42 protein-coding genes are annotated in these 43,836 nt (G+C 40.1%); 18 read left to right on the plus strand and 24 right to left on the minus strand.

Going from position 1 to position 43,836, the window contains the following annotated elements:
* The first annotated feature begins 268 nt into the window (after positions 1 to 268).
* Both Aru01_RS18860 and Aru01_RS10915 read left to right on the plus strand, forming a co-directional pair.
* Positions 269 to 385 carry a YobI family P-loop NTPase gene (locus Aru01_RS18860; protein ID WP_370736886.1) on the plus strand — a complete coding sequence of 39 codons (117 nt, stop codon included), beginning with the start codon at positions 269 to 271 and terminating at the stop codon, positions 383 to 385.
* Positions 386 to 483: 98 nt separating this feature from the next.
* Positions 484 to 1,422, plus strand: a complete 939-nt coding sequence (locus tag Aru01_RS10915; protein WP_016655205.1) for a helix-turn-helix domain-containing protein — start codon at positions 484 to 486, stop codon at positions 1,420 to 1,422.
* 22 nt (positions 1,423 to 1,444) lie between these two features.
* On the opposite strand, the gene Aru01_RS10920 is transcribed toward Aru01_RS10915, so the two are convergent.
* Together Aru01_RS10920 and Aru01_RS10925 are read right to left on the minus strand one after the other, a co-directional pair.
* Positions 1,445 to 2,560, minus strand: a complete 1,116-nt coding sequence (locus Aru01_RS10920) for a histone deacetylase-like amidohydrolase (protein WP_016655204.1) — start codon at positions 2,558 to 2,560, stop codon at positions 1,445 to 1,447.
* 280 nt (positions 2,561 to 2,840) lie between these two features.
* Entirely contained in the window at positions 2,841 to 3,533 is a 693-nt protein-coding gene (locus Aru01_RS10925; protein ID WP_016655203.1) for a hypothetical protein, read from the minus strand.
* Between the two features lie 413 nt (positions 3,534 to 3,946).
* Here Aru01_RS10925 and Aru01_RS10930 point away from each other — a divergent pair, with 413 nt between their 5' ends.
* Both Aru01_RS10930 and Aru01_RS10935 read left to right on the plus strand, forming a co-directional pair.
* Positions 3,947 to 4,753 carry an alpha/beta hydrolase gene (locus tag Aru01_RS10930; RefSeq protein ID WP_040331051.1) on the plus strand — a complete coding sequence of 269 codons (807 nt, stop codon included), beginning with the start codon at positions 3,947 to 3,949 and terminating at the stop codon, positions 4,751 to 4,753.
* Between the two features lie 98 nt (positions 4,754 to 4,851).
* Positions 4,852 to 5,331, plus strand: coding sequence for a winged helix-turn-helix transcriptional regulator (locus Aru01_RS10935; RefSeq protein WP_016655201.1), 480 nt, complete (start codon positions 4,852 to 4,854; stop codon positions 5,329 to 5,331).
* 37 nt (positions 5,332 to 5,368) lie between these two features.
* Here Aru01_RS10935 and Aru01_RS10940 read toward each other — a convergent pair whose 3' ends face one another.
* Together Aru01_RS10940 and glyA are read right to left on the minus strand one after the other, a co-directional pair.
* Entirely contained in the window at positions 5,369 to 6,814 is a 1,446-nt protein-coding gene (locus Aru01_RS10940; protein ID WP_016655200.1) for an NAD-dependent succinate-semialdehyde dehydrogenase, read from the minus strand.
* 131 nt (positions 6,815 to 6,945) lie between these two features.
* Complete coding sequence (glyA, locus tag Aru01_RS10945) at positions 6,946 to 8,199, minus strand: serine hydroxymethyltransferase (protein WP_016655199.1); 1,254 nt, start codon at positions 8,197 to 8,199, stop codon at positions 6,946 to 6,948.
* A 304-nt stretch (positions 8,200 to 8,503) separates the two neighbouring features.
* Here glyA and Aru01_RS10950 point away from each other — a divergent pair, with 304 nt between their 5' ends.
* Positions 8,504 to 9,205, plus strand: coding sequence for a 3'-5' exonuclease (locus Aru01_RS10950; protein ID WP_016655198.1), 702 nt, complete (start codon positions 8,504 to 8,506; stop codon positions 9,203 to 9,205).
* Positions 9,206 to 9,338: 133 nt separating this feature from the next.
* Here the strand turns inward: Aru01_RS10950 and Aru01_RS10955 are convergent, their stop codons facing one another.
* The 5 genes from Aru01_RS10955 to Aru01_RS10975 all read right to left on the minus strand — a co-directional run bounded on the left by Aru01_RS10955 (position 9,339) and on the right by Aru01_RS10975 (position 15,615).
* Complete coding sequence (locus Aru01_RS10955) at positions 9,339 to 9,674, minus strand: DUF3325 family protein (protein ID WP_016655197.1); 336 nt, start codon at positions 9,672 to 9,674, stop codon at positions 9,339 to 9,341.
* The gene (locus Aru01_RS10960) at positions 9,674 to 11,341 is read right to left on the minus strand and encodes a PepSY-associated TM helix domain-containing protein (RefSeq protein WP_016655196.1); all 1,668 of its coding nucleotides are present in this window, start codon (positions 11,339 to 11,341) and stop codon (positions 9,674 to 9,676) included. The genes Aru01_RS10955 and Aru01_RS10960 overlap by 1 nt, the downstream gene beginning before the upstream one ends.
* Before the next feature lie 7 nt (positions 11,342 to 11,348).
* On the minus strand, positions 11,349 to 11,675 hold the full coding sequence (locus Aru01_RS10965) for a hypothetical protein (RefSeq protein WP_016655195.1): 327 nt from the start codon (positions 11,673 to 11,675) through the stop codon (positions 11,349 to 11,351).
* A gap of 127 nt (positions 11,676 to 11,802) precedes the next feature.
* Positions 11,803 to 12,237 (minus strand): hypothetical protein, encoded by a 435-nt coding sequence (locus Aru01_RS10970; RefSeq protein WP_016655194.1) that lies wholly within the window; start codon positions 12,235 to 12,237, stop codon positions 11,803 to 11,805.
* 291 nt (positions 12,238 to 12,528) lie between these two features.
* Positions 12,529 to 15,615 carry a DNA translocase FtsK gene (locus Aru01_RS10975; protein WP_016655193.1) on the minus strand — a complete coding sequence of 1,029 codons (3,087 nt, stop codon included), beginning with the start codon at positions 15,613 to 15,615 and terminating at the stop codon, positions 12,529 to 12,531.
* 288 nt (positions 15,616 to 15,903) lie between these two features.
* Between Aru01_RS10975 and trxB the strand changes: the two genes are divergently transcribed.
* From trxB to dut, 3 genes are all read left to right on the plus strand, one after another.
* Positions 15,904 to 16,854, plus strand: a complete 951-nt coding sequence (gene trxB / locus Aru01_RS10980) for a thioredoxin-disulfide reductase (protein WP_016655192.1) — start codon at positions 15,904 to 15,906, stop codon at positions 16,852 to 16,854.
* Positions 16,855 to 17,008: 154 nt separating this feature from the next.
* The gene (locus Aru01_RS10985; RefSeq protein ID WP_016655191.1) at positions 17,009 to 19,048 is read left to right on the plus strand and encodes a UvrD-helicase domain-containing protein; all 2,040 of its coding nucleotides are present in this window, start codon (positions 17,009 to 17,011) and stop codon (positions 19,046 to 19,048) included.
* A gap of 55 nt (positions 19,049 to 19,103) precedes the next feature.
* Positions 19,104 to 19,556, plus strand: a complete 453-nt coding sequence (gene dut, locus Aru01_RS10990) for a dUTP diphosphatase (RefSeq protein ID WP_016655190.1) — start codon at positions 19,104 to 19,106, stop codon at positions 19,554 to 19,556.
* 71 nt (positions 19,557 to 19,627) lie between these two features.
* Here dut and Aru01_RS10995 read toward each other — a convergent pair whose 3' ends face one another.
* On the minus strand, positions 19,628 to 20,041 hold the full coding sequence (locus Aru01_RS10995) for a hypothetical protein (protein WP_040331069.1): 414 nt from the start codon (positions 20,039 to 20,041) through the stop codon (positions 19,628 to 19,630).
* 23 nt (positions 20,042 to 20,064) lie between these two features.
* Between Aru01_RS10995 and Aru01_RS11000 the strand changes: the two genes are divergently transcribed.
* The 3 genes from Aru01_RS11000 (at position 20,065) to Aru01_RS11010 (ending at position 22,480) form a co-directional block, all read left to right on the plus strand.
* Positions 20,065 to 20,886: a helix-turn-helix transcriptional regulator gene (locus tag Aru01_RS11000; protein ID WP_081407234.1), complete on the plus strand. Its 822-nt coding sequence runs from the start codon at positions 20,065 to 20,067 to the stop codon at positions 20,884 to 20,886.
* 88 nt (positions 20,887 to 20,974) lie between these two features.
* Complete coding sequence (locus Aru01_RS11005) at positions 20,975 to 21,625, plus strand: glutathione S-transferase family protein (protein WP_016655187.1); 651 nt, start codon at positions 20,975 to 20,977, stop codon at positions 21,623 to 21,625.
* 252 nt (positions 21,626 to 21,877) lie between these two features.
* Positions 21,878 to 22,480, plus strand: coding sequence for a hypothetical protein (locus tag Aru01_RS11010; RefSeq protein ID WP_016655186.1), 603 nt, complete (start codon positions 21,878 to 21,880; stop codon positions 22,478 to 22,480).
* 77 nt (positions 22,481 to 22,557) lie between these two features.
* Here Aru01_RS11010 and acpP read toward each other — a convergent pair whose 3' ends face one another.
* From acpP to Aru01_RS11035, 5 genes are all read right to left on the minus strand, one after another.
* A complete protein-coding gene (gene acpP / locus Aru01_RS11015) occupies positions 22,558 to 22,794 on the minus strand; it encodes an acyl carrier protein (protein ID WP_016655185.1) in 237 nt (78 codons plus the stop codon).
* 86 nt (positions 22,795 to 22,880) lie between these two features.
* On the minus strand, positions 22,881 to 23,615 hold the full coding sequence (fabG, locus tag Aru01_RS11020; protein ID WP_016655184.1) for a 3-oxoacyl-ACP reductase FabG: 735 nt from the start codon (positions 23,613 to 23,615) through the stop codon (positions 22,881 to 22,883).
* Positions 23,612 to 24,598: an ACP S-malonyltransferase gene (gene fabD / locus Aru01_RS11025; protein ID WP_016655183.1), complete on the minus strand. Its 987-nt coding sequence runs from the start codon at positions 24,596 to 24,598 to the stop codon at positions 23,612 to 23,614. Before fabD ends, fabG begins: the two co-directional genes overlap by 4 nt.
* A gap of 148 nt (positions 24,599 to 24,746) precedes the next feature.
* Positions 24,747 to 24,932 (minus strand): 50S ribosomal protein L32, encoded by a 186-nt coding sequence (rpmF, locus tag Aru01_RS11030; protein ID WP_004723964.1) that lies wholly within the window; start codon positions 24,930 to 24,932, stop codon positions 24,747 to 24,749.
* Between the two features lie 75 nt (positions 24,933 to 25,007).
* Positions 25,008 to 25,565, minus strand: a complete 558-nt coding sequence (locus tag Aru01_RS11035; protein ID WP_016655182.1) for a YceD family protein — start codon at positions 25,563 to 25,565, stop codon at positions 25,008 to 25,010.
* Positions 25,566 to 25,662: 97 nt separating this feature from the next.
* Between Aru01_RS11035 and Aru01_RS11040 the strand changes: the two genes are divergently transcribed.
* The 5 genes from Aru01_RS11040 to rluB all read left to right on the plus strand — a co-directional run bounded on the left by Aru01_RS11040 (position 25,663) and on the right by rluB (position 30,012).
* Entirely contained in the window at positions 25,663 to 26,325 is a 663-nt protein-coding gene (locus Aru01_RS11040) for an elongation factor P hydroxylase (protein WP_016655181.1), read from the plus strand.
* An 83-nt stretch (positions 26,326 to 26,408) separates the two neighbouring features.
* Positions 26,409 to 27,026, plus strand: a complete 618-nt coding sequence (locus Aru01_RS11045; RefSeq protein WP_016655180.1) for an L-threonylcarbamoyladenylate synthase — start codon at positions 26,409 to 26,411, stop codon at positions 27,024 to 27,026.
* Between the two features lie 511 nt (positions 27,027 to 27,537).
* On the plus strand, positions 27,538 to 28,329 hold the full coding sequence (locus Aru01_RS11050; RefSeq protein WP_016655179.1) for a segregation and condensation protein A: 792 nt from the start codon (positions 27,538 to 27,540) through the stop codon (positions 28,327 to 28,329).
* Positions 28,326 to 28,913 carry an SMC-Scp complex subunit ScpB gene (scpB, locus tag Aru01_RS11055; RefSeq protein ID WP_016655178.1) on the plus strand — a complete coding sequence of 196 codons (588 nt, stop codon included), beginning with the start codon at positions 28,326 to 28,328 and terminating at the stop codon, positions 28,911 to 28,913. Before Aru01_RS11050 ends, scpB begins: the two co-directional genes overlap by 4 nt.
* Positions 28,914 to 28,953: 40 nt before the next feature.
* Positions 28,954 to 30,012, plus strand: a complete 1,059-nt coding sequence (gene rluB, locus Aru01_RS11060) for a 23S rRNA pseudouridine(2605) synthase RluB (protein WP_016655177.1) — start codon at positions 28,954 to 28,956, stop codon at positions 30,010 to 30,012.
* A 78-nt stretch (positions 30,013 to 30,090) separates the two neighbouring features.
* Here the strand turns inward: rluB and bioD are convergent, their stop codons facing one another.
* The 5 genes from bioD to Aru01_RS11085 all read right to left on the minus strand — a co-directional run bounded on the left by bioD (position 30,091) and on the right by Aru01_RS11085 (position 34,769).
* Positions 30,091 to 30,732: a dethiobiotin synthase gene (gene bioD / locus Aru01_RS11065; RefSeq protein ID WP_016655176.1), complete on the minus strand. Its 642-nt coding sequence runs from the start codon at positions 30,730 to 30,732 to the stop codon at positions 30,091 to 30,093.
* Entirely contained in the window at positions 30,729 to 31,508 is a 780-nt protein-coding gene (gene bioC, locus Aru01_RS11070) for a malonyl-ACP O-methyltransferase BioC (RefSeq protein WP_016655175.1), read from the minus strand. The genes bioD and bioC overlap by 4 nt, the downstream gene beginning before the upstream one ends.
* Positions 31,509 to 31,516: 8 nt before the next feature.
* Positions 31,517 to 32,674 (minus strand): 8-amino-7-oxononanoate synthase, encoded by a 1,158-nt coding sequence (locus Aru01_RS11075; protein ID WP_016655174.1) that lies wholly within the window; start codon positions 32,672 to 32,674, stop codon positions 31,517 to 31,519.
* 2 nt (positions 32,675 to 32,676) lie between these two features.
* The gene (gene bioA, locus Aru01_RS11080; protein ID WP_016655173.1) at positions 32,677 to 33,954 is read right to left on the minus strand and encodes an adenosylmethionine--8-amino-7-oxononanoate transaminase; all 1,278 of its coding nucleotides are present in this window, start codon (positions 33,952 to 33,954) and stop codon (positions 32,677 to 32,679) included.
* Between the two features lie 98 nt (positions 33,955 to 34,052).
* Complete coding sequence (locus tag Aru01_RS11085) at positions 34,053 to 34,769, minus strand: alpha/beta hydrolase family protein (RefSeq protein WP_016655172.1); 717 nt, start codon at positions 34,767 to 34,769, stop codon at positions 34,053 to 34,055.
* Between the two features lie 117 nt (positions 34,770 to 34,886).
* On the opposite strand from Aru01_RS11085, the gene Aru01_RS11090 reads away from it, so the two are divergent.
* Together Aru01_RS11090 and phoA are read left to right on the plus strand one after the other, a co-directional pair.
* Entirely contained in the window at positions 34,887 to 35,450 is a 564-nt protein-coding gene (locus tag Aru01_RS11090; RefSeq protein WP_016655171.1) for a peroxiredoxin, read from the plus strand.
* A gap of 293 nt (positions 35,451 to 35,743) precedes the next feature.
* Positions 35,744 to 37,189: an alkaline phosphatase gene (gene phoA, locus Aru01_RS11095; RefSeq protein WP_016655170.1), complete on the plus strand. Its 1,446-nt coding sequence runs from the start codon at positions 35,744 to 35,746 to the stop codon at positions 37,187 to 37,189.
* Positions 37,190 to 37,271: 82 nt separating this feature from the next.
* On the opposite strand, the gene ftn is transcribed toward phoA, so the two are convergent.
* From ftn to Aru01_RS11115, 4 genes are all read right to left on the minus strand, one after another.
* Complete coding sequence (gene ftn, locus Aru01_RS11100) at positions 37,272 to 37,736, minus strand: heteropolymeric bacterioferritin subunit Ftn (protein ID WP_016655169.1); 465 nt, start codon at positions 37,734 to 37,736, stop codon at positions 37,272 to 37,274.
* Between the two features lie 328 nt (positions 37,737 to 38,064).
* The gene (gene ligA, locus Aru01_RS11105; protein WP_016655168.1) at positions 38,065 to 40,098 is read right to left on the minus strand and encodes an NAD-dependent DNA ligase LigA; all 2,034 of its coding nucleotides are present in this window, start codon (positions 40,096 to 40,098) and stop codon (positions 38,065 to 38,067) included.
* A 61-nt stretch (positions 40,099 to 40,159) separates the two neighbouring features.
* Positions 40,160 to 41,086: a cell division protein ZipA C-terminal FtsZ-binding domain-containing protein gene (locus tag Aru01_RS11110; RefSeq protein ID WP_016655167.1), complete on the minus strand. Its 927-nt coding sequence runs from the start codon at positions 41,084 to 41,086 to the stop codon at positions 40,160 to 40,162.
* A 1-nt stretch (position 41,087) separates the two neighbouring features.
* A partial coding sequence (locus Aru01_RS11115) for a coiled-coil domain-containing protein (RefSeq protein ID WP_042111358.1) occupies positions 41,088 to 43,836 on the minus strand: 2,749 nt, incomplete at its 5' end.

A 43,836-nucleotide genomic window follows, 5' to 3' on the forward strand; every position in this document is an offset into this window, starting at 1 on the left:
AAAAAAAAACCGCCATTAATGGCGGTTTTTTGAATAACAAGACATATATTATTTAAAATAAATAGATAAAATATCATTTAATATTATTCATGTGATTAATATAATGTAAAAATATAAGTATTTAAAAATTACCTTAATTTAGAATGAAATCACTAAATCATTCATTCAAATTAAAAGAATTATAAAGTCATCGGAAATAGATGGTAAAGAGCATTACCTTTATTTACCCTCCGTTCCTGATGCCGATAAAGATAATGCCTATTCAAATATGCTCAAATTTTCTTTATCACAAGACAAAATTAAGAATATAGCAATTACGGGACCCTACGGTTCAGGAAAAAGTCGTGTACTACTAATATTTCATGAAAAAAATTTACGATGCTGAAATTTTTATGTTGTTTATTTTTTGACTGATTGCAGTCTATCTTAAAAAACCCTATGCTTAAATTACACATGGATTGTCGGCTTATTTGAGATAAGATAATGGATTATATCATCAAAATTATGCGTTCTTTTTTCCACTTCGATGCCATACAAATTTTATGGTTTTCTAAACAAAATCAAAAACATTATGAAGTTTTTAGTACAGGCTATAACAGACCTTGTGCAGAGTCATTGGCTTATGATTTCCCCAAAATATACCCTCCAGGCTTTAGTAAAATACTCGCACAAGACAATGAACTGCCACTTTCAATTTCTGCATCTGAAACTTTAATATCTCCTGCATTTACCGAGTCATCTATTTATAAAGACTATTTAAATAAATATGGTTTTCATGACGGTATGACTTTAGAGCTCAATGATGAGGGAAATTATATAGGCTTAGTTCATTTCTCATCTTTCTCTGCAAACAACTTTAACTCTTGTATACAAATGCTTGTATATAATTTTCGTTCGATCATTCTTCAATGGTTTAAGCAAACAAATTTTTTTGAATACTGGGTAAATAAATATAAATTTTATATTTTTAATGAAAAAAATGGTTTTGCTATTGAATCACTAAACCATAATTTAAATAGCATTAAAACAGAAGTAGAAAAAATATTTTCTAAAACTTTTCATAAATTAAAATCAGGTTATTTCTTAATGAATAATATGATTTATAAAATTTGTGTTCTAAAATTACCAAATGAAAATTTCATTCTAGACCTAAGCCCAAGTAAGCTTCCATTTAAGCTCACCAAAAAAGAAATAATCGTACTCAGTTTTTTAATCGTAGGATTATCAGATAAAGAAATTGCGAAGAAATTAGTGCGTGGTGAGCGCACGATAAATTCACATGTAGCCTCTATTTATCGAAAGTTAGAAGTCAATAATCGTATAGAAGCCGCTGTATTCGCTGTCGTTCATGGAATCTACATCTTAGATGAAAATGGGCTTATTTTAGAAAAACTGAGCCACCAAACAACACAGACTGCCTGATTTCTCAAGCAGTCTGGTTTATTTACTGAATATCTTTAATGAAAGGGATGAGTTGATCAACAACCTGCTTCTCATGATCGAGTAACTTATCTCCGCCCATAGAGCCGACAAATTCTTTAAATGGGTCAGCAACGGTTTCAACACCTGTCAGGGTTTGAATCACTGCAAGTCCACAAAATGGCACATAATGTGGACTGTATCCACCCTCTTGTACAAAGACAATTTTACCTTCACAAATCTCATTTGCACAATTTAAGACCTGTTGAGTTATCGCTTTAAAGCCATCAGCCAACACCATCATTCTAGATAATGGATCGAGAATACTTGCATCAAAGCCTGAACCAACAATAATCAACTCAGGCTGATATTGTTTCAATGCTGGAATCACTACAGTTTCAAATGCATATTGATAAGCAGCATTACCACTCCCTGGTGGCAAAGGAATATTGAGGTTATAACCAAAACCATCCGATTCACCACGTTCATCAATAAAACCTGAGTTTGATGGGAAGCAACGATCTTGATGAATTGAGATGGTTAATACGGATGAATCTTTATACCAAATATCTTGTGTACCATTACCATGGTGCACATCCCAATCAACGATCGCAATTCGTTTTAGCCCTAATACCTCTTTAGCATACGCTGCAGCCACAGAAGTATTGTTAAAGTAGCAAAAGCCCATCGTTTCACTACGGGTTGCATGATGACCTGGTGGATTAATTAGTGCATAGCCCGTAGATAATTCACCATTAACCACTTTCTTGGTGAGTTCTATTGCCCCACCTGCCGATAAATAGGCTATTTCAATACCGCCATTGCCAATATTTGTTACACCATCGTCTGCAACTCCACCAGTAGCTAAGGCACTGAGTTGTTTAACTTTATTTAGCATTTCAAGAGTATGAACACGTAAAATGTCTTCATCTGTAGCAGCCTTGGCTTTAACAAGTGTCAAATAATCAATTTGACCAGAAGTGTGTACCAATTCATTAAAGCGTCTTTTGGTATCAGGATGTGAAAGATGTTGATAACTTGGCTGTATACGTGCACTAAGATTCGCACTCAATAAACCACCTGTACCGGTATCGACCCAGCTATATAATGTATTCCATACATACCCAATTTTTTTAGACATCGACTATTCCTTAGATGATTGTTGTAGAGTCAATAGAAATAGCAGACTTCTGAATCCAGTTTCTTCCGTAAGATTACGGAGTTTTTTATTTAAAAATTTGGTATGGAGATTTATTATAAAGCCTACCATTTATTTTTATTGAGTTCTAAAAGCATCTATTGATGAATACAGCATCAAGTTTATTGTTATAAAGTCAGGGCTTTTCTCTACGTTTATTGTTATTAAATTTTCAACATCACACCACAAGCAATACTATCTTCGTCAAACTTCTAATCGTGCATTAAAATCTATATGTTACTCCTGTTTTAGCCACAGGAGACCATGCAACAAAGTTATGATTTCCTAATTTAAACGTTGTAAAATTTGCAGGTACGAAACCAGGTAATTTGTGCTTATTTATGTGTGTTACATGTGCTGTTGCCTCACCCACATAATACAGCCCGACCTCAGTAAATACTCCCCTATGCTCGTTGAGCTGTGGTGAAAACCCTAAGCCAAAATATGGCGAAATACCATTAGAAAAATCAACATAGCCCCTGACATCGACTTCTTTGTTTTTTGGAAAAAATGAATTGTTTAATATTCCTGGACGTTTTTCACCTAGTCTAAAGTTACGATGAAGGTTATATTTATTATCGACATAGCCCATACCTATACTGGTATATAAAGCACTTAACCATGGATTATCACTCTTTCCCCATGGATAGTAATTGATATTAAAATATGACACGTCATTTTCAACCTTGAGATCCGTTTGAGCACCTAAGATGCTCAATTGATTCTTCCAGCTTATACCGCCCCCATTATAACCAAGTACTAAATTTACAGTGGGATGAACATGATAAAGGATCGCACCACCATAACCAGAGATCCCACCTTCAGCTCTTAAACTTGCTTCGGATTTTGCAAATGTTGTGGTTGTAGAAAAAAGCGCTAAACCCATAAGCATGAGAACGTAATGCATTTTTTTCATTCAGTTTATTCCTATTCAATTTTTATATTTGCCCCGCCTCTTAAAACGAACCGTCGTAAAATAGAGGTAAAGTCACCCTTTAAAGGATCTTCATTATTTGGTCTAGGGTAATTTTTTTTAAATTTTCATACCGCTTAGCCAATGACTGCATAATCTTGTAATTCAGATAAAGAGTCAAACAAATTTTTACGAAAAACACTTTATTATTTACCCACACCAAACAAAGAGCTATAATAAACCTTAAAACAGTCCAAAAATACTCAAAACTATTTAGAAAAACTACATTTTATAAAAAACACAGTACACCGATGATTTACAAATGACGCCTGAGTCAAAAATATGCAACAAATGTTAGTTCCATTTTAGAACTATAAATCTATAATCAAATTTTCCTTATGCAAAAAAACATAACTATGAAACAACTTGCCCATCGAATTTTACGTAAACCTTTTTTTGGTCGTTTTGAAGTGCCTTGGACATGGCCACAAGCAATTCCCCAACAAGGCTGGGAAGCTGTTTCTATTCCCGTCAGCGCTCAACATGCTCTCGCTGGATATTGGAAATCTGCAGAAAATGCCAAAGCAACCGTAGTACTTGCTCACCCAATGGGTAAATCAGCAAAAGCTTTTTGGCTGCGCTATGGACATGCCGACTTATTTATTGCAAATGGCTATAATGTCTTAATTTATGATGCGAATGGATTTGGGGAAAGCCAAGGCTTTTCTTTTCAGTACCCGAATGATGTCTATGCAGCAGGTGTATTTGCACAGAACAAAGCGCCTGAATTAAATGTAGGACTGATTGGTGCGTCATTTGGAGCAGCTTGGGGACTTTGTTCACTTGCTCAAGCAAATCACCCATACAAAATGGCAGTGCTTGAAGGTGTCTTCCCAACCCTACCAGAGTTCTGGAAACACTATCCTGTTGCACATGCTGTACTACAAGCATCAAATATCGTCGTACCAAAATTTAATCGGGAACTTAATCCACTGAGAAAATCTGGTCAAATCAAGCAAAAACCTCCAATTTTGTTGATGTATAGCGAAAGCGACATCTATACACCACCAATTTTTGGCCATAAACTAAAAGCTGCACTGGAACCACATACATCTGTTGAGTTACATACAGTACAATCTGCGGAACACACGCATATTTATCGTGACCAACCTGAACAGTATCAAGCACGTGTACTGCCATTTTTAACACAACACTTGTTATAAGGCTGATGTTGCCGCTAAATACAACAGAAAGTAAGGAAGCTTTTATGTTAAATTAAGCTTCCTACACCCTGATGATTAATCCACCCTGAGAGTCCAAAATGAAATGGAATGAATTAGGCGAAATGAATTGTCCAATAGCACGCAGTCTCTCCATTATGGGAGACCGTTGGACTTTATTGATTATTCGTAATGCCTTTATGCGTACACGTCGTTTTGATGACTTTCATAAACAGCTCGGGATAACTCGACATTTATTGACTGAACGTTTAAATCGTTTGGTTGAACATCGTATTTTGCGCAAGGTCCTTTATCAGGAAGCTCCTAAACGTTACGAATACAAACTGACAGAAAAAGGACTCGCCCTTTACCCTGTGATTATGGCCTTAACCACATGGGGCAATCGCTGGATGAATGAAGAAAAAAACTTTCCAATCATTACTTATATTCATAACGACTGTGGCGAAAAAACTCAGGCTGTTATGCTTTGTCAATGCTGTGGTAAACCCCTGACTGCACGAAACATCACACCAAGCCTAGAGATGCCAAGTGATGAGTATTTTCAAACTACTGCTCACTAAAAAAGCCCAGAAATTCTGGGCCTTTAAACGATTAGATTTATTCGGATAGATCAATACACATGTATTTGAGTTCTAAATAATCCTCTATACCATATTGAGAACCTTCGCGGCCTAAACCAGATTGTTTGATCCCACCAAAAGATGAGGCTTCATTAGAAATCAAACCGGTATTAATCCCCACCATACCGTATTCGAGTGCCTCACCTACTCGCCATTGTCTGGCCGTATTTTGGCTAAAGAGATAAGCTGCCAATCCAAATTCAGTTGCATTCGCCATTTGAATGACTTCATCTTCTGTTTTAAAACGGAATAACGCCGCCAAAGGACCGAAGGTCTCTTCACGTGCAACACGCATGGATTGCGTCACATGCGTTAATACAGTTGGTTCAAAGAAGGTGTTGTCAGGAGCTAAACGCTTCCCACCTATTGCAAGTTTTGCACCTTGATCTATAGCATCTTCAATGTGTGATTGAACTTTAATAATCGCATCTTCATCAATCAAAGGTCCCTGCGTAACATCAGCAAGACGACCATCACCCATCTTCAATTTAGCCACTTCTTCAATCACACGTTGACTCACAGCATCGTAAACACCATCTTGTATATAAATCCGATTGGCACAAACACAAGTTTGGCCACTGTTACGGTACTTACTGTTCATGATGCCTTTCACAGCTTGCTCAATGTTTGCATCATCAAATACGATGAGCGGCGCATTACCACCAAGTTCAAGTGAAAGTTTTTTAATGGTGGGAGCACATTGCTGCATGAGTATTCGCCCAACTTCTGTTGAACCTGTGAAACTTAATTTGCGTACGATTGGACTTTCACATAAGGTCTGACCGACATCTACAGAATCACCACTTAAGGTGATCATCACATCACGAGGCAAACCAGCTTGCATGGCTAAAACCTCTAAAGCATAGGCACTTAATGGCGTTTGCTCTGCCGGTTTAATCAGCATTGAACATCCAGCTGCCAACGCTGGAGCTATTTTACGGGTAATCATTGCCGCTGGAAAATTCCACGGCGTGATCGCAGCGGTAACCCCAATAGCTTGTTTTAAAACTAATAAACGTTGCTGTGACTGTACTGGTGTAATCACATCACCATCTATACGTCGTGCTTGTTCTGCAAACCAGCGAATAAATGATGCTGCATATTTGATTTCACCATTGGCTTCAGATAAGGGCTTACCTTGTTCCGCAGTTAAAATCTGAGCCAAATCTTGTTGATGTTTTAAGATGAGCTGATACCAAGCCATCATCAGATCAGCACGCTGCAAAGCACTCTGTTGCTTAAATAACGCTTGAGCATGTTCAGCACGTACAATGGCTGCTTCAACATCTGCTCTGTCATGTTTTTTAACCCATGCCAAGCTTACGCCCGTTGCTGCATCTTTAACTTCAATAGCATCAAAGCTAGGTGCTTGAAAGGTAATATCTGTGTGTCGTAATAGATTTTTTAGTTGCTGATCAAGCATAATTTATAGTTCCATTGTATTTGTGATGAATGAACTAAAATATACCTCATCTTTACCGTTTAAATCTGTAAACAAAATTTAAAAAAGGCTCCATAAGGAGCCTTTTCAGCATACGATTTTAAGCTGAAGGCTTAAGCTGCGTATACAGGATATTTTGCACATACAACTGCAACTTTAGCTTTAACAGCTTCAATTACAGCGTCATCACCTTTGCTATCTAGGATATCAGCGATCCAGTTTGCAAGATCAGTGACTTCTGCTTCACCAAAACCACGTGTAGTCACAGCAGGTGTACCAATACGTACGCCAGAAGTCACAAATGGAGAACGTGGGTCGTTTGGAACTGAGTTTTTGTTCACAGTGATGTGAGCAGCACCTAACCAAGCATCAGCATCTTTACCAGTAATGTCTTGTTTGATCAAAGACAACAGGAACAAATGATTTTCAGTACCACCTGATACCACGTCATAACCACGTTCGATCAGTACTTTTGCCATCGCTTGAGCATTTTTTACAACTTGTTGTTGGTAAGCTTTGTACTCAGGAGACATTGCTTCTTTGAAACAAATTGCTTTCGCTGCAACCGCATGAACCAAAGGACCACCTTGGTTACCAGGGAATACAGCTGATTGTAATTTCTTCTCGATTTCTTCGTTTGCTTTGGCCAAGATCAAACCTGAACGTGGACCACGCAATGTTTTATGTGTAGTCGTAGTTGTCACGTCAGCAATTTGTACTGGGCTTGGGTATACACCTGCAGCAACTAAACCTGCAACGTGTGCCATATCTACAAATAAATAAGCACCAACTTTATCCGCGATATCACGGAAACGTTGCCAATCTACCACTTGGCTATATGCAGAGAAACCAGCAACGATCATGCGTGGTTTGTGCTCAAGCGCTAAGCGTTCAACTTCTTCATAATCGATCTCGCCTGTTTCAGCGTTTAGACCGTATTGAACTGCATTATATGTTTTACCAGAGAAGCTAACTTTTGCACCGTGAGTCAAGTGACCACCGTGTGCCAAACTCATACCTAAAACAGTATCGCCTGGGTTTAACAATGCCAAGTAAACAGCAGAGTTAGCTTGTGAGCCAGCATGTGGTTGAACGTTTGCATAGTCAGCACCAAACAACTCTTTAGCACGATCAATCGCTAATTGTTCAATAATGTCTACATATTCGCAACCGCCATAATAGCGTTTGCCAGGATAGCCTTCGGCATATTTGTTGGTGAGCTTAGAACCTTGTGCTTCCATTACAGCTGGAGAGCAGTAGTTTTCAGAAGCAATAAGCTCAATATGCGCTTCTTGGCGTGCATCTTCAGCAGAGATGGCTTGAGCTAATTCTGGGTCAAATTCAGAAATAGAGATATTGGCAAACATTAGCGAAATCCTAATTATCAAAGGCGGTTAAGCCGTGCTCAGTTTGGTGCACATTGTAACATGAAGTTGAGCATTAAGCAGAACGAACTTTATTCAATATTCAACAAAAAAGATTCTGAGCATAAATTTGGCAATAAAAATGATGTAATCGCTGTACTCTGGTGATTATTGATAAGTTTTTTAAAACAAAATACTGTGATTTTCACAACAATTTGCTCATACAAACACCAAGCTGTAAGGCAGTATTTGTATGGACAACACAGTTCGGTTACATTGAGTGCATTCAATACCCAGATCGATCGCTATGCATGCCATTATTTTAGATACAGAAACACATACACTGAACGGTTTACCCATCGAAATTGCTTATGCTCCTGTGAGCATAGAAAATGCCAAACTTAGTTTAGATCGACATCATATCTACGATCAGCTCTTTAGTATTGGTCATGAAAAAATTTCCTATGCATCCATGGCTGTACACCACATCTTGGAGAGCGATTTAGTTGGGCAACCTGACTATTCTAGTTTTACTTTACCCAGTGAAACGCAATACATTATTGGACACAATATAGATTATGACATTCGAGCTATTGAAAAGTGTGGCGTAGACTGTAGCAATATCAAAGCCATCTGTACTTTAGCTTTAGCTCGTCATGTTTGGCCTGATGCTGAAGCACACAATATTTCTGCTTTGATTTACCAAATTAGCCAAGGTAGCAGTAAAGCACGCGATATGCTTAAAGGTGCACACCGCGCTGATGCTGATATTATTTTGACTGCGAATATCTTGTTGCACATTGTTCATCACTTAAAGATTCAATCTATGGAACAGTTATACCTCGCTTCAGAAGATGCACGTATTCCACGTACTTTAAACTTTGGTAAACACCGTGGTAGTTTGATTCAGGATCTACCTGCTGACTATGTACAGTGGTTACTACGCCAAGAAGATCTTGATGTCTATTTGCGTAAAGCCCTTGAAAATATTGCGCTTAAAAAAGCTTAACTCTCTAAAAAACCACAAAAAACTGCAAGTCAGCCTAAAGTCTAATGGTACAAGGGGTGAAAATACGCTGTAATAGCCTTTCATTTAGTTGTACCTTGAACATTTAACCCACCTCGGTGGGTTTTTTTTACTTTCAGCCTGTAAACAATGTTGAAAAGTACTTTAGAAATAGACTAAGACCAAGCACACATGGAATAAAACTATGCGCTTGATAACTCAGTGTTAGCATCACCAAAACTGCAGCAAGCGTTAAACTTACAAGAAATGTTGCCACCCCCATAGAAGCATCAGACTCCCCAACACACTGAATTAAAGTAAGTAGTAGATCCAAACAACCAATAATTCGAAGTGAATAAATACTGAATTTAGTCAAACATACATTAAAAATATCCGGTTGATGTTTTGGCATCGCACATACGAAACACCCCAAGGCATATAAGAGGTTTCCAATAACCATGCAAATAAACATTAGCGCTGCTCCCTTGCATCAGTCGTTGTTACACGTGCTTTGGCTTTGGATCGTGGTTGTCCTTGATGCCGCTTAAGATGATAAAAAATAAATATGATGATGATGGCAAAAACCATGGCAGCAAGATCTATCCCAGCAACAGCAGATTGTCCTAGTGAGAGACTCAGCCAAAGTGGCATCCCTCCACTCAATGCATTTAACACAGGAAGTAAGCCCAATAACACCGCCAGTAACACCAGTTGCTCAAGCCATGCCTGACGATGTTTCCTAAAGGCAGCATGGATAAAACTCAATAACCATACGATGAAAAATATCTGAATTTCCAGTTCACGACGCTCAGTAACTTGGCTTGGGATTAAACGTGCTGCGTATAAATAACCCACACAGGCTAAGATCAGTCCCAGTATCACTGCGACGTTGCAGCACTGCATCAAGCGAAGTCCATAGTTATTATTTTGAGCTTTACTCATCCCCTGTTTCTTGACCACCCAGAGGACTTGACCTGACACGATCATCAATAGGCCCATCAAACCTGAAAAAAACAACAAAGCTCTGAGTGCAGCATCACTGCCACTGGCCCGATGTAAGGCCAACATAAAATTATAAATAGAAGCTGCTACTGGAGTGTGCATCTCTGTTGTCGGAAGTGCTGTTCCTGTTATTGCATTAAATTTCAGGCTAGGAACAGATTTGAGCTTGAATAGGTCTTCACTATATCGTGCCCTAAACTCTATTTGTGCTTGCGCAGTATTGGGGTTTTTAATGAGCACAGCAGCAACAGGGTTGTCTGGCCACTGCTGTTGTACTTGGGTCAGCAACATGGTCAAATCGGGCATGTGTTTAAATTCGAGCTGTGACTTTACCGATAAATCATCAAGTGCTTTGTGCTGGGGCTGTAAAGTTAACTTTGTTGTCTGCTGTTGCCCAAGCTGCTCTTGCTGTAATGCCGCAACAAAGGCAGATTTACCTTGCGGATAAACTTGATCAATTGCCCAAGGCATCAAGGTATAAGCCAACAATAACAAGCCACTAAAACTGATCATCAGTTGAAATGGCACACTATAAACCGCAGCAAGATTATGACCGTCAAGCCAACTCCGTAAACCTTTACCGCGGCGAAAGACAAAGAACTCTTTAAAGATTTTTTTGTGAATCACAATACCGCTCATCAAGGCCACCAGCATCAATAAGGTCGCCAAGCCAACTATCCAGCGTCCCAATACATGGGGTAGACCATAGAGCTGAAAATGTAAAACAGAGATAAACTCTGACCCTGCTGTATTACGAGGTGTCAACACCTGCCCTGTGGTCGCATCGAGTAGCGTTTGTTTCGGTTTCTCATGTCGAGTTGGCAATTCACCATGTGCCAAGCTACTGACGTTAATCGTAGGTTGAGCTGTATTGGGTAACATAATTTGCCAGCTACTGGCTTGTGGATCAGTTTTATTCAGCTGTGCCAAAGCAAAGTTTAATTGTTGCTGCTGAGTACTATTAAGCAAGGACTGATGCAACTCAGGCTGTAACCATAAGTTCAATTGCTTTTGATAAAAACTTAAACTTCCTGTGAAAAATATCACATACAACAGACACCCCGCCAAAATACCCAGCCAACCATGCAGCCAAGACATCGACTGACGAGGCGTTTCTGTTTTTCCATCTATACGCATAGTTCACCTACCCTTGTATGATCAATAAACATGCATAGAAGAACGCACTGGGTACGACCACACAAAGACAGGCATAACTGCTAGAACGACTAATAAACACCATCAAAAACGTGATCATATGAATCACAAAAGCAAGCATCGTTGCAGCAAGTACAGTACTGGCCAATACTGGCTGACAAAGTTCTAAAATATAAAGAGCACTGACCGTCGCCAATAAATATCCACCAAATACAGCGACGACAAAACGATAAAGTACAGTCAAACGATATTTGATTAACAAAACACGTGCTGTAGGTTGTGATTTTCCAGTATTGAAAGTTTGTGAAATAGACATTATTAAAACTCAATTTATTATTTTAATTACATTCAAGAGCCGCACTACCTCATGTAGCAAAAGCTATTGAGCGCTTTGAAATTTAACGACAATACGTCGCTATTTTTTTTACAAAAAATTCTTTATTTTAGCGGATTCCATACAGTGCATGAGAGCGCATCAAAGGTTGCCTAGTTTGTAACAACAATGCATAACGTTTAAGTGCAAAGTAAATCTGTTGAAATACAGTCCTAAATCTCAGCATCTGCCGATAAACTTGTTTAAAAATAGCCGAAGCACCCTTGAAGACAACAAATGCAAAAGGTGTATAAGCACTGCAAAATAATAGATCAGCCCTGTTAATTTGTTCTAAAGGCAACAACCAAAAATCAAGCTGCCCTTTGGGTTGTATTTGTTCAATGTGCTCACTGTTACTACCACTTTGAAACAACACCTCTTTTTGTTGTATTACAGTGCTGCTATGGGAAAAAGCAGTAGAGAAAGCACCAATCCCTGTAGATGAAAAAAATACTGTTATTTGTAAAAGCATTGCACATAAGGCATGCAAAATATTGATGCTCAAGAGAGCCTCTTAAACTTACTTATTATGCAAATATATTAACATATAAACTATTATTTATTACGCAAACTTAACAACAAGCAAGTTTATTTTAAGAATTTCTTGCATCAATAGTTCAAAAATCAAATATAGTTCTTTAGATTTTATAAAGTTAAACCAAATGCACATGAGTTTATTTGATTACTATTTAATCATATAACTTTATTCTTCAAATATTCATTAATCTCAATAACCATGTAAAAAAGCCATGCAACTTACATGGCTTTGATTTTACTCTAAAAAACTAAAGAGGCATTAAACTAAAATATCACGCTTACCATTAGCACCCATGCTACTCACAATACCATTTTCTTCCATTTGATCGATAATACGTGCTGCACGGTTATAACCTAAACTAAACTTACGCTGTAGCGATGAAGTTGAAGCACGGCGTGTCTCAAGTACAAATGCCACGCATTGATCATATAAGGCATCACGATCACTACCCGCATCACCTTCTTCAAATCCACGACTGGTAGGTTCTTCATCATATGGAGTCAAAATTTCATCGACATAGTTAGGTGAGGCACGTTCACGCCACGCATCACAAATACGATTCACTTCATCATCGGCAATGAATGCCCCATGTACACGTTCAGGTTCAATCTTACCGGGTCCGAGAAATAACATATCCCCATGACCCAAAAGATCTTCTGCACCACCAGCATCTAAAATCGTTCTGGAGTCAATTTTACTGTTCACACGCAGTGCAACACGTGTTGGAATATTGGCTTTGATCAAACCTGTGATGACATCAACAGAAGGACGTTGTGTCGCAAGGAGTAAATGAATCCCGGCAGCACGTGATTTTTGTGCCAAACGAGTAATCATTTCTTCAGCTTTTTTACCAACTTGCATAATCATATCGGCAAACTCATCCGCCACGATCACGATCATAGGCAGTGGAGTTAAGCGTGGCGCGCGCTCTTGAGTTGCAGAATCACTTGGCTTCCACGTTGGATCTATTAGATCTTCACCATTGGCCAAAGCTTCTTCGACTTTGCGGTTATAGTCACTGATTTTACGAATCTTCAAGAAAGACATCAGCTTATAACGACGTTCCATCTCATTTACACACCAGTTCAGTGCATTAACTGCATCTTTCATGTCGGTTACAACGGGCGTTAATAGATGCGGAATATCATTATAGTTGGCTAATTCTAATTGTTTCGGGTCAATTAAAATCAAACGCAATTGATCAGGGGTATATTTGAGCAACATTGATAAAATCATGGCATTGACTGCTACAGATTTACCCGAACCTGTTGTACCCGCAACCAACATGTGGGGTGCCTTAGCCAAGTCCGTCAGGACAGGATTACCTGAAATATCTTTACCCATTGCCATAGAAATTAATGCATTCGGATCGCGGTATTCTGGTAATTGTAATAATTCAGTTAAACGCACCATTTCACGGCTACTGTTTGGAACTTCAATACCAATGTAGGGTTTACCTGGAATCACCTCTACCACACGAACTGAAGCCATCGACATCGAGCGTGCTAAGTCACGAGAAATATTGGTCACCTTAGAGGCTTTTACCCCAGGAGCCAAATCTAACTCAAAACGTGTCACTACAGGACCTGGCTGCGCTTCAATCACTTTGGCCTTTACATTGAACTCTTGTAATTTAATTTCAAGTAGTTCAGACAAACGTGACAACTGCTCGGCAGTGAAATTGACTTTTTTATTTGGATCAACGTCATCAAGTAACTCAAGGCCCGGTAAAGGCGGTAAATCCAAACGCTTATGTGCAACTTGCATGGCACGCGACATTGGACGTCCCATCGAGTCAGTCAGCGGCGCATCAAACTCATCCTCCAGTTCAAGCAGTGTGTCTTGTTCATCTTCTGGTACACCTGCTGTTTCTTGCCATGCATTACGAAACGCATCTTTATCTACGGCAACACGTTGCTTTTCTTCATCAGAGATTGAACTGCTCAGATTAGTTTGAACTTCAGCACGAACGAAAGGTGTTGACTGTGCATAAGAACTAATTTTTGCAGTTTGCACTGCTGCCACTGGCACTTCAGGTTCAGATGGCGTTATGTAGGCATCTTGCTGATCAGCCAACATTGCCAGCTCATCGAGCTCAGAAGCCAAAGACTCCGCTTGTGTAGGCGCTTGATGCACAGCAGTTTCAGCTGGTTGTGAGGCTGCGTGTTGCGCTGTAGCTTCTTGTTCAACTGAGTGAGTTGTCGCATTGCTTTGCGCTTTTGCATTTGGTACTGCAGCAAGTAACTCATCAAAGATTTGATCATTATCCCAATCTAGACCATTTAAATCTGCACCAGCAGCTGTATGGGCAGCAGCAGCGACAGTCACACCTGCTGCACTGGTCACCAGTGAACTTGCAGATGCTTCTGCTGTTTCATCTTGAGCTGCACGCAACAGCGCATCGATCTCAGTTTTATGATTATTCGGTTGGTGTAATGCTTTCCAGACCTCCCCTGTTGGCACTACACGCTGTGTATCTTTTTCTAATGCATGTGCCTTGGCAATCGTCTGTTCAAGTTGCTCATCATCAATGTCTGTTACAGCTTGACTCTCTTTAGAATGCTGTTGTTCATAATGCAACATGTCATCAAACAACTGCTGTGCTGCAACATCCTGCTGAGGTTGTATGTCTTGTGCAGTGACTGCGGCTTTCTCTGCTGCAACAGCCTCAGTGCTTGCTGCAGCCACCGCTGTCACTTTTGCAATACTTTCTTTATTTTTTGCATTTTCAGGCTTTACGTCACTACGATCATAAGCGGCCTCTGACTCAGGTACATTTTTATAAAATAATTCTTGTAAATATGCAGGTGTTGCTTTGAGCATTGCCCAAGTACGATTCCACTGGATCCCAAAAGCCAGAGTAAACAAAACCAACCACAGCGCAACTAAGAAAATAACAGCACCATAAACGGTGAGTAAGCCCTCTAATGCTTGACCAATTTCAAAACCGATGATACCACCTGACGCATTATCCAAAGTATCTGCTGGAACATGCCAAAGTAGATTTAACAATGATGAAGTAGTCAGGATAATAAAAAACTGAGCAGCATAACGAAATGGACGGCTTAAAAAGCTATGTGGCCACCAAACTTGTATGGCTTCGAGAAAAACAAAAATTGGAATGAGTAAACTCGCCCAACCCAAGAAACCAAAGAGCAGATCTGAAAGCCAAGCACCAACCACGCCGCTGGCATTGGACACCTGTTGGGTATCACTAGAAATATGCATCCAGCCGGGATCAAATGGTGTATAAGTCACAGTGGCTAGGAATAAATATATTCCAAATGAAATCAAGAAAATTGTAACTAAAAAGCGTTGTGGGTAAACACTCTGCACCGCGGTCATATACTGTCCTGTTGGTTTTAATTCATCAATTTAGTGATGTTAAAACGAATCGTTTTGGTCAAATGCAAATTTTTTTATATTATGCACCTGTTCAACGAAAAAGGTGCATGTTTCTTTTACTGTATATTAAATTGTTTCAGACTCACAAGCCACCTGTAGCACCCCATAGCGAGTTTCGATCATGGTGATCAATATTACCCAGTTTCGAGCACACAACAAAGTGTAAGTTTCACGTATAATCTTTAGCAATTTCGTAGATCACTAAAAATTTGAATAAGGATACAATTCATGGCCCAACGTCATTCACGCTTAATCATTTTAGGTTCTGGCCCTGCTGGCTATAGTGCAGCAGTGTATGCAGCACGTGCCAACTTATCACCAACATTAATTGCTGGTATGCAATTAGGTGGCCAATTAACAACAACTACTGATGTTGAAAACTGGCCGGGTGATGCAGAAGGTTTGACTGGTCCTGCGCTGATGGAACGTATGCAAGCACATGCTGAACGTTTCGGTACAGAAATGATTTACGATCACATCAATGAAGTTGATCTTAACGTACGTCCTTTCATACTAAAAGGTGACATGGAAGAGTACAGCTGTGATGCCCTAATCATTGCAACAGGTGCAACAGCACAGTATCTCGGTTTAGAGTCTGAACAGGCTTATATGGGTCAAGGTGTCAGCGCTTGTGCAACTTGTGATGGTTTCTTCTATAAAAACCAAAAAGTTATGGTTGTAGGTGGTGGTAATACAGCAGTTGAAGAAGCCTTATATTTATCCAATATCGCATCACATGTAACTTTAGTTCACCGCCGTGACAGCTTACGTGCTGAGAAAATCCTACAAAGCCAACTTTTTGAAAAAGAAAAAGAAGGTAAAATCAGCATCATTTGGAATCATCAAGTAGATGAAGTTCTTGGTGAAGCATCTTCTGGTGTAACTGCTGTACGCGTTCAATCTACAGTCGATCAATCTAAACAAGACATTGAAGTTCAAGGTCTATTTGTTGCAATTGGCCACAAGCCTAATACCTCAATGTTTGAAGGACAACTTGAGCTTCGTGAGGGATATATCGAAGTTAGTGGTGCACGTGGTAATGCAACAGCGACCTCTATAGCAGGCGTTTTTGCAGCAGGTGACGTGGCTGATGATGTGTATCGCCAAGCGATTACTTCTGCAGGTTCAGGCTGTATGGCTGCACTTGATGCAGATCGTTATTTGGAAACATTAAAATAACATTTTCCTCTTCTCCTTTTTAAAGGGGAGGTCGGGATCGGGTTCTCTGTCCCCCTTCCCCTTTTTTTAAGGGGAAGGCTGAGATGGGGTTTTTTCCATTAGGCAAGTCGCAGCAAGATGACTATAATCAAGCCCGAAATAAACAGGAGGTACTATGTCATCAGCAAGTCAACTCAATGACAAGCAACTTGAAGCAATGAAATATACTCAAGGACCCTTGTTAGTACTTGCAGGAGCAGGTTCGGGTAAAACATCTGTAATCACTCGTAAAATTGCCTACTTAGTACAACAAATTGGCATTCCAGCTTATCGTATTACCGCAATGACCTTTACCAATAAAGCTGCACGTGAAATGAAAGAACGTGTGAGTAAATTATTGTCAAAAGAACAAGGCAAAGGCTTGTCGGTTTCAACTTTCCATACCTTCGGTCTAAACATGTTGCGTTTGGAGCTGAAAAATACACCACTTAAAAATAATTTTTCAATCTTAGATGCAGATGACTGCAAACGAATTTTGATGGATTTGATGCATCGCGACAATTTATCGGGTGCAGAAAGTAAAGATTTGATTGCCAAGGCAATGAAAAAGATTTCCGATTGGAAAAATGATCTGATCTTGCCAGAACAAGCACATAGTACGTGTGAAACTGAGGAAGACGTACAATTTGCTCATCTCTATCAACTTTATGAACGCAATCTACGTGCCTACAACGCAGTCGACTTCGATGATTTGATCGTTCTGCCTACGCGCTTACTCCAAGAAAATGCAGAGGTTCGTGACCGCTGGCAAAATAAAACACGTTATTTATTGGTCGATGAGTATCAAGATACCAATACAGCACAGTATATTTTGGTCAAACTGCTGGTGGGTGTGATGGGACAGTTTACCGCCGTAGGTGATGATGACCAATCGATCTATGCTTGGCGTGGTGCAAAACCAGAAAACATGGCATTACTCAAAGATGACTTTCCAAATTTAAAAGTGGTTAAACTTGAGCAAAACTATCGCTCAACCAGCCGTATCTTAAAAGCAGCGAACCATGTAATTGAAAACAACCCACATATCTTCGATAAGAAGCTCTGGAGTGATAAGGGTCATGGCGATGTGATTCGTGTCATCACCTGTCGTAATGATGATGACGAAGCTGAACGTGTCGTTAAAGATCTGCTCACCCATAAACTGATGAATGGGAAAAACTGGAAGGATTATTGCGTACTTTATCGTGGTAACTTCCAAGCGCGTGTACTTGAAACACAGCTACGCCAAATGCAAATCCCTTATAAGCTTTCAGGTGGTCAATCTTTCTTTGCACGAGCTGAAATCAAAGACATCATGAGTTATCTACGGATTATTATTAATCCTGAAGATGACAGTGCTTTCTTACGCATTATCAATACACCTAAACGTGCAATCGGACCGGTTACCTTAGAAAAACTCGGTTTATTTGCACAAGAAAATCATCTATCACTGTTATCTGCTGCTGGTGATCAACGTTTACGTATGGTCCTACCGCAGAAAGCCACAAGCCAACTGGCAGAGTTTTCAGACTTTATCAACAACTATACTCGTGAGTTATTAGAAGATGACGAGCCTGTGCCGATCATCCGTCAAATGATGAACGAAGCAGGTTATATCGACTATCTCAGGGAAACAGCAGCAACACCAGCTCAAGAGAAAACCAAGCTCGATAACGTTGAAGTACTCTACAGCAGTATTCAAAGCTTGATTAACCGTGCTGAAGATGTTGACGAACGAAATATTGAAAGTGTCATCCGTAAAATGGTTCTGTTGGACATGCTAGAGCAGCAGCAAGAAGATGAAGACACGGACAAGGTCAACCTCTTGACTTTACATGCCTCAAAAGGACTAGAGTTTCCTTTTGTGTACATCATGGGGCTTGAGGAAGAATTGCTTCCACACAAAAACTCGATTGCGGCAGAAACCATCGAGGAAGAGCGACGCTTGATGTACGTTGGGATTACCCGTGCCCAACAAGCACTCACCCTGACGCTTGCCGAGCAACGTAAAAATGGTGGTCAAATGAAACAAATGACCCCAAGCCGTTTCCTCGATGAGCTTCCACAAGATGATCTTGATTGGTTAGGCCGTAAAAAGAAACTCGCTGAAAATGTTGATCCTAAACAGCAAGCCCAGCAATATCTACAAAACTTAAAAGCCCTGCTCAAACGTTAAGTTTGAACAGGCAATTCTCCCTTAATTTTATTTTTATCTATCACAGGCCTTATTTATGAAAGTCCAAGTAAAAGTACTTGATCCACGCTTAGGTTCAACTTGGCCAATGCCAAGCTATGCAACAACAGGTTCAGCAGGTCTAGACCTACGTGCATGTGTCGATGAGGCAATCAATATTGAGCCAGGTCAAACTGTATTGGTTAAAACAGGTATGGCGATCTATATTGAAGATGTGAACTATGCTGGTTTGGTTTTACCACGTTCAGGTCTTGGTCATAAACATGGCATCGTTCTTGGTAACTTGGTCGGTTTAATCGACTCTGATTATCAAGGTGAATTAATGGTTTCTGTTTGGAACCGTGGACAAACAACTTTCACTTTAGAACCAGGTGAGCGTCTAGCACAGTATGTTCTTGTTCCTGTGATGCAAGCACAATTCGACATCGTTGATGACTTTGTCGCAAGTGATCGTGGTGCAGGCGGTTTTGGTCATACAGGTCAAAAATAATTGATCAAGTAGAGCAATGCAGCTCCATGACATACTGTGGGGCTGCTAAATTCAACAAGGCTTAATATCGTTTATGACGCCCTTCTGTCTCGAATTAAAAACATCCAATAACTAAAAGCAACAATCAGGGCGAGCCCGATCGAAAAAGGCTCAGTAAATACATCCCACCACGGGTTCGATATATTCCCCGTATGTGCCCAGCCAAAGCCAAGAAAAAAAACCCCTGCTATCAATACACTAAACATGACAATACTGAAAAAATTTAGCCAATATAATCTTGCCAACAGCATAGAAATCAAAAATGAAAATGGTACGGTGAACAGACAATAAGCCAAATAAACCACAGCATGAGCTGCGAAAAAAACCAAGATCGAATAAAAGCTAAATTCTTGATTCGCAATAATCAACGCCACAGCCAGAAGAAATAATAAAGGCAATGGAGCAAGTAATAAGGCTTTTAATATAATTTTGTTTGAATACTGCAAGCAATCACCAGTGATCCATATACATGTTTGACCCAGCAAATAATCTGCGGAGAAAGATCCATCAGATAACACACCATTATGACAAATCATATATAATTTTTTTTAAATATATACCCCTATTGTCAGAATATTACTTTGTGAAGCGCTCAAATAGATTAATCACCCTCATGCAGTTATTACGCTCATATCGCTATCCAGTCAGCGCTCAGAATCTCGCTCAGGAACTCGATATTAGCGTTCGGACACTTTATAGAGATATTGAACTCTTACGTGAACAAGGCGCAAATATCCAAGGTGAAGCTGGACTAGGCTATGTGCTTATCGAGGACTTAGCCTTACCTCCACTGCAATTAGATCATGGAGAAATTGAAGCCTTAGTGCTTGGACTACGATGGGTTTGCCGCCATAGCGATGAACACTTGGTCAAATCTGCCAAAAATCTATTTCATAAAATCCAACATGTATTACCCTCTGCTATGCAAGAAGCCCTGCATAACTCACCGATGTTAGTCGGTAGTGAATATCGCCCTCAACAAGGTGAAAATCATTTCACTCAATTAATTCGTCAAGCAATTCAGGATCAATCAATACTCAACATTGAATATATCGATGGAAAAAAAGAGCCCTCTGAACGTCGTATTTATCCATTGGCATTAGCCTATTTTAATGAGGTTCGGCTGTTACTTGGCTGGTGTGAAAAGCGTCATGCCTTTCGTAGTTTCCGTATTGACCGCATTCAACAGCTTCACAATACATTGCAAAACTATCAGCCTAATCGCGCTTTTTTATTACAACAATGGTTCAATGAATCAGGTATTTCAAATCAGGATTTTTATTTTAATTAAAAAATACGGCTACTGACATGTTCTGACACTATGAACCGTTAAAGTTTGTGGACTAAGAAAAAACCACTTACTTTTAAAGGACTTAAACATGTCAACCATGCAACTTTACACCCATCCACACTCTCGCGGCGTCACTGTGTCTTGGATGTTAGAAGAGTGCCAAGCTGACTATCAAGCCATCCCGCTACAGTTTCGTACCGATATGAAACAAGCCGAGTATTTAAAGCTCAATCCAGCAGGTAAAGTCCCGACATTGGTTCATGATGGTGTAATCATTACTGAAACTGCTGCAATCGTTGCTTATCTTGCTGATCTCTATGCAGGTAAGCAACTAGCACCTGCTGTAGCCACTGTACAGCGTGGTGAATATTACAAATGGTTATTTATCATCTGCAATCAATTTGAACCTGCCCTGACCGATCAGAAGTATCAAACTGAAGTGACAGATGAAATGCGTTTTTCATTGGGTTATCCTGCACTTGATGTTTTGATTAAACAAGTGACTGAACACTTAAGCCAAAACCGCTATTTACTCGGCGAACAATTTAGTGCGGCTGATTTACTTCTGGTTGCGTTATTGGCTTGGGGAGCGGTTTATGACAAAATTTTTCAACTCGATGATACCTTACAAGCCTATTTAGATCGTGCGATTGCTCGACCAGCCTACTTACGCACTCAACAACTCAATGACGGGTATTTACAACAACTCAATGACTCAGCTAATACTCAGGCTGATTAATTTCAATCAAATTTAACTCATTACATTCAAAACCCATCGTATACCGCGATGACCCAAAGGTCTTTGCGGTGTACTTCATTCAATAGGATCAGCTCTGTTTTTTGTATACAGTCCTTTAAACTCAACCACACCCAACATCACCACTGAGCTGTTATAGCAACTCAGTGTCCTATGGATCGAGCTCCCCTTTTTTTATAGAAATGCTAGTGTTGCCTGCTTTGTTTGATCTATTTTCAAGGCTATATCTCCCCTATGCTCATCTCAAAAAAACTCAGTTATCCAACTCTTTTGTTTATTGGCCTAGGCTTAGTTTTTCCATTTCTGACTTATTTCAACATCCCTCTCCTTGACGGTGCATTGGTCACTGCACTAGAAAATACCCAAGCATTGTTGTTTCTTGCTGCTGCGATTTTTAGTTATTTTTTTATTCGACCACGACAATATGCCACTGGTAAAAAACAGTTTTGGATCTGGGTGATCTTTTGGTGGATACTTTTATTTGGCCGAAGTATCAGTTGGGGCAGAGACTATTTTCCTGACGTTGCACACGACTATTTTCGAATCATCTCAATACTGCTTATCGCACCTGTCCTTTTGATGTTGTTATCAAGAAAGTTGCGTGCTGAAATCATTGTGAAGTTAAAAACGACTCAACTCCCTATCTTTAGCATCGTACTTGCGCTATTGGCAGTCATCATTGCAGATGCAATCGAGCATAACCGAGCGATCTCTATATTTTTCTTATACGATGTGGCATATAAAGATTTCCTAGAAGAGATGTACGAGTTTGCTTTAATTTGGGGGTTATTTGAAGCGACCTATCTGCTCATGAAACAAGAAGAAGCAGACACCTGAAAGCTCTGCATAAAGCCATTAAAAAAGGCTGCCTTTACAGGCAGCCTCAATTGCGGACTTAACGTCAGCAGCATTCATTACGCAAGTTTTTTGCTTACATAATCAATTGCAGATTGTACAGTTGTGATTTCGTTAGAATCTTCATCAGGGATAGTGATGTCAAAATCGTTTTCGAAAGACATTACTAACTCAACTAGATCAAGAGAATCAGCACCTAGGTCATCCATAAAAGATGCTTCGTTTTTGATCTCTTCAGCTTTCATACCGAGTTGTTCTGCAACAGCTTGTTTAATGCGTTGTTCGATATCGCTCACAGGAATTCTCCTCATTGCTTGTGGCGGCGTTTTTCATGGCCGTAGTTTAATTGAATATTGAAATTTTTCATAGTTTATACATGACATTAAGCCATGAATAAACCACCATTTACGTGTAAAACATTACCTGTTATGTAGCTTGCCTTATCAGAAGCCAAGAAACTCACAGCATCTGCGATATCTTGCGGCTCACCAAAACGGTTGAGGGCAACTTGATCATTCATCTTTTTACGGATGTCTTCACTGAGTTGTTCAGTCATTTCAGTCGCAATAAAACCAGGGGCAATACAGTTCACTGTAATTTGACGGCTACCCATTTCTTTTGCCAAGCTGCGACTGAATGCTTCAATCCCAGCTTTAGCAGCTGAATAGTTGGCTTGACCTGGGTTAGCAAAGTGAGCCACCACTGAACTAATATTAATGATGCGTCCAAAACGTGCTTTGGTCATACCTTTTAAAACACGCTTAGATAAACGGAATACGGCTTTTAAATGAATATTTAAAATATCATCCCAATCATCTTCTGACATACGAAGCAATAAATTGTCTTTAGTGATCCCAGCATTATTCACTAAAACCATTACTGCACCATATTGTTCTTCAATATGCGTAACGAGATCATTAATTGCATCACCATCACGTACATCAAGCACAGCACCTACACCATTTTCAGCAAATTGTGCAGTGAGTTTTTCTGCCCCACCTGCTGAGGTTGCTGTACCAACTACAAAGAAACCGTCATTCATCAATTGTTGTGCAATAGCAGCACCAATACCACGACTTGCACCAGTGACTAGCGCAACTTTACGTTCTTGTTTCATGCAATTTTTCCTTCAGCCACTAAGATGGCATTCAATGCATCTTCTATTCGAGTTTGTGTATCTAATGGGAAAGCTTTTTCAATTTGTGGTAGACGTTTTGCCATGTTTGCAAGAACATTTCCTGGACCACATTCAGCAACATATTGAATGCCTTGATCTTGTAGGAGCTGCATACTTTTGGTCCATTGTACCGATTGATAAAGCTGAGCGGTTAACGCACTACGCAATTGCGCAACATCAGTAGCAACCGCTGCATTGACATTTTGTATTACAGGAATACTAGGCAGCTCAATGGCAGTTTGTTCCAAAGCCAATGCAAATTTTTCTGCAGCTGGTTTCATTAATGAACAATGCGAAGGTACTGAGACAGGCAATGCAATCGCTTTACCTGACTGTGCTTTGGCTTCAGCCATTACAGCCTGAACTAATGCGTGAGAGCCAGCAATCACCACTTGGCCTGCTGCATTATAGTTTGCAGCTTCTACTGCACCCTCACCACTTAGCGTTGCCTGTTGGCAAAGTTCTACCACTTTAGCATCGTCAAGGCCTAAAATAGCAGCCATTGCTCCTTCGCCTTGTGGCACTGCCGATTGCATCAATTGACCACGCAAATTGACCAATTTTGCCGCATCACCTAAGCTCATTGCACCACCAGCAACGAGTGCGCTGTATTCGCCAAGTGAATGACCTACAAGGAATTTTGGTGCTAAACCACCAAGTTCATACCACAAACGCCATAGCGCTACACTTGCTGTTAATAAAACAGGCTGGGTGTTTTCTGTTTGATCCAAACCTTCGCCACTTTGTGCAATATTCCACAAGTCAAAACCCACGGCATCAGAGGCTTCTGTAAAAGTCTCTTGAATTCCCCGAAATTGTTCTGCAAGTTCAGCAAGCATTCCGACCTTTTGTGAGCCTTGGCCAGGAAACATAAATGCTGTTTTCTGGGCTTGAGCAACGTGATCGAATTTTTGAGCAGACATATGACGTCCCTTCTATTATCTATTTTCGTTTCCGATGCGGAAATTTAACACGGAATCCCAGACTTTTTAATTGCGAAATACAACAAAAAAAAAGGGAGCTTACGCTCCCATTTTTTTTCACTAAGCTTGACGCTTAATGCTTCAACAATTATTCAGCATCAGCTGCTTTAGCGAATAATTGACGACCACGGTAGAAACCGTCTTTAGTCACATGGTGACGACGATGAGTTTCACCTGTAGTTTGGTCTACAGTTAATGCATTCTCGGTTAAAGCGTCATGTGAACGGCGCATGTCACGGCGAGAGCGACTTTTACGGTTTTGCTGAACGGCCATGATGGCTCCTTACAAAGATCGAAAAAATGGGATCAAAAAAATTGACTAAATGTTAGCGCGGTAGTCTAACACAAATCAACTCAGTTTGCCTTTCAAACCTGCCAAAACATCAAACGGGTTATCCCGTTTTTCTTCGACAACTTCTTCTTCGGCTGGTTGGTGCTTATGTTCACAAGCAGAATGCTTAGGTGACAAAGGCAACAACAATAATAATTCATCCTCTAGTAATGACAGTAAATCAACAGTTGCAGGAGCACTATAGTCTCCTTTAGTTGTAGATTCACTCTCACCTAAAACGATGAAATCAGCATCCTCATCCAAGCGCTCTATCAGTGACTCATCATCGATTAAGGCTAAATGAAAGTCAGAAACAAGCGAAATCTCTACAGATTCCAAACAACGTTGACATTCCATAGGGACAAGTGTTTCACAACGACCACTGAGCCAAACAATGCGATGAAACGCATCCATTGATAGCTTACAGTCTATGTTGATCAATTGATGGTCAATTGGACCAACAGCTTCACGGGCAATACGAACAAAACGAGACAAGGGCAGATTTCCTGACCATGAATAACCTTGTTCAGCCCATTTAAACGGCTCAATCTGTGCCGGAAAGGTATTTGCTGACATAATTAAGGCGGCAATTCTACAAATTCATCGCTATTCTGTCAAAGATTAAGATACAATTTTGTACTTCTTTAAACAGATCTTTTGGGTAAATCGAGTCATGCCTCTGTTGCAAAAGCAAGCTGAAGTCATAACATCTACTGACTGCAATCCTATATGCCATAAGGGTTTAACACCTAAAATAGCACAACAAAATCTAGCTATTTGGGCGCAACAACATACGGAACAGCAGCAAGTGGATTGGCTCATTCTACACTTTAATCATTGGTTTTCATACCATAATGTACACTTAGTACGCGGAGAATTTGAACCTGAATATTTTCCAGCAACCGCGACCGAGCCTGCACGCATCCAATTTGCCCATGGTTTCTTCAATAGCGCACTACATGAAATCAGCCATTGGTGTATAGCTGGCGCTCATCGACGTACCCTACCCGACTTAGGTTACTGGTACGCTCCCGATGGGCGTAGTGCTGAACAACAGCAGCTTTTTGAAAAAGTTGAAATCGTTCCACAGGCAATTGAATGGATGTTTGCCACAGCATTTGCACGTAAATTTCGCGTTTCTTTGGATAACTTAACAGGTGATGCAGGCCAAGGGCACAGCTTTAAAGATAATGTCTTTGCCCAAGTCCAACGTTACTTCTCAGGTCATGCAACACTTCCTCGCGATGCAGCACATTTTATTGACTGTATTTGCCAAGCAACACGACAGGGGCATGCACTAAAAGCGTCTGAATTTACACGTGAAATGTTAAATTAATCCACTTACGATATAATGGGGTAATTATTAACCCATGTGAATCACTGAGTTGGCAATCAGCGCTCACATCAGGAGCATAAATTATGTTGCACTTAAGAATACATCCTGACAACCCGCAGCCACGTTTAATCAGTCAAGCCGTTGAACGCATTCGTGCAGGTGATGTGGTGATTTATCCCACTGATGCTGCCTATGCAATTGGTTGTCAAATTGGGAATAAAAATGCCATGGATCGCATAACGCAAATTCGTGATCTTGGCGCTAAGCATCAATATGCTATTCTTTGCGCTGATCTATCTGGAATTGCAACTTATGCCAAAGTAGACAATGCAATGTATCGTTTACTCAAAGCAAATACCCCCGCAGTAACGACTTTTATTTTGCCTGCAACAAGTGAAGTACCACGACGTTTAATGCATGCCAAGAAAAAGACCATTGGATTACGTATTCCTAGCAATCCTATTTGCCAAATGTTGTTACAAGAATTAGGCGAGCCTTTATTGACCAGTACATTGATTTTACCGGGTCAAGAACATCCGCTAGATGATCCTTACGAGATTGAACAACAACTCGAAAAACGGGTCGATGTTTTTATTGATGGTGGCTTAGGCACATTAACAACCACCAGTATCATTGACCTTTCTGGTGACCATCCTCAAATCATTCGTCATGGTGTAGGCGACCTTAGCCATTTTGAATAAAGCAATAACTAAAGAAGCTGTCCAATGACAGCTTCTTTATGATCCCTATTGTGACTGATGCTCTAGCCACTTAAATAACACGCTGCATCTACAAATAACTTAATACTTCAACCTATTCATTTTTTAGTGTTTTTATACTTTTTCTATACTTTACACCCATCTTATATTACTCTACCGAACACAATAGCGGTCTATTTAGACTGACTAATCACCAAAAGAACTGGCTCTCCCTTGAAGACTTACTTAAAGTTATATCCTACTCTCCCATCAAACATGTTGAATTTATGAACAAATTAATTAAAAAGATAGAAAAGTTACGCTATATTTCTTACTTTTTTAGTTTTTTTACAGTTTTAGTAATTTCTTCAACTGTAATTTTCCATTAAAATGGGCGAGATTTTTTGTGCAACATAACCTAAATCAGGGTTTTGCTGGGAATACTCAAATTTAATAAGTAATCGTTCGCTTTTACATCAACAGAAAATGCAAGCCAAGTAGCAATAAAACTGTAATGACTCAAGCAATCCAGAATACAACGGACAAAATGTCGCACATCCGCGTTTTAGATGAATGGCAAGAAACAGTCCCTGAGGATTTATATATCCCACCTGCTGCATTCGAAATTTTGCTCGAAAATTTCGAAGGACCGCTTGATTTTCTAATTTACTTAATTCAAAAAAATGGCTTCGATCTATTACAACTAGAAATCGCTCCAATCGCTGCACAGTATTTGTCCTATATGGACCAAATGAAATCACTCAATATTGAGCTGACTGCTGACTACATGGTCATGGCTGCTTTACTGGCAGATTTAAAATCACGTCTTTTACTGCCTAAGCCCAAACTTCCCGATATTGAAAAAGACCCAAAATTAGAACTCATTGATCGCCTAGAAAAATATCTACGTATCAAACAAGCCGCAGAATATCTTGCCAAGCTTCCTGTTTTAGAAAGAGATACTTTTAATACAAATGTCGCATTAGGTGCAGTAGTCAAGCTAGAAACAGGTTATGCTGTCGACTTATTACATGAAGCAATGCTCTGTGTATTTAATCGGCCTGAACCTACTGTACATAAAATTGAACAGGAAGCGGTACATTTAGAAGAGCGAATCGCGTATATTGAAGCCCTTCTGAGTCAAGGTGAAGTGCTACATTTTAAACATCTACTCAAACCTAGCCAAGGTCGCCTCGGTATGGTGGTCACCTTTATGGCTATTTTAGAGCTTACACGACAACAAAAAGTTTCGATTATTGCATCTGGTATTGAAGCCCCACTCGCAATCCAAGGAGTGCCATTATGACTTTAGACGCACAATTTAATGACGCAAATGAACAGCATCATGATATTCTAATGCAGCTCGAAGCCATTATCTTTGCCAGTGATGCGCCTGTGAGTCTGGCTCGACTTAAAGAGGCCTTTCAACAACAGTACAGCAAAACTCAACTTCAGCAGTTTTTGCAACAGTTGGCATTGATGCAGCACAATCGTGCAGTCGAATTAATTGAAACAGCTCAAGGTTATCGTTTTCAAGTTCGTAGTAAATATCGTTCTATTATTACGCAAACATGGCCTGAGCGACCTAATAAACTTTCCCCATCGCTATTGGAAACTTTAGCTGTAATTGCCTATCACCAGCCGGTCACACGTGCGGATATAGAACAAATACGTGGGGTCTCAAATAACAGCCAATTACTTAAAATGTTATTTGAACAAAATTGGATAAAGGAATCTGGATTTAGAGAAATTCCAGGTCGGCCTGCGTTGTTAGTGACGACGTTACATTTTTTAAATGCATTTGGTCTAATGTCATTAGACCAACTGCCCCCCCTACAGGATGCCAAGGAAGCATTTAATGCTTTGGATGCATTCGTTCCAAAGTCTTAAATAGGCGGTCTGTAGATGATTACTTCTAAGGTTATCTGTCATGAGTGAAAAATTGCAAAAGGTGTTAGCGCGAATTGGCTTAGGTTCTCGCCGTTATATGGAGGAAGTTATTGCTGCTGGTCGCGTTAGTGTCAATGGGCAAATTGCTCAAGTTGGTGAACGTATTGAACCTGGTGATGAGCTTCGCATCGATGGTCGTAAAGTTCAATTTCAAATTGAAGATGAGATACGTCGTCGTGTCCTGATCTATTACAAACCTGAAGGTGAGATCTGTTCACGTAACGATCCAGAAAACCGACCAACAGTATTTGAACACCTTCCAACCCTTGCTAATGATCGCTGGGTTATGGTTGGTCGTCTTGATATTAATAGTACAGGTTTATTACTGTTCACCAATGATGGCGAACTTGCCAACCGTTTGATGCACCCATCAAATGAAGTTGAACGTGAATATGCCGTACGTGTAATGGGTGAAGTAACCCCGAAAATCCGTCAGACCATGCTTAATGGTGTTGAGTTGGATGATGGCCCAGCAAAGTTTGAATCATTTACTGAAATTGGTGGTGACGGGATCAACCGTTGGTATCAAGTTGTGGTGAAAGAAGGACGTAATCGTGAGGTTCGTCGTATCTTTGAATCACAAGGTCTTAAAGTCAGCCGTTTATTACGTACACGTTATGGCACAGTAATCCTACCACGCGAACTGCGTACTGGTCGCTGGACAGAGCTCGACAAAACAGATATTGATAACCTCAGTAAAATGGTTGATCTTAAACCACGCCAAGGTACTGGTCTGTTTGGTATGGCAAAACGTCGTACTGAGCGTATGCAAGAAAAACCATTAGCTGCACGTCGTGGCGGTTATTTACGCCAACAACGCCGCGACAGTGAACAAGGTCAGGAGACTGATCATTCTCGCCGCGAGCAACGTCCACGCTATGAACAAAATCGTGGTGGCTTCCAACAACAATCAGCACATAATAGCCAACAACACAACCAAGGCTATCAATCAGAACAACAGCAACACGGTACTGACCGCGAAAAACCATTTGTACAACGCAAATCTTCAGTATTGAAGAAAGGTTTCAAAAAATACTAAGCCAAGTCACTCGACCTAGCGAAAAAAACCACAATCAAATTGATTGTGGTTTTTTTAATTCAATGTACAAAAACTGGATTAAATCTTTGGAATATCGATCCACAATGCATCAGGAAAATGCTTCTGCAAATAAGCCTTTAAATAAGCTGCTGTATCTTTTGAAATAATCTCATCCTGAGACTCATCATTTAGATTATAAGCCAATGCATATAAATTAATCTGACGGCGCTGTAATGCCTCTAAACTCAGTAAAGTGTGATTAATACTTCCCAAACGCCCTGAGCTGACTAAAATCACGGGCAACTGCTCTCGTTCAATATAATCGATACTCAGTACCTCAGTCGTTAAAGGCACCATTAAACCACCTGCCCCTTCGAGCAATACCACTTCATAGCGTTCAACCAGCGTTGCTGTAGCTTGTTTGATCTTGTCAAAGTCCAGTGCACGACCATCAATCTGACAAGCCAAATGTGGAGAAGCGGGATAACTGAAGATCTCAGGCATCGTCAGTTGTTCACGATCTTCTTTAAACTCATCAATCCCCATGATTGCACGATGCTGCTGAATATCTTCAGAAAAACCCACGTTGCCTGTCTGCACCAGCTTTTGTGTAATCACATTTTGACCTTGTTCACGCCATAACTTAGCAAGATACCCGGTTGCATATGTCTTACCAATACCTGTGTCTATACCACTCACAAAGTAGACTGCGCCTGTCATGATATTCTCCGTGCTATACAATAAAGTGGATGATAACTCAGAGGATACTGGGCTTGAGCTTGCTCATCCATCACACTCATTTGATGATAATCCTGATAAAACTGCTGTAATGATTGTTTTGTCCAACGATACTGCTGTGCAGTTGCTGTCACCCCTGTCGCTTTGAGATGCTTAAGCACATCAAGTGGATGAGAAAAATAAAGCGTTTCAATATGATCTTGCAATAACACGATCTCAAAACCATGTTGTTGCAATTTTTGCTGCCATTGTGCTGGGCTTAGATAATCCAAACCTTGCCCTGTCAGCGTTTTGATTTGCTTTAAATTATCTAGGCTAAAACTTGAAAAACACAGATAAGCCTGAGGCAGCATTGCCTCATGTAAATTGACCAGCAGTACATCAATATCCTTCATCCACTGTAAAGCAGAACTCGATACAATGAGTGCTAACGAATCAGGTAACTGCAGTTGCTCAATATCACCGATTAACCAATTTAAACGTCGATCAGCATTAAAATGCTGCTGCACCGCTTCATATAAGTCATTACAGTAATAGGGATTTGGTTGAAACTGTAGATGATCACTCAATACCAGCTGACTCAAATGACCAGAACCACAACCAATTTCCAAGCAAGAACCTGCAACCTGTGCAGGTAAATTGTGCTGCATAAGCTGAAACAATTGAACTGCAATCTGTTTTTGTACAGTTGCATGTTGATGATAGCTTTGCCCAGCTTTAGCGAAACGCTGCGCAATACTTAAAGAATCAATTTTCACTTAGCCTCTCACAAATACTCAAGCAACTGCTCAAGATCCTGATGATGAATCATCGAATTTAATGAAATTCTTAACCGAGAACTATGCTGTGGTACAGTGGGTGGCCGAACTGGCATCACATAAAAACCTTGCTGTTGTAACTGCTGTGCACGTTCAACAGCAGCCTGAGAATCGCCAATAATTACAGGTACAATATGACTACTTGAAGGACACGCATATGCTTTGGCTTTTAATTGCGCTTGTAAATATCGACTAATCTGTTGCAAGTGCAATCGAGGCTGCTGTAACTGCTGTACTTGCTTAAATACAAACTCGGTCCAAGCCATACATAGTGGTGGCTGTGCTGTACTAAAAATTAATGGGCGCATCTGGTTAATCAAATAGTCACGTATGACTGGGTGACAAATCAGATAACCTCCAACTGATGCCAATGCCTTACCAAAAGTGCCGACTAAAAAATCTATATCATCGATGACATCATACTGCTCTGCACAGCCTAGACCTGTTACTCCTCGTACCCCAATCGCATGCGCTTCATCGACATAAAGCATGACTTTACTATGCTGTTGTTTAAGTAGTACCAGTTGCTTTAGATCGGCCTCATCGCCATCCATACTAAAGATAGATTCAGTCACAACGACAATACGATCAAAATTACAATCATCTTGATAACGTTCAAGCAGTTGCCGTAAGTGTGACATGTCATTATGACGATAACGTACGTATTTAGCGCTCGACAATCGGATACCATCAATAATACTGGCATGTACCAGCTTATCCGCCAATATCATGGTACGAGCGTCGCTTAGCGCAGGTAATATGCCAATATTCATGTGATAACCACTGTTAAACAACAGTGCAGCACGTCCATGAAAGGCCTCAGATAAACAATGTTCAAAACGCTCATAGGCGGGGAAATTACCCGTCAATAAACGTGATGAGCTACTACTCATCACTCGTTCGGATATGGGGGTAAGATCAAAAAAGGCTTCACGTAATTTCTCACTTGCAGCCAAGCCCAAATAATCATTCGATGCAAGATTGAGCATCTCATGTCCAGCAATTTCTATCTGCCGACCCTGTTGATGATATTGGGTAAAGCGTCTTAAGTTGCCTTGCTGCTTTAAACTTTCGAGTTGTTCAGCATAATGATCAATGAGTTGCATGATTAATCTACGTCCATTTGGCTAACCACTTTGACTAACTGGCTCAGTAGATAATCCAGCTCCTGTTCAGTAATAATATATGGTGGCATGACATAAACCAATTTACCAAAGGGTCTGATCCACACGCCATGTTCAACAAATTGTTGTTGAAGCACTTGCATATCTACAGGCTGCTTCAGCTCAACAACACCAATCGCTCCCAAAACACGAACTTGTTGGACATGTGCTAACTGACTAAGCACATTTAGTTTTTGCTTTAATTGAGTTTCAATAGCCTGAACTGTAGCGGCCCAATCTTGTGACAGAAGTAAACGTGTACTTCGAATAGCAACAGCACAAGCCAAAGGATTCGCCATAAAGGTTGGGCCATGCATAAATACGCCAGCCTCACCGTGACTAATCGTCTCAGCCACATGCGTTGTGGTCAGTGTTGCAGACAAAGTCATATAGCCACCTGTTAAGGCTTTGCCAATACACATGATATCTGGCACAACCCCAGCATGCTCCCAAGCAAACAATTTGCCTGTTCGCCCGAAACCTGTGGCAATTTCATCGAAAATCAACAAGATATTGTATTGATCACAAAGACGTTTCACCTGACGCAAGTATTCAGGATGATAAAAACGCATTCCCCCTGCACCTTGTACAATCGGTTCAATAATAAATGCTGCAATTTGCTGATGTTGCTCAGCCAACGTCTGTTCCAATACAGCAATATCACGAGGATCCCAAATTTCATCAATAGCTGTCTGAGGTGCTGGAACAAAAATCCGCTGAGCCAAGCTCGCCCCAAAGACTTGATGCATACCTGTTACAGGATCACAGACCGACATCGCATTCCACGTGTCACCGTGATAACCCGAACGCGTGGTTATAAAATTAGTTTTACTGTTTTGCCCTTGTGCGGTCCAATACTGAACAGCCATTTTCAAAGCAACTTCTACAGCCACTGAACCAGAGTCAGCATAGAATATTTTTTCAAGCTCAGGTGGTGTGATATTAAGTAAAATTTTTCCAAGCTCAATCGCTGGTTCGTGGGTTAACCCGCCAAACATAATATGCGACATTGACTGCAGTTGTTCTGTCACTGCTTGATCTAACTCAGCATGATGATATCCGTGAATTGCACACCACCACGAAGCCATACCATCAATTAATTTACGTCCATCATCCAATTCAATCGTCACACCATATGCGCGTTTAACTTTATAACTTGGCAGCGGCTGAGTCATGGAGGTATATGGATGCCATATATGCTTTAAGTCAAATTCGTCGGTCATCCTAAACACTATTCTTTATCACTACAAAAGTATTTTGATCATACGCCAGCGTTTAATAAAAATAAATTGCGATAACATCCAAATATTGCTTGATCTAGCTAGAGTTGTTGACATATTTGCACAATTTTCTCACTGGTCTGCTTTACATTAGTCACAGGAAAGGCATGTGAGCCATCAATTTTAATAATATTTAAAAACTTTGCAGCTAACTTGTGCAAATCAGTAGCTATTTGATGACTGAGCAGTTGATCCTGTTCTGCCAAGAGATGAAACTGCTGACCCTCATAGTTTTGCAAGATCGGTACAGTATTTAATTGCAGCAGTGTATTTAAACCTTGCTTCATTTCTAAAAAATCTTGTGCTTTAAGCAAACTTTGTAAAGTTAACCAATCTTTTTTATGCTGTAGGCTACCTTGAGAAATCAGATAACAAAAGCGTTTAATACACGCCTCTGGATGATCCAGATAAGATTGTTTAAACTGCGAAAATGCTTGTTGTGACATCGCCTTAGGCCAATGCTCACTTTGGACAAAACAAGGATTAGAAGCTAAAGTAATCAACGTCTTGGCTTGTCTAGTACGTTGCCATACTTGCTCGGCTAAAATACTGGCCAATTGGCCACCAAGTGACCAACCCATCAGTATGTCATAGTGCTGCGCCAAATCACTGTAGCTATCCAGTGTGACTGCATGAGCAGGATCAAAAATATTAATCAGATCCACATTAAATTGTTTATCTCTTAGTGCCAAGGCGAAGTCTTCAAGGACTTCTGTACCCACACCCCAACCCGTAATTAATAAAATTCTCTTCGCCATCATGCATCCATTTTCGCTGAAGTTACAACATTCCAGATCAATTCTACTCGCCCACGCCGACATTTATCTGCGATTTTTGCTAAGATTTAACACAACTTATTGTTAGAGACGCAGCAGATGAAAAAACTTCCACATTCTTTTATAGCTACCCTTTGTTGCGCTCTATACATCGGCAATGCACACGCAGAACCCACTGGGCTCAATGCTTTTGAACAACAACAAAAACAATGGGTCGGTCAACCTGCCCCACAATTTAAATTACAAGATCAAAATCAACAATGGCATGAATTAAAACAATATAAAGGTAAGTGGTTAGTCCTTTATTTTTATCCTAAAGATAACTCGCCTGGCTGTACTCAAGAAGCAAATCAATTCAAAAGCCTCTATCCTGATTTCATTAAAAATGATGCGGTCATTTTGGGTGTCAGCCTGGATGATGTCAGTTCCCACCAGAAGTTTTCAGAAAAACTTGGACTACCTTTTGCTTTATTGGCAGATGATCAACAACAATTGGCACGCCAATTAGGTATAGTGAAAAATCTAGGTTTTACAAAAATTGCAAAAAGAGAAAGCTTTCTCATTGATCCGACAGGCACCGTGGTTTATCACTACACCAGCGTGAATACCCAATCCCATGCAGGTGAAGTTCTTAAAGATATTCAACGTCTCAAAAACTTATAAATATCCCCCAATGTACTCACCAATTTAGTCAATTTGAATTAAAACTAACTTGGTGATTATTGATTAATTTAAATAACAATTACATCTTTACATTTAAAATAAAATTAAGATACTTCTCACTATAACCATTTAATTTAAAATAATAAAAATTATTAATTGTCTATTTTTAAATCAGAACCACTCTAAATAATAATTTAACAATTTGACACAATTTATTCATCTCACTGAGAACTTACTGTCACAATTGATCGGTACATTCTGAAGCTATTTAAACAGCAACCCAAGGTACAATTGTGAAATTTAAACTATTACTATTACCTGTACTTGTCGCGCTACTGAGCGCTTGTAATGATGATAAAGAAACAATAACTCCAGAAAAACCAGTTACAACAGTAGATTCTAACGGGCCATTATTAGATCCGAGCAGTAAAGGTAACATCGCAGAGTTTGGTGGTGCTACACGTTTGAAAGCTGAACGTACTGAGGCGATGAAAGCTTCTTTAAGTAATCGACAAGTTAAACATGTCATTTTGTTTATTGGTGATGGTACAAGTGAGTCTGAAATTACTGCTGCTCGAAATTATGTTGAAGGTGCATCGGGATACTTTAAAGGTTTAGATGTATTACCATTTACTGGAGCCTATACAACTTATTCCCTAGATAAAGAAACCAAAAAAATTGACTATGTTACAGACTCTGCTGCATCTGCATCAGCTTGGTCAACGGGAACCAAAACCTATAATGGTGCCTTAGGCATCGATGCAAGTGACAATAAAAAAACCTCTATACTTAAAATTGCAAAAGCAGCTGGTTTTGCCACAGGCAATGTCACCACCACTGAATTACAAGATGCAACACCTGCAGCACAAGTGGCACAAATCAATAACCGTGGATGCTATGGCCCTGTAAAAACCTCTACAAATTGCTCAGCATTTTCTTTAGAAAAGAATGGACCAGGCTCAATTACAGAACAGCTACTCACAACCAAAGCAGACGTAACCTTAGGTGGTGGTAAAAAAACATTCGCTGAGACAGTCACGGGTGGTGCTTATAAAGGGATGACTTTACTTGATCAAGCGAAAAAAATGGGCTATCAAGTAGTTGAAAATATTGATGAATTAAAAGCAGTTCAATCTGCTGATCAAAGCAAACCCCTACTAGGTCTATTTGCCAGTGGTAATTTACCTGTCATTTGGAGTGGTCCTGCTGCTGTTGCTGATGGCAATAAACAAGCTTCATCTCAATGTATTGCTAACGCTGAATTTAAGAGTGGTACACCTAAGCTCAAAGACATGACAGCTAAAGCAATTGAACTCCTTCAGGTCAACAAAAAAGGGTTCTTCTTGCAGGTTGAAAGTGGTTCAATCGACAAACAAAACCATGCAGCAGATGCTTGTGGTCAAATTGGTGAAACAGTTCAACTCGATGACGCTATTCAAGTTGCACTTGAGTTCGCTAAAAAGAACCCAGATACTTTAATCATCGTCACTGGTGACCATGCACATACCAGTCAAATTATTCCAAATAACAGTGACAGCCCAGGAAAAACTGTAAAACTGCTTACTAAAGACGGTGCAGACATGACCATCAACTATGCAACAACCAAAGATGGTTCGCAGCAACATACTGGCGCTCAAGTCCGTACAGCAGCTTATGGTCCACATGCTGGAAATGTTTCTGGCTTACTTGATCAGACTGATTTGTATTTCATTATGCGCAATGCATTAGGCATCAAATAACGATCAGGCCAATCTAAAAACTCAAAATAGAACATAAAAAAGCAGTGCCATGGCACTGCTTTTTGAATCTTTGATTGGAAAATTACATTTGTGATTGAATATAATTTTGTAAACCAATCAATTCAATAAGACGGATCTGTTTTTCTAACCAATATGTATGATCTTCTTCAGTATCAGCCATTTGTTGACGCAAAATATCACGGCTAATGTAGTCACCATGTTCTTCGCATAACTTGACACCTTGTGCCAACTTTTCACGTACATGATACTCAAGTTTTAAATCTGCTTTTAAGCAAGAGATCACATCTGTACCCACATCAACGTCTTCACGTTGCATATTGGGTGTACCTTCTAAAAATAATACACGTCGGATCAATGCATCAGCATGTTGAGCTTCTTCTTGCATTTCATGATCGATTCGCTCATAAATTTTAGATAGTCCCCAATCCTCATACATACGAGAATGAATTAAATATTGATCACGTGCTGCAAGTTCACCACCAATCAACATATTGAGATAATTAATCACCTCTGGGTTCCCACGCATAGATCTCTCTCCAATTTTTTCAAGTAGTATGAACGCTTTCGCTCATGAATGCAAAAGCAAATCTTCGTAAGTTTATGATTTTTATAAAATAAAAATGAGAAACATACGCATTTAGCTTCACGATCAGTTAATTTTTAATAACAAAAATAAGCTGTTGGGCTACTTTCATTGATTGTTGGCATGTGTTTAAAAGCATAAAAGCGACATATTATTTTTTGTAACTTTTTAAAATATTGGCAGAAATCGTTGTAGTGGTAACTAAAAATTTGATTTGAACTGATGAGCAGTGAGTAGATCTCACTCACTGCTCTAGGCCTCAAGCGAAAATTTAAGCTTGATGTGAAGCTATAAATACCAAGAACTCTTCTTCATTCATGGTATCAATCCCTAATTTTTCAGCTTTTTCTAATTTTGAACCTGCTTTCTCTCCAGCAACCAAACATTTGGTTTTTGAAGAAACACTGCCGCTGACCCGTGCACCAAGTGCCTGCAACATTTGAGTTGCTTCATCACGAGTCAATTGACTCAATGTACCAGTGATCACCCAACTTTCACCGTTTAAGGGCTGACGTGTTGGAGCAAGTGGTGCATCCCAATGAATACCTGCTGCAATTAGGCGATCAACGACCTCAATATTATGTTCAGCTTGGAAAAAGTCAAAAATCCACTCGGCTGTGATATCTCCAACATCTGGTGTTTTTTTCAGACTTTCAATATCTGCTTGTTTTAGAGCATCTAGAGTTTGGAAAGTATTGGCGAGCATGCGAGCTGTGGTTTCACCAACCCCGCGAATACCCAAAGCATAGATGAAAGCAGCTAGCGTTGTTTTCTTACTATTTTCAATCGCATCCAATAGGTTTTGCAGCGACTTCTCACCCATTTTTTCAATGCCTAACATCTGTTCACGATGTTCTTGCAAGTGATAAATATCCGCAACATTATCAAGCAACTGTAGATTCAGCAAAGATTCTACCCAGCGATCACCTAAACCTTCGATATCCATCGCTTTACGCGAAACAAAATGACGAATAGCTTCAATACGCTGTGCAGCACAGTACAAACCACCAGAACAGCGTGCCAAGGCCTCTCCTTCAGGCATCACCACAGGTGAAGCACATACAGGACAATGGCTAGGAAGATTTACAATTTCATATTCTTGATCAGCTAAACGTAACTCAGCCCATACTTTTTCCACTTTAGGAATCACGTCACCACTACGATAGACACTGACGGTGTCACCAACACGTGCATCAAGACGATGAATTTCACCAATATTATGTAAGGTCACATTGGAAACAGTGACACCACCGACTGCAACAGGCGTTAAACGTGCAACAGGCGTTAAAGTGCCAGTACGCCCCACTTGCCAATCAATTTGCTCTAAGGTGGTTAAGGCTGCAACTGCAGGAAACTTATAGGCTGTAGCCCAGCGAGGTTCACGACTTAGAAAACCCAACTGTTGCTGTTGTTTTAAATCATCAACTTTGATGACCATACCATCAATTTCAATCGCTAAATCTGGGCGCTTTAATTGAACTTCTTCATAACGCTGCTGTACTTCTTCAATACTATCGCAAACATAGTGCAGCTCACCGATCGCAAAGCCCAATTGGTTTAACCAAGTTAAGCTCTCAGACATGGTAGTTAAACCATGCAATGGTTCACACTGGGCAATACCATAAGCATAAAAAGCTAAAGGTCGAGATGCAGCAACTTGAGGATCAAGCTGTCTTAAACTCCCAGCTGCCGCATTGCGTGGATTTGCAAAAGTCTTATCCCCTTTAGCTTCTTGCTCAGCATTAAGCTTATTAAATCCAGCCTTTGGCATCAGCACTTCGCCACGAACTTCGAGTAAAGAAGGGATTTCGATCTGATCACTACTCAAAACTTTTGGTAGGTTTCTAATTGTCTTAACATTTTGTGTAATTAACTCGCCTGTTTCACCATCGCCACGTGTCACAGCTCGAGTTAACACCCCATTTTCATACCAAAGTGAAATAGCCAAACCATCAAATTTCAACTCAACATCATACTGAATCTGCTGCTGTGGCAAACGCTCTTCTAAGCGACGCGCAAAAGCATAAAGTTCTTCTTGATTAAAAACGTTGCCCAAGGACAGCATAGGGACATGATGTACCACGCTTTCAAACTTACTCAGTGCTTGACCACCAACCTTATTGATTGGGCTATCAGCCTGAACCAGATCAGGATACTCCTGCTCTAAGGCCTTGAGTTGATGAAATAATTGATCATACTCACTGTCCTGAATCGTCGGCTGATCCATCACATAATAGGCATGGTTATGCTGTGCAATAAGTTGAATAAGTCGACGCATTTGCATCAGGACTGTTGTAGTTTGCATGATTTCACCATAGAAAAAGGCGGATAATCCGCCAGTTAAAAACGTATTCGCTTAACTCTTCTTACTCAGCACGATAGTCAATAGCTTTATGACGCCAATGCTCTTTGAGTTGAGGTGTTAATTCTAAATTATTTTCATCATAGACAGCACCATCAATTTCACGAGCAATCAATCCCGCAATGCTGGCCATAGTATCAAAGCCTTTTTGTACATCTTTGTGCGGTAAAGCAAGGAAAAAAGCGAGACCTTGAACTTGCTCTACGGAAAGTGCCTCTAAGTCGAAACCACATGGACCTTCTGGGGTAATACGTAAAACAGAAAATAATAATGTATTACTTTCTTCAGATTCTTCGTAACGATGAAAACAAGATAATTCACCATAACGTAGACCATATTTCAATAACACTTTTAGTGTCTTATCGCCAGAAAGAGCCTTGCGCGGGTTTGGATATACATTAAGTGCAATGATACTCGCCGCATTGGCTAGGCTACTTTCATCATCATTGCGTTGTTGCTCATGTAAATGTTTATCTAAAATCGTGCTTTCTGCTTCAAACTCTTTGATTTCAGCTGTTTCAATATTTTGATTAAAATCTAAAATCTCTTCAGCTTTTACAACATCTTCAACAACAGGCGTTTCAGTTACAGGCTTTGCTTCATCTTTGGGCTGATCCTGTGCTGGTGTAGAAGTCTCTGCACTCACAACTGGCTCTACTGTTGGTTGAATTTCGGGCTGCTCAATCACAGCTTGTTGATTTTCAGTTGCTGTTTCGCTAACACTGTCCACAGCAGTTTCTGGCTCTGGAGTTTGACCTTGTAACTGATCACGCACATGACGTGGAATAATCGGCAACTGAGTATCTGCATCCAATTGCAATGGTGTTTCCAATGAAGGCCGTGCATCATCTGGTTTGCGTAGAATAATCCTGAGCCCCCATAAAATAATGATGACAGCAACAATAATTCCGACGACTGTAGTATTTTGCATTCTATGACTCCGCAACTAGACCATATTCTTTTGCTTCTTCCAAATTGACACTGACCAACTTAGAGGCACCAGGTTCTGGCATAGTGACCCCCAAAAGATCAGTTGCCATTGTCATTGCAACTTTATTATGTGTAATGTAAATGAATTGTACCTGCTCAGACAGCTCTTTTACCAAATTACAAAATCTTCCCACATTGGCATCATCTAAAGGTGCATCAACTTCATCCAATACACAAAATGGTGCAGGATTAAGTCTGAAAATTGCGAAAACCAAAGCCAAAGCTGTTAAAGCTTTCTCACCACCTGATAACAATGCCAACGAACTATTACGTTTTCCTGGTGGACGAGCCATTAGGCGTACACCAGATTGCCAGTCATCTTCAAGACTTAGTGAGGCTTCACCCCCATTAAAAACTTTGGGAAAAAGATTTTGTAATTCCAAGTTGATTTGATCAAATGTGGTCATAAACAACTTTTTAGTTTCTAGATCGATGCTCTTCATGGCATCTTTTAACTGTGTCACTGTTGTTTGTAAATCTTCAATTTGATGGTTGAGTTGCTCTGCACGGGCTGAGATTTCAACATATTCTTCCGATGCCGCTAAGTTAACTGCACCTAATTTGGAAAATTGTTGTTGCGCTAGTGCTAACTTTTTCTGATGTGCCTCTAAGTCGATGGTTAAACCTGTTTTTAATTTGGCTTCAAGTTCGGTCAGCTGCTCACTATAATGTTGCAAATCAGACTTTGCTGCCTGCCATGCCAAACGCTGCGCTTCAAGTTCAGTCCGTAGTTTCTCATCCAACTGCTGTTGTTCATGACGTTTAACGGTCAACTGCTGTTGTTTCTCTTGTACCTGATGCAATTCGGTTTGCCAGTTTTGCCAAGTCTCTTGTAGTTTCTCAGTTTGTTGTGATTGCTCATCGAACTGTGATTTTAAACTCGGCAATTCAAGCTGAATTGGCTCCACACATGTCTGAGCCTGTTCGATTTGAAAAACAATCTGCTGACGTTGTTGTTGAGTAAAAGACAGATCTTTTTCTAATAACTCAACTTGCTGTTGATTTTGGCCAGCAACACGTCGTGTCGTTTCTAACTCTTGTTGCTGTTGTTGCAGTACTTGACGTTGTTCGTCAGCCTGAACATTGAGCTTATCTAGCTTTGCTTGTAGTGCTTCAAACTCTGGCAAACTTTGTTCAAGTTTAAAGATTAATGCATGCAGATCGATTTCCAAATCATCTTTTTGCATCGCATCTTCTTCCAACTGGGCATCAAGCTGTTGCAACTGGTCTTGCAATTGTTGACGTTGTAATTGAAATGCCTGAGTTGCACTCTGATGTTTTACCAATTCGACATCAAGTTGCTGAAGTTGCTGCAACTTTTGTTTGAGTTGCTGTTGATCTTGCTGTAACTGCTGCTGTACGTGTTGTTTGGCTTGTTCAAGCTCAGGCAGTTGTTGCTGCTCAATCGTGTGAGTTGCAACCAACTGAGCCAGTTCAACCTCAATCTGCTCAAGACGAATACGATGACTCAAAGCACCTTGTGCTGCCTGACTCGACTCATCATAAAGTAGTGCGATCATCCAATCACTGCCAAGATGATAACCATCTAGACTCAGTATACTTTGACCTTGTTGCAATTGGCTTTGTAAAGCCAAGGCCTGCTCTAGACTTTCAGCAACATAGACCTTTTGCCATAACGAAGACTGAGGTGCTTTGATCCATTGACTTAAGCTACATAGATCTTGCCAACGATCACTAAAACCAGATTCAGTTGTTTTCATCTGACGAGCGATGTTGTGTTGAAATACATTTTTCTCATCTAAACAAGAGGCTTCAAGCCAACGCGCTAAAAACTTCTCAATGATGTTCGCATGTGCTTTAGCAGGTTCAGTCAGTTGTAAATGCTGTAATAACTGTTGCTCAGATGCTGCCTTTGTATTGTTCTTCACCAATAATTTCTGAATCGTTTTTTGTTCAGACTGCAACACTTGGATCTCAGCTTGACGCTCAGTGATGGTATTTTTATGTTGCGAGTACGCTTGTTGTAACTGCTCTAGATGTTGCGTTTCGGTTTTAACTTTTTGCTCTAAAACATCAATCGCAGCGCGCTGATCATGTTGCTCTTGCTGCAAATGTTCAATATCAGTACTTGTCGTTTGACCTTGAATTTGCTGCAGTTGTATTTGTAGCGTTTCTTTTTGCTGCTCAATACGCTGAATATTCTTCACCAAATATTCTGACTGTGACTGCATTTGTTGCTGCTGCTGTCGCTGCTTCTCAATTAAGCTACGCTGTTGATCAAACTGTTGTTGTAACTGACTTTGTTGCTGCGACATTTCATGTACATGCTTTTGTCCATGTTGAGTACTCGACTCATGCTGCTCTAACTGCTCAGTTTGCTGTTCAAGCTGATCATGCAAGCTTTCTAATTGCAATTCGATCAACTGAATTTTTTCTTTACATTGCTGTTTTTGTTCGTTCAGTTGAAGAAGGTTTTGAGTATTGTGCTGTAGCAAATTCTGCTTTTGCTCAAGAGTCAGTTTGAGCTCTGCCTGTTTCTTTTCAGCTTGTTGCCACTCTTGCTGAAGTGGCATGGACTGTTGAATTAGACGCTGAAAAAGCTCACTTGTACTTGAAAGATCATGTTCTACTGTGGTCATTTCTGAGCGAACTAACTTGAACTGCTCACCAAGCTCATTCATTTGCACACTGTATTGTTCTTGTAGGCGTGTGCTTTGTTCGCATTGAAAA

It is taken from the genome of Acinetobacter rudis (assembly GCF_000829675.1).
GTDB lineage: Bacteria > Pseudomonadota > Gammaproteobacteria > Pseudomonadales > Moraxellaceae > Acinetobacter > Acinetobacter rudis.

Bases quoted from the DNA above. Each gene is read 5' to 3' on its own strand.
- ligA (WP_016655168.1), bottom strand. From the start codon at position 40,098: ATGCAAACTACAACAGTCCTGATGCAAATGCGTCGACTTATTCAACTT.
- rluB (WP_016655177.1), top strand. From the start codon at position 28,954: ATGAGTGAAAAATTGCAAAAGGTGTTAGCGCGAATTGGCTTAGGTTCT.
- Aru01_RS11050 (WP_016655179.1), top strand. From the start codon at position 27,538: ATGACTCAAGCAATCCAGAATACAACGGACAAAATGTCGCACATCCGC.
- Aru01_RS10965 (WP_016655195.1), bottom strand. From the start codon at position 11,675: ATGTCTATTTCACAAACTTTCAATACTGGAAAATCACAACCTACAGCA.
- Aru01_RS11005 (WP_016655187.1), top strand. From the start codon at position 20,975: ATGTCAACCATGCAACTTTACACCCATCCACACTCTCGCGGCGTCACT.
- trxB (WP_016655192.1), top strand. From the start codon at position 15,904: ATGGCCCAACGTCATTCACGCTTAATCATTTTAGGTTCTGGCCCTGCT.
- Aru01_RS10925 (WP_016655203.1), bottom strand. From the start codon at position 3,533: ATGAAAAAAATGCATTACGTTCTCATGCTTATGGGTTTAGCGCTTTTT.
- Aru01_RS10985 (WP_016655191.1), top strand. From the start codon at position 17,009: ATGTCATCAGCAAGTCAACTCAATGACAAGCAACTTGAAGCAATGAAA.
- Aru01_RS11035 (WP_016655182.1), bottom strand. From the start codon at position 25,565: ATGTCAGCAAATACCTTTCCGGCACAGATTGAGCCGTTTAAATGGGCT.
- Aru01_RS11110 (WP_016655167.1), bottom strand. From the start codon at position 41,086: ATGCAAAATACTACAGTCGTCGGAATTATTGTTGCTGTCATCATTATT.
- Aru01_RS10950 (WP_016655198.1), top strand. From the start codon at position 8,504: ATGCATGCCATTATTTTAGATACAGAAACACATACACTGAACGGTTTA.
- Aru01_RS11090 (WP_016655171.1), top strand. From the start codon at position 34,887: ATGAAAAAACTTCCACATTCTTTTATAGCTACCCTTTGTTGCGCTCTA.
- Aru01_RS10940 (WP_016655200.1), bottom strand. From the start codon at position 6,814: ATGCTTGATCAGCAACTAAAAAATCTATTACGACACACAGATATTACC.
- Aru01_RS11045 (WP_016655180.1), top strand. From the start codon at position 26,409: ATGTTGCACTTAAGAATACATCCTGACAACCCGCAGCCACGTTTAATC.
- glyA (WP_016655199.1), bottom strand. From the start codon at position 8,199: ATGTTTGCCAATATCTCTATTTCTGAATTTGACCCAGAATTAGCTCAA.
- Aru01_RS11075 (WP_016655174.1), bottom strand. From the start codon at position 32,674: ATGCAACTCATTGATCATTATGCTGAACAACTCGAAAGTTTAAAGCAG.
- bioA (WP_016655173.1), bottom strand. From the start codon at position 33,954: ATGACCGACGAATTTGACTTAAAGCATATATGGCATCCATATACCTCC.
- bioD (WP_016655176.1), bottom strand. From the start codon at position 30,732: ATGACAGGCGCAGTCTACTTTGTGAGTGGTATAGACACAGGTATTGGT.
- Aru01_RS10930 (WP_040331051.1), top strand. From the start codon at position 3,947: ATGAAACAACTTGCCCATCGAATTTTACGTAAACCTTTTTTTGGTCGT.
- scpB (WP_016655178.1), top strand. From the start codon at position 28,326: ATGACTTTAGACGCACAATTTAATGACGCAAATGAACAGCATCATGAT.
- rpmF (WP_004723964.1), bottom strand. From the start codon at position 24,932: ATGGCCGTTCAGCAAAACCGTAAAAGTCGCTCTCGCCGTGACATGCGC.
- Aru01_RS10975 (WP_016655193.1), bottom strand. From the start codon at position 15,615: ATGACCGCGGTGCAGAGTGTTTACCCACAACGCTTTTTAGTTACAATT.
- dut (WP_016655190.1), top strand. From the start codon at position 19,104: ATGAAAGTCCAAGTAAAAGTACTTGATCCACGCTTAGGTTCAACTTGG.
- Aru01_RS11010 (WP_016655186.1), top strand. From the start codon at position 21,878: ATGCTCATCTCAAAAAAACTCAGTTATCCAACTCTTTTGTTTATTGGC.
- Aru01_RS11040 (WP_016655181.1), top strand. From the start codon at position 25,663: ATGCCTCTGTTGCAAAAGCAAGCTGAAGTCATAACATCTACTGACTGC.
- Aru01_RS11085 (WP_016655172.1), bottom strand. From the start codon at position 34,769: ATGGCGAAGAGAATTTTATTAATTACGGGTTGGGGTGTGGGTACAGAA.
- Aru01_RS10935 (WP_016655201.1), top strand. From the start codon at position 4,852: ATGAAATGGAATGAATTAGGCGAAATGAATTGTCCAATAGCACGCAGT.
- Aru01_RS11000 (WP_081407234.1), top strand. From the start codon at position 20,065: ATGTTTGACCCAGCAAATAATCTGCGGAGAAAGATCCATCAGATAACA.
- fabD (WP_016655183.1), bottom strand. From the start codon at position 24,598: ATGTCTGCTCAAAAATTCGATCACGTTGCTCAAGCCCAGAAAACAGCA.
- ftn (WP_016655169.1), bottom strand. From the start codon at position 37,736: ATGCGTGGGAACCCAGAGGTGATTAATTATCTCAATATGTTGATTGGT.
- Aru01_RS10960 (WP_016655196.1), bottom strand. From the start codon at position 11,341: ATGCGTATAGATGGAAAAACAGAAACGCCTCGTCAGTCGATGTCTTGG.
- Aru01_RS10915 (WP_016655205.1), top strand. From the start codon at position 484: ATGGATTATATCATCAAAATTATGCGTTCTTTTTTCCACTTCGATGCC.
- Aru01_RS18860 (WP_370736886.1), top strand. From the start codon at position 269: ATGCTCAAATTTTCTTTATCACAAGACAAAATTAAGAATATAGCAATT.
- Aru01_RS10955 (WP_016655197.1), bottom strand. From the start codon at position 9,674: ATGTTTATTTGCATGGTTATTGGAAACCTCTTATATGCCTTGGGGTGT.
- fabG (WP_016655184.1), bottom strand. From the start codon at position 23,615: ATGAAACAAGAACGTAAAGTTGCGCTAGTCACTGGTGCAAGTCGTGGT.
- Aru01_RS10920 (WP_016655204.1), bottom strand. From the start codon at position 2,560: ATGTCTAAAAAAATTGGGTATGTATGGAATACATTATATAGCTGGGTC.